Below are 57,671 nucleotides of genomic sequence, written 5' to 3'. Positions count from 1 at the left end.
CGATTACGGACAAAAACCATTGCCGATGGAATGCCTGCATTGGCAAAGACAGCTGCGTCATGACCACCCCCGGACGGCATTGTAAATGGCTTGAGATTGACTTTCGCCATTGATGCGGAAAGGCCATCAACCATCTTTTCGTCGCAAAGGGCAGGAGCAGTGTGCAGCTCTGCATCCAGTTCAAATTTTACGCCACGTTCCCGCTCTACGGATCTCACTTCCTGCTGGAGAAGATCACGCATCGCATCCAGAGCATCTGCGCTTTGACTGCGAAAATCCAGACTGAAGTCGACAAGGTCAGGGATGCGGGTCAAGGCATGTTTCTCAGGGTCTGTTCCGACCATTCCACTTGTCAGAACGAGGTCTTCGCCCTTTTGCAAAATCGTCAGCCAACTTTCGTCCAGTCGGGACAACAAGTCAGCCATAGCGAGAACCGGATCTTTGCGATAAGCACGCGGGACCGCGCCGGAATGCCCCGCCTCACCAATGCATCTGATCTTCTTGTGGCGAACGTTACCCCGAATGCCTGAGACCACAGCAGCAGGCATGTTCTTCTCGATGAGAAGGGGCCCTTGTTCAATGTGGAGCTCAATATAGCAATCTATGTTGTCCGGATCCATAAGTGGTTTGTGCTGACGGACACGGTTCATGTTGATGCCGATCTCGGACATATGGGTGCCAAGGTCGCGGCCATCACCTTTATGAACAGCGCTGAGCTCACTATCGTCAAGCTGGCCGAGAAGTGCCTTGGACGCGATGTAGCAAGGCCCAAACCAAGCGCTTTCCTCAGCTCGCATTGCAATAACCTTGACGGGTTTGGCAAAACCGATACCCTGGCTTTTCGCGCGGGCCAGACACAGCAAGCCAGCTATGACGCCTGCAAGCCCGTCGAAGTTTCCGCCATTTGGAACGCTGTCTACATGAGATCCGACCAGGATAAACCTGTCGGCGTTGGCATCTTCCGGAAGGGAAAAGACCGCGTTCTGTCCTGCATCATATTGGACGGAGAGCCCTTGCGCACGCGCATAGTCTTCGAGGTATTTGAGCGTCTGTGTTTCAACAGCCGAAAAAGCCGGGCGACTGACGCCAGCGCTATCTGCTGAAAATGCAGCGACATCATCGAAAAGGCGCGCGGCTGTCTTGGCTGCGTCAAAGCGATTGTATGTTGCGTTCATGGGGCGGCTTCCATGAAGACCAAGCCATCAGAGGCCTGTTCGTCTTGAACGGATCCGACGAGTTCGCTGACGCTGGCAAATCCCTGGCTCTGCAAATAGGCCTTAAGCCCATCAATCATTCTCACCATGATTGCCGGTTCGATGAACGTTGCTGTTCCAACCTGGACAGCGGTGCATCCTGCAATCAGATACTCAATCACATCCTCTACGGTAGAAATTCCGCCGCAGCCGATGACCGGAATTTCAACCGATTTGGCGCATTGATAGGCCATACGCAGGGCAATGGGCTTAAAGGCAGGGCCTGAAAGTCCGCCCATCAAATTGCCTAGCTTGGGGCGCCGTGTGTTGATGTCAATTGCCATTGCCAGAAGGGTGTTTGAAACGACCAGGGCATTCGCACCGGCCTCCTCAGCAGCTTTCGCCACTTCGGTCGTCTCGCCCGTGTTCGGCGTGAGTTTTGCCCAAAGCGGAAGGTCAGTCGCATCGCGCAGCTTTCTCATCACGAATTCAGTCGTTGAAGGCCGCATGGCGAATGCCTTGCCATCCTCCTCAATATTCGGACAAGATATGTTCACCTCGATCGCTGCGACCCCCGGTACGCTCACCTCTTCGCATAGAGCTGCGAATTCATCCGCACTGCCTGCTGAAATGCTGACAACCAGCGGCGCGTTATACGCGGCATAGAAGGGGATCACGGCCGCTTTGAAGGCATCGATGCCCTTGCTGGGAATTCCGATAGAATTGAGCATGGAACCACGCACTTCGCATACCCGCGGTGTCGGGTTTCCGCTGCGTTTTTCGCGGGTGATGGTTTTAGTGACATGAGCGCCCAAAGCATCGAGGTCAAAGACCTGCGCAAGGTCTTCAGAAAAGGTTCCCGACGCCGGCATGATTGGGTTTTTGAGGGTTAGACTGCCAATCTGAGTGGTAAGATCTAGCATCCGATGGCCTCCTGGAGGTCGAACACCGGCCCCTCCCTACAGACGCGCTCATTGACGATACCACCATCCCTGCGAAACGCACGAACACAGCACTGGCACATGCCAATGCCGCAGGCCATCTGTTGTTCCAGGGCTATTTGCCCCGGAATATTGTGTGTCTTGCCGATAGACTGAAGCAGCCTCAAGATCCGATTTGAACCGCAGGTGTACATGGCATCGATGCCTTCATCTGCGATAAGCTTCTCGATGACTGCGCCCATGTTTTCGACGCTCGACGTGCCATCTTCATCAGTGAGCGGGATAACGTTTACGCCAAGGTCCCTGAAGTAATCGAGAGAGAGTAAGAAGCTGTCGGAACGTGCGCTGCAAATGGCCGTCAATTTTCGGTCAAGACGGCGCGCTTCCAGAGCCAAAGGTGCGAGTGTTGCCAAGCCGACACCACGCGCGACCAGGAGCAGGTTCTGCCAGTTAGGAAGAATGTCGAACCCCTTCCCAAGCGGTCCGAGCACATTGAACGTGTCTCCAGGTCTAAGTGTCGCGATAGCAGAGGTGCCTTCACCCGCGACTTTGTAGAGGAAGTGCAATTCCCCTTTGTCCGGATAGTAACCATAAATGCTCATTGGGCGTCGCAGATAGGGTTGCAGATCGCCGGTCACCGGGCAAAGCAGATGGAAGAACTGACCAGGTTCACAATCAAGGACCTTCAAGGGAGCATCAAGGACCAGTAGACGGTATTCGCCATTGACTGGCGAATTGCTCTTTATAATGCATTCGACTTCATGAATTGCTTTCGGGAAGTCAATTATGGCCGGCGTATTCAAAGATAAATGGTTCACGCTCAGACCTCCTATTGGCCGAAAATCAGGTTCGGTATGAAGAGGGAGATCGACGGAATATAGGTGATGATCAACAGCACGATAATGTTCGCCACAACGAACGGCCAGACGCCCTTGATGATACTCATCACCGGTTTGTTCAGCGTTGATGAGGCAACGAATATATCCAGACCGAACGGCGGCGTTATCATACCCATGCCAATGTTCAGGGTCACGATCATGCCGAAGTGGATCGGATCAATGCCCAATGCCGTTGCCACCGGGAAAAGAGGCGGCACGAGGATCAGCAAGGCAGAGTTTGGATCGATGAACATTCCGGCGATCAAAAAGCAGACATTGACAGCCAGTAGAAATGTAATGGGTCCGGCATCTATCGCGACCAAGAAATCGCTAATGTGAGTGGGGACCTGAGCGAGTGTGACGAAAAAGGACAGAACGCCCCCCATCGCCAGCAGTATGAAGATCGTAGCAGTGGAAATGGCAGCCCGTTCCGTCAGTTCAACAAGTTTGGAAAAGCCTAGGTTTTTGTAAACGAAAGCTTCAATCACGATGGCATAGACGACACTGACGGCCGCCGCTTCCGTTGGGGTGAACAGCCCACCGTAGATGCCGCCCAAAATGATGGCCGGCATGCCCAGAGACCATCCTGCATCACGCACGGCCTGGAGTTTTGCGTGTCCGGTTGTCTTCTCGAATGATTTGACGCCAGACCGTTTGGCTTCGATCTTTACGAGGATCGCAAATGCCAAACCCAACACCAGGCCGACTGCTAGGCCGCCAGCAAACAATCTGGAAATCGAAGATCCTGTCATCCAGCCATAGATGATGAATGTAATGGACGGTGGGATCAGCAGAGCAGTTTCTGCGCTGGCAACCAGCAGACCCAGGCTGAATTTCTCTGAAAATCCAACAGTGCGCATCTGCGGATAGACCATCCGCCCCATAGCAGCAACCGTCGCCGGTGCAGAGCCTGATACGGACCCAAACGCCATAGATCCGCCAATGACCGTGTAGCCCATTCCGCCACGCTTATGACCAACAAGCGCTTTCACCAGGCCTGTTAGCCTGCTTGCGATCTGACCGGAGCCCATGAGTTGTGCGGCAAAAATGAAGAACGGAATAGCCAACAGGGTCGTGTGGTTGATGCCGCCGAGCGTTTTTTGAATGAAGGCGAGATCCGGCATTGAACCGTAGAATATGGTTTTGCTCGCAAGCGCCGGAATGCCTAGCACCAAAAACATTTCAAAGCCTGAAACCAACAGGACAACGGCAAGAAGAATGACAAGAAAAATCATTTTTGAACTCCCTCAATCGAGGACGTCTCATCGTTTTCGTTCTGACGGCTGAAACGATCGATGACAGACAGAAAGCTCAACAGATAGCGGAGTGACAGGAGGCTGAAGCCTAAAACCGGTGCCATGTAAACCCATCCCATGGGTAGATCCAAGGTGGGGCTTCTTTGCCCTGTTCCCAGAACGAAAAAGACGAGCAGGTAGGCAAGGTAGGCCATATAAGCAGAGAACAGGAAACCAACGGCATCAATGATCTTGCGAACAATGGTTCGGCTGCGTTCGGGAAGTGCATCTCTGAGCGTGTCAATACCAACATGGCGGCCTCTTTCGAGCGCCAGACCAAGGGCCCCGAAGACCAGGAAGATATTCATCAGGCGGACAGCTTCCTCGACCCAGGCTAGTTGGCTTGCGAATGTTCCGCCGACTTCACGTGCAATCACATTCAGCGTGAACAAGCCCACCATGGAGAGAAAGATCGAAACGAGATAAATTCGCTCAAGACGCCGTAGATATCGCATTTTTCCAGCCACTTTGAGATCGACATTGCCGAAGGTTGCAGAAAAGAAAAAAGGAGGTGGTCCACGAGAACCACCTCCCTCAATCGGATCCGAAGTTACTGAACTTCGGAATAGGCTTTTTCGTAAACGGCGATCAGGTTTTTGCCTGTATCACCAGCACGCTCAATGTACGCAGCCTTCGACTTGTCATACATCTTTTCGCGCAGAGCCGCTTTTTCTTCATCGGATGCAACACGAACGTTGATGTCGCTTTCCTTGATGGTTGCAAGAGCAGCTTCAACAGCCTTGGCCTTATGTGCACGAAGTTCTGGGACAACTTCTGCAAAGGCCGCTGTAATGATGGCTTGATAGTCTGCAGGCAGGTTGTTCCACCAAGTCGGGTTGAACAGCACCACATCTTCCATTGCGCCATGCTCGGAAACCACGAGGTACTTCTGCACTTCGTTGAATTTCATGCGCTGAATGGTGTCGAGTGGGTTTTCCTGGCCATCAACAACGCCGGTCTGCAAAGATGTGTAGAGCTCGCCGAATGGCAAAGCGATTGCTGAGGCGCCAAGAGCATCAAACTGCTCGATCAGGATCTTGGAATCCATCACCCGGAATTTTTGACCGGCGAAGTCTTCCAGGTTGTCCAGTGGCTTGTTCGATGTAAAGTTTTTCAGGCCATTGGGCCAAAGTGCAACGCCAACCACGCCCTTGGAGGAAAAGCTCTCCAGAAGGGCTGCGCCGAACGGGCCTTCGCGGAGCTTCTGTGCTTTCTCGGCATCTGCGGGAAGAAGGAATGGAATATCGAGAATGGAAACTGCAGGATTAAAGCCGCCTATGAAAGCGGCCGGGGACACCGTCGCCTCAAGGACACCCAGCTGTACAGCTTCGGTCATTTCACGTTGGTTGCCGAGCTGCCCAGATGGGAAAATTTGGAATTCGACTTCTCCCTTTGTGCGCTCTTTTACAAGCTCTGCCACCTTCTGCAGATAGATATTACGGGACTGTTGATCGGACTCCAAATGACCGATTTTAGCAGTGTAATCTGCTGCTTCTGCTGCCGAAGCAGCAAGGATGCCAGTCGCACCAGCAAGCAAGACTCCACGGGTAAATTTTGCAAACTTGTTCAAGGCATTCATTGCATTCTCCGTACTGCATGAAATTAGAAGTCGCCGAGGATATGAACCATCAGCATTTCTGTCAAGAATAATCTCATATTTGAGAAAATATCATAATTTATTGCTTTTTTGCGATTTTTATGACATACGTTCAGGTAATTGCCAGCAAAAACGGCAGCATAACCAGCGAGGAATCTGGCGCGTGGACTACGGTATATCCGTTGAGGAAATTGGCCAACGCATGAAAGCGTTTCGTTTGGGTGCAATGCTGACACCTGAAGAATTGGCTCATAAAGCAGGAATTTCGCGCGCCGCCATTTACAGATATGAAGCTGGCCAACCTGCTAAGATTGACACGCTTGTCAGGATTGCCGGTCTGCTAGGCGTTTCTCTCGCAACTTTGCTTGGTGCCGGCGTTGAATACATTGTCTCGGCAATTAGTTTTTTTGAACGCATGCGCCAGTTGGAAGAGAACGTCGAGCAGATTATTGTTCTCTTCGGTCCTGTGTCCTATCTCCTCACAACAGATCAATATGATGAGTTTCTCCCGCAAGTCCTGAGGGAGAGCATTCCAAAACATGTCGATGATTACGATCAGGCGATCAGTGAAGTGGACACACTTGTCGAGATTTTAAAGAAGCGAAAACAAGCTTATCGAGCGCGCACGCCCAATATCATCAGCCTTACGTCTGGCTCTGAGCTGACGCAGTTTCTTAAATTGGGCTTTGTTGGTGGACATAATCTACCCGATGTCGACGTTTCGAAACGAAAAGAAATCGCGCGTATTGAGATCGAAAACATTGTTCAACTTCTGCGCAACCAACCTATCGGTGTTCAGCTGGGCGTCATTGTGGATTCCATGCCCGGATCCAGCTTGCAGATCTTCCGTGAAGCCAATCGAAAGTCCGTTGCGGTGAGCCCCTATAGGCTAGGCGCATTTGCCAACATCCGTTTGGGAGTGGCAACGATCAGCTCAGCGCCGGAGGCAACAGAGCTCTATCAGACTGTAACAAACCAGCTGTGGAACCGCGCGATTAAGGGCGAACAGGCCGCCGACTATATTGAAAAGACCATTCTAAAATGAAACTACATATGACTTCAGCGGGAATTGGATAGAATAGCGCTTTAACTTCTTCTTTGACGGTTTGTCGCCCTCAACTTCGGGTAGACGGCTGATGCCATGAGGTCGCAGGCAGCGGTGTAGCGAAGACCGGGGCAGATGAGGTAGCGTCGGCTGAAAGGCGTAAAGGCAATCGTCTGGCGGCAAGAGCGTGTGGCGGCGGAAAGCCACAATGATCGCTTTATCCTCGATGGATAGAACCGTCGAATGCGGCTCCTTCGGTCCAGTCCTCGAGTCGGCCGTAGAAGTCCGACGCTTCCACTTGGCGACAGTCTTCTGGTTAATCCCGTACCACTTCGAAAGCGTCCTCAGGCTCTCTTGTCTATTTTGTATTGCTCGACGGATCGCCTCTGTCGTTGTGGTGCTGCCGCGTAAAACCTGTCCCATAGCGGATCCTTCCATTCTGGAGAAAAGATTGCACCATCAAATGCTGAGATCAAACACCTACTCCTCGCGGAAGGCGCGGTTCATTTGGTCGCTGAGGGGTTTTAAAAAGTAGGACAGAGCCGTGCGTTTGCGGGTCTGGATAAAGGCTTCTGCCGGCATTCCAGGTACCAGAACCAAACCATTAAGACGGTCAAGTTCGCTCTGAGGAATTAGCAGGCGTACCAAATAGTAGGATAGACCAGTCTGTGGATCTTCGCTCAGATCAGCTGCAATGCGAAACACCGAGCCGTTCAATTCCGGCGTGATGCGTTGATTAAAGGCTGTCAGCCTGATCAAGGCTGCCTGCCCAGCATAGATCTGGTCAATATCATCGGGTGAAATGCGGACATCAAGAGATAACTCGTCCTGGTCCGGCACGATGAGCATGATATCTTCTGCAGGTGACACAACACCGCCAACGGTATGAACCGCGAGTTGGTGCACGGTCCCCGTCTGGGGCGCACGCAAATCGACATGCTCCAATTCTTGCTCGCTTGCGATTTTGCGTTCGACCAGTTCTCCGATCTGGAGTTGTGCATCCCTTAAATCACGCCCAACTTCGGCCTTGAGGTCTTGATCAATTTGCAGGATCTGCAGTTTCACTTCTGCAATTCGGCCAGCGGCTTGTGCGGCTGCGGCCAATGCTTCGCCGCGGTCCCCTTCAAACCGTGCCGCTTCGCGTTCAAGAGTGCCAAGTCGCTGGATTGAGACCAGTTTGCGCGTGTAGAGGGGGCGCAGCGACGCGATTTCTTCGTTCAACACAGTCAATGCCCGTTCATGGGCCTTGCGCTGTGCCGTATAGCCCTCGATTTCATGACGGTATTGGGTGACCCGCTCGCTTAGCTGTGATTTCTTCCCGGCTCGCAATTCTTGCCGAAAGATGAAGAGCACATCTTCACTGTGCATGGCAGCTGCGGCGTCTTTGTCCGTGGAAGCTGATGCCCGAAGGCTTTCAGGAAAGTCGATCTCTTCTTTATCATCCCGCTCAGCTTCAAGCCTTGCAAGCTGAGCAGAGAGTTCGTTCAGCCGTTTTGTGACAATGGCAAGATTGGTGCGTGCCAAAGTGTCATCCAGCCGCAATAGGACATCATCTGCTTGTACACGTTGGCCTTCCCGAACAGCCAAGTCTCTCACAACACCTCCCATGGGATGTTGTACGGTTTTCACATAGCTTTCGACGACGAAGGTGCCATGAGCTACAATAGCCCCAACCAATGTTGTTGCTGTGGCCCAACCACCAACACTTGCCACAAGCGCGAGACCTGCCAGCAAGCAAAGAAAGATGTGACGCCGAATGGAACTGTAGAGAGGCGAGTGGTTAGTCATCCGCATTTTCCGGTTGTTTTGGCTGGGGCGCAGGCGGCACATTTGTTTCGCTTGCATTGGCAACGACCCGCAAAGGGTTCAGCATTCGGGCGCCGTGAACTGCCTTTTGCGCAACCGGCTTGCTCAGTACGGATGAGAGGACCTGTTTTTTGGGGCCAAATGCCTTGACGCGGCCATTGTCTAAAACGAGGATCAAATCGACCGAACCAAGGGCGCTCGGACGGTGCGCGATGACCACGGCGATGCCGTTTCGCTCCCTTTGATGGCGGACAGCCTCGATAACGGCTGCTTCTCCTGCCGCATCCAGATTGGCATTCGGCTCATCCAAAACAAGCAAGAACGGATCACCGAAAAGCGCGCGAGCAAGGCCGATACGTTGCCTTTGTCCCCCTGATAAACCGGCACCATCAATTCCAATAGATGTTTGATAGCCTTTTGGCAGTGCGGTAATGAAGTCGTGAGCTCCAGCGGCCTTCGCTGCGGCAACAACGCTTTCGCCTGGCGCATTGCGTTGGAACCGTGCGACATTTTCCGAGATTGTTCCTTCAAAAAGGTCTGCGGACTGTGGAAGATAGCCGATATGTTTGCCCAGTTCTGATGGCTTCCACTGGTCAATTGCCGCGCCATCGAAACGCACGTCGCCTCGTACAGATGACCAGACACCAGTCAAGGATCGTGCGAGCGAAGTTTTGCCGCATCCTGAGGCTCCGATCACTCCAAGGGCTTGGCCCGCTTCGATGCGGAAGGTCACATCCACGAGCGAGGGGATCTGGGCACCCGGTGGCATAACCGTCAATGTATTGATTTGTAGTGCCTGTGAGGGGGGCGGCAACGTCAGAACATCGACCTTTTTTTCAAAACTGGGTGGAAGTTTCTTGAGCCTCCCCCAACTCTGGCGGGCCGCAACGAAGTGCTTCCAATGCCCAATGGCTGTATCGACGGGAGACATTGCGCGACCCATCATGATTGAAGCGGCGATCATGACGCCAGCCGAAGCCTCCTGCTGGATGACCAGCCATGCCCCCACGGCCAGAATGGCGGATTGAAGGGCTTGCCGGACAGACCGGGACACTCCGTTCATGGCCGAGCCGAAATCACCACTTTTGCGGTTTGCGGCAAGATAGGCCGAGTTGCTGGACTGCCATCTGTCATAAACGGTGTCTTCTAGCCCCATGGCACGAATACTCTCGCTGTTCCGTCTGGCAGCTTCTGTCAGCGCGGAGCGGTCCTGGCCTTTTTCCATCGCTGTTTTTGAGGGGCCACGAACTGCAAGGTCTGACGATAGAGTGATAACGAACATAACCAATGCGCCGACAAGCGCGGTTACACCGAGCCAAAAGTGAAACAGAAAGCAAATCGCAAGATAAAGCGGCACCCAGGGCAGATCGAAAAAGGCCCCCAGCCCAGGGCCGGAGAGAAAACCGCGTGCCGTGTCGAGGTCACGCATCGGCTGCAATCCGTCGCCGGGGATTCGGGCAGAGAGTGGCGCGCGGGCAATTGCGCGTAAGACGGTTTTTGAAAATCTGGCATCAAATGCTTCGCCGAGACGCAAAAGCATGCGCGCGCGCAGCGCGTCAAACAATGCTTGAAAACCATATAGGACGCCTGCGAGAGCGCATAAGGCCAGAAGCGTCGGAACGCTGCCGCTTGCGAGGACGCGGTCATAGACCTGCAGCATGAACAGCGAGCCGTTCAACCCCAGGAGGTTAAGCAGTGCGCTGGTGACAAACAGTGCCACAACAGCGCCTTTGAGCGGTAGAAACGTTGCCCCGGCCTCTCGCCGGGACAACTTTTCCATTGGACTGTTTTCCAACGTCAGATTTCTCTGAAGTTACGCGAACAGGAAGTCTGATGCGTCGAGATCGGAAGTATTGGCTCCCTCAAGAGTGACGCTGTTGGACCCCATGTAGATGTAGGCATCTGAACCGTCCTGATAAAGGCTGAGGTCTGACAGTTGGGTGGCACCCCAAGCAGATACATCAAGTGTATCTGTTCCGTCCTGATAGCCATATGTACCTGTACCATCGGAGGTAACAGTGTCATTGCCGCCAGAGAACACAAAGGTGTCTTCGCCGCCAAATCCAATCAAGACATCAGAACCCGATGTGTCATTGATCACGGTTCCAACGTCTGCAAGATAGTCATAGAGGTAACTTGTTGTTCCCTGAACGGACAGTCCGTAAATGGCAAAGTCGAGGGCATCCCCGGCTCCGGAAGTGTCGAATAAGGGATCATTTGTGATCGTCAGTTCGGATGAAACAGAAATGCCACTGGCCGATTGGCTGTAGCTGTTGCCGAGCGTGATTGTGTCAACTTCACCGGTCAGGTTGCCCTGACTGTATTGCAAATCGTCACCGTCCAGAACGATTCCATTACCGCCAGTCGAACCCGCACCCCATTGGTCAAAGGTATCGGTGCTGGCGGGAGCCGTCACGATTCCGTCCGTGGCATTCCAGAACGCGCCGTAATTCGAGGTAAAGCCATTCTCCCAGCTTGCCAGGTAAGCTTTCATATTGGATGAAGCGCTGGTAAGATCAATCGTAGCAACCATGATGTTTCCTTTGAGTTATGGTGCAAATGCCCGTTTGTTGGGCAGTTTTTCTCCGGCTGGACTGCAATCCAGCCGGAGATTTCCGGACCTAAAATGATCCCGAAATTCTGACTTTTGCTGAAGGCTTGCGTAGGGTGATGTCATTCTGCTGGCTTAAACTGCGAGGTTGTTGCAGCAAGGGCTTGCAAGTCCTAAAAGCGCAACTTCAACGAAGCCTGTAGCGTTCTTCCGGGCGCCTGATATGCACCAGTCGCCGGGATGTAGTTGATGTCTGTCACGTTGTTTACCGAAAGACGCAGCAGTGCATTGTCATTCACCTTGTAGGAGCCATAAAGGTCCATCGTGGTGTAGGGATCGCTGGATTCAACCACGTTCCCTTCAATATCTAGAGTTGCTGTCAGGGTAGGTGTGACATGGTTTACGCGTGCACCAACAGCCAAACGCTCATCGAACAACCGGAAGCCAGCGTCCAACATCAACTTGAAACGCGGGGGAACGCTTGTGTTCCATGCCAGTATATTGCCGTCTGTAGAGGTGGTGCCATTGCTGAAAGTTTCCGTTTTTTGTGGCCAGTCGACATTGAGATATGTTGAGGAGGCACCGAGCCAGAAAGCACCGGCATCATAGTTTCCTTCGACTTCGATGCCCCGCATTCTGGCGGTTCCATCCAGATTGACGAAACTGTTGTAGGTACGGTCTGGCTCACCACTGGCAATGATAGACCCAAAGACGATGTAGTCGTCGACTTCCCTGTAAAAGGCCGATATCTTCATACGCAAGCGGTCATTATCTGTGAACAGCTGATCAGCAGTAATGTTCGCTCCAACCTCGTATGTCCGCGCTTTTTCAGGACGAAGCCATTCATTCGGCGCAAGGCTCGTTCCAATAAGGTCCCCGGGAGCGATGTTGCCCGCGATAAATGCTTCGGTTAGTGTTGGTGGACGATAGCTCTGCGAGTAGCTGGCATAAGGGTGGAACCAATCGACGGGCTTTAGTTCCAGTGTTGCAGAAGGTAGCCAAGCACCATCTGACCGATCAATTTCCAAAGTTCTGTCATCTCGGCTATTTGTGGTCAGAGTAGTCCCCGCCCGCTCGAAATCACCGTCTATTACCTCTCCACTCCTGTTGCGCCATATGTTCTGGAGGAAAGGGGGAGCAGCATCTACGGCAGCTTGGCCATCCCTTTGAACGCGATAATCATATTCAGTGATGACACTTTTTACGATATAAGTAATCTCATCGTTGTCATAATAGGTTGGGCGCCCCTTCAGGCGCGACCAATCGTACCTAAGCCCACCTGAGAGAGTGACCCAGTCTGCGGGCTCAAGCGCTGCGTTCAGAAATGCGCTTGCAACATCTCTACGTCCCCTGGGACTATAAACTCCGTAGCTTGATTCATAGAGGGGATTGTCTGTGATGGAGGAACTGTTTGCTCCCTTGTCGCCGATGTCGCGGAAAGCCTCAACGCCGTAGTTCAAGCTCACGTCTCCTAAACGGGTGCCGAAATCAGACGTATTATCGAGAATGATCCCGAAGCTTGTGAGTTCTTTGTCAATGTATGTCTCGGGCGTGTTGCCTCGTGCATCGCGTGTCTCATCTATCAGCGATGTGTTGATCCAGAATTTTCCGTTGAGATCAACAAGTGGTGTATCTGGCATCCAGCCCAGGTCGGCGACGATTGTATCGATCCCTGCATCGAACTGACTGCCAAATCCACCTAGGGTTGTATCGTAGGAAAACTGGTTTTGCTGATGGAGCCATGAAAGGGATGCAGAGACATCACCAAGTTCAGCCTCCAGCTTGGCAAATGCGCTCCAGTTGTTCTGGTTGGTGACATCATACCGTCCGTCCACAACTCCATTCTCACCAGGCTCATATTGTCCCATGGATTTACGGCTGACGCCCATGGTCAAGGACAAGGCGTCGGAAATGCGAACAGCACCTATAGCTGATCCATCAAAATCATAAGCGTTCGTGCCTCCTGCGACATTAGCCTCCATTCCCCAGTCACGGCCGGACTGAATAATGTCGTTCACCCCGACAAGTCTGAAGTCTGCTGAGCCGCCGAGTGAGCCGGCATTGTTGGCAGCTGCTTCAGTTTTCTTTTGGATATCAATCTCGCGAACGAATGACGTGTCGACCATGGCCATTCCCATCCCGCCACTCGTCCCGCCGCCATATCTGCCACCATCCTGTGCATTTTGGCGCGCGCCATCGATCGATACAATAACGCGCCCAGAATCTTGCAATCCACGGATGTTAGGGGAAACTGTCGGGAAACTGCCAGATCCATCGCCGGAATAGGCACCGGCTACGCCATCGAACAACCGTCGAGCGTCTCTGGCCCCCGTTTCCTGAATTGCATCTTGTGAGATCACGCTGACGCTGCTTGGATCATCGTAAACCCAGTCTGGTGTTTCTCTGAAGCCGTTTCCATTGGCGGCTCCGCCATAGACCACGATGGTATCAAGCACTTCGCCGTCGGTTCCATCTATTGAACCAATGGTATCACCGTTGGTGACGACGACGACATTATCTCCCGTCACCCGCCAGGTTACTCCAGTTCCTGAAAGCATCTTGGAAAGGGCGTCGAGGGGGGCAAGTTTCCCGGAAACTGCATTCACGGTAACGCCAGTTGCCGAAGAGGCTGCCAATGAGACCTGCAGTCCCGATTGGCGACCATATATTCCAGCCGCGCTTGAAAGCGGTTGGCTCTGAATGTTGAACTGAAGCAAATTATTTTGAATTTCTTGCGCTGACGCCGAATTCATATCTGCGACAAGTACACCAAAAGCCGACGCGGCAATAAATGTTGCAAGGGCAGTTGTCGTCCATAGGTCGCTTCGATTTCGAGGCTTGCATATCGACCCAGGCTGATACGCGCTGGAAGCTTTCTTGTCAGGCATTTTCAACTCAACTCTTTATGTCAAACTTCACGCAGCTGTAGAGCGTGATCTCAGACATAAAGACGAGTGGCTTGCGTGTTTTTTTCAGCCTTGCCGTCAGAAAGTTTAAATTATGAGAAAAAAACTCATGAAATAATTGTTAGAGGTTCAGTAAAATCATAAAATAATTATTTATTTCATATACTTGACCGCCAAATGGGGCGACGAGCGCCCGCATCGCTTTTTCTGGATTAGTAAGATCAAACGCTCCTGTGACGCGTTGATTTGCGAGGCGAGTGTCCGGGATTGCAATCCACCCAGAGTGATATCTACCAATCTGCTGAGCAACGGATTCTAGGGTCTCGTTCATTACGTAGAGGCGGTGTTTTCGCCACGCTGCAATCTGATCCAGATTGATTTTTGACAATTCAATGGTGCCGTCGACATCATCGAGTTTAAGCTGCTCTCCTGGACGTAAAACAGCTGATGCAACAGCCTTGTCATGCCCTGCCTTGGCTTTGACCGACCCTTTCAGAAGTGCCACATCTGTCGTCTCTTGTCCCAGCCGGACATTGAACTGCGTACCGAGAACAGAGATGTTGAGGTTATCTGCTGTCACCAGGAACGGTCTTGATGCATCGTGGGAGACATCGAAGAAGGCCTCACCTGACAAGAGCGTCAATTGTCTGGTTTTGTTGTCAAAATCCAGCTTAATTGCACTGGCGGCTGCCAGGGTAACGTTGCTACCATCTTCCAGATGTATGGTTCTTATTTCACCCGGGTCCGTATAGTGGTCAGCTTGATAATGTATTAGCCACGTCGGAGCTAGCAGCACTAAAAAACAGGCGGCAACAGCAAGTGCCACACTGACGGCCGTAATACGTCCTCTCATTTTTTTGGAGGGTAATTCTGCGACTTCGAGCTGAGATTGTGTTGACCAAACCGGAGCTTTTTCCAGTTGATCAGGGATTTTCCTTGTTTCAGGCGACAGAGCACCCAGGCGATCCCACATACGGCACGTGCGTGACCAAGCTTCATGATGTTGTGGTGCATGATCGAGCCAGACCTGAAATTGTTCATGCAAACCCTGATCATTCGGTGAGCCTTGAAGCTTGAGCAGCCAGTCTACAGCTTCTTCAGACAGTCTTTGCCTTGTTGTAAGTTCTGTTTCCCGACTTAACATGCTCTCCGAACCATTTGCCTTACGCCATTTAGCCTGTTTGGCTGCTCCCCTATTAATATATAGACGAATAGCTCGACGATAATTTTCTTCGCATGCTGAAAATTTAAGCGCTTTGATCAATTATTTCGGATATTTCAAGCATGGATTTCCGCAAAATTCGATGCACACTTGCGATCGATAAATCCAGATCATTGGCGATTTGCTCCATAGTATGCCCCCCAAACCGGTACATCTCAATCGCGATGCGTGTCTCCTTGGAGCAGGAGTCAAGGTATTTTGATATTCGGATTAAATCGTCGCCGATAATTGCCGCTTCTTCAGGGGTTTCTAGTCTTTGTGGGGTCGCCCAGTGCGGCAGCTCACTATTTTCATGCCGGGCTTCCATTTGTCGGCGTCTTGTTAGATCAAACGCCAAATTTCGGGCAATTCTGAACAAGTAGGCTTTAGTCGAAACTGTTGTTGGTCCATTCTTCGGAAGGAAACGGATGAAAGCGTCTTGAACGACATCTTCTGCATCAGCACGAGAGCCAATAATGGAGGAAACATAATCCACCAGAGCTTTGCGGTATGTCAGGTAGCTTTTTTGCTGACCGTTACTGTCCTGTAATGCCATGGCTGCTCTTCAACTTTATCAACCAGCCTGCTCGTTAATGAGCAGTTCTAAGTCCGAGTCATATTCTGGTGCTTGAGGACAGGCCTGCTTCCATCAATGTTTCCGAAGAGGATGCTCGGCTTTCAGTTTTTAAATTTACACAGGAGAAGAAACATAAGTATTTTTACCGGTTGGCGGGTAAAATAATACATAACTTTTATACTCATGTTTTGCAAGTTGCCAGAGTGGGCTTGCTGAACGTTTCGTTAGCGGACAGATTTTTCCCACATTGGAAGCTCTTTTCCCGGTTCTTGGCGAGCCTGTTGCATTGTTCGAACCATCCAAAGGTGTGTTCCACAACCTATCGGAGAGGGAGGGCGTGGAAGCCTTTGTCAGCATCTGAAGCTTTTATGATCTCGATGGTTCATGCACTGCAGCCGATCAATGCGGTGCGGAGCTTATCGTCTGACCTCCCGCATGTCTGCTTGAAGTCATCCTTCGATTGGCGCCTCAATCTTTCGGCGACAGGCCCAGTTATTTCGCCTTCGGTTCCGCCTAACTGCCGGGGCTGAGTTTTGATATTTCATTTGGCAGTATCCTCTTGCGAAAGAGAGCGGGGGTGTCATGGAAACGATCCTTGAACCTGCGGATGAAATGAGCGGAATCGGAAAATCCGCATTCATAGGCGATCTGCGCGATCGACAGGTTGGTGTTCAGCAGACACCAATGGGCATGGTCCAGTCTCATCTTGCGCCAATAGGCCGAGGGCGATTGGTCTGCATAGCGCAGGAACAGGCGGTTGAGCTGGGATACGCTGACCCCGACATCCGCGCTGATTGACTTTATGGATTTGGCATTTGACAGGTTCTCCCGCATAATTTGTGCTGCATTCGCGACCCGCCAGTCACCGCAATTATGCAGTTCAGCACTTGGTGCACGTGGCATGTGAAGCGCACTTCGGGGCTGATCAACGCTCATTTCAATCAGCCCTTTGAGGGCGCGCGGGCGCCCCAAATGCCGGGCCAACAGGTCTATCGCCAGATCGATTGAAGCGGTTCCGCCAGGACTGGTGACTACGTTTTCATCCTCGACAAAAATTTCATGGCTGGTCACCTGAACATCTGAATAGCGATCGAGAAAATCTTGCCGATGGCGATGATGCACTGCGGCTCGCTTGCCCTGCAAGAGACCGGCCTGGGCGACCAGAAAACTGCCGGTACACAGACCAATGACTGTTTTTCCGGCCGACCGGAACTCTCTGATGAGCTCTATCGTTTGTGCCGGGGCGTGGTCGATAAGCGGCATCAAGCCGCCAATGACGACAAGATAGTCGTATCGGGCAATCTCCAGATCCTCAAACAACAGGGACGGGCTTACCTGAATTCCGGAACTCGAAGTCACAGGGGTGAGCGTTGGTCCGCAGATATCCCAACCGCAATAGATCTGTCCGTTGCGGTTTCCGTCATCGGCCGCATGGCGCAACGTATCGACAAATCCGCTCAAGGCGAGAATGGGAAACGTTTCGGTCATCGTCAAGGCAAACCGGACATTCTGCAAGGGCTCTGCGGGGGGCAATTGTGGCAAGGGGGCGATCTTCATACTGTCCTTACATGATGACGTAATTATACAATTAAATGCGATTTATGATCAATACATCCTCCCTTCGAAAGCTCCCAATTGGTTCACCTGAAAAATCGAATTCTCGCTTCATCACTTCCCACTAAAAGCACTGGTCAGAAGATGCTCTTTGACAAACAGATGGAAATTATTGGCGTGCATGCCGAAGGCGAAGTCGGTCGCGTCATTTTCAACGGTGGACCCGATATTCCAGGGTCCTCGATGTCAGAGAAAATGGACTACATCAACACTGTTAATGATGAGCTCTTGCGATTTGCCCTGTATGAGCCTCGCGGAGCGGCGCAAATGACCATAAATCTGCTGACCTCTCCCATCTCCCCAGGTGCGCAAATGGGGTTCATTCCCATCCAGGCTGATGGTGCCCATGCCATGTCGGGCTCAAATGCCATGTGCGTGGCCACAGCCTTGCTGGAAACCAATGTGCTGGAGATGACCGAGCCGCAAACAATTGTCCGGCTCGACACACCAGCAGGCCTGATCAATGCAACCGCCTACTGCAAGAACCGGAAAGTCGAGCGTGTCGAAGTTGACATGCCGCAGAGCTTTGTCGAGCACTTGAACCATCCAATTGACGTGCCAGGCGTGGGCAAGATGGAAGTCGATGTTGCCTTTGGTGGTTGTTACTTTGTTCTGATTGATGCAGCGAAATTGGGATTTTCCATTCAGCCGCATGAGGCGCGTGATCTCGTCGAGATGGGGGCCAAAATCAAGGACGCGGCCAACGCTCAAATCACCGTCCAGCACCCTGAAATCGAGAGCTGCAATGTGATCGAGTACCCGATGTTTGTCGGGCGCAAGGGCCCGGATATCGTTAATGCGACGATCATCTTTCCAGGCCGCCTTGATCGCTCGCCTTGTGGCACTGGAACAGCTGCCCGCCTGGCCGTGATGCACGCCCGCGGCGAAGTCCAGACCGGCGACGTCATCAACGTCAGATCGATTGTTGGCAGTGAATTCAGGGCTGAAGTCACAAGTATAGGATCATGGGGCACTCGCTCCTTCATCAATCCTAAAATATCAGGCCGATCCTGGATATTCAGTAAGCAAACAATCGGCATTCACCCGACTGATATCTTCCCATTGGGATACACGCTTTCAGATACATGGGGCACAGGAAAGCCACGATAGAAAGGCTTCTTCGCTTCAAGGTGTATCTGTATTTTCAATCAGTTCACATGGCCCCATCCACACAACCAAAAGGAGATCCGATCATCTAAACTGCTACAAGAAATCAATCATCAACTGTTTCATGGTCAGCACTGCAAGCTTTAGCCATGAGACAGCCGATGATCAATTTCTGAGATCTGAATGCAAAAAATTCGCTCAAAAAACCAAGAGCAAAACAAGTCACATCAGACTTCCGGAGATAATAATGGTAAATGTAAAAAATGCAACCCTGAATGGTTTTTCAGGAAAGAAACTTCGACTTGGCAACCTGGTTCGCAAAGCATCATTTGGTGCAGCCCTGTCCCTTGCCTCTCTGACGAACGCCCATGCCGCCGACTATGAGATGATCATTTCACACGTCTTTAGCGAAGACCCGCTGACGAATGAAGTTCAGCCCAGCCTGATGCACTTCGAATCCTTGGTTGAAACTGCAACAAACGGTGCAATTGACGTCAAGATTTTCGGCGGTAGCCAGCTGGGTTCTGAAGTCGAATCCGGCAAAGCTGCTCAAAAAGGCCTGGTCATGCAGGGCGCCGTGATGTCCTCCGGCGCGATGTCTTCGTTCTACAAAGACTTTCAGGTGATGACAGCGCCGTTCCTGTTCCCGAACTATCTCACAGCCTGGGCCTATTTTGATGGGCCTTATCATGCTGATTTTATGAAAGGCGCAATTGAAGAATCCGGCCTGCGTTACATGGGAACTTTTGATGAAGGTGGCGGGTTCGTAGCCTTTACGAACAACAAGCACCCGATCCGCACGGTTGAAGACATCGAGGGCCTGCGGATCCGCGTTGAAGAAAACCCGGCGCATATTGCGATCATGAAAGCGCTTGGCGCATCTGCCACACCGCTGCCATGGGGTGAAGTGCAAACCGCGCTTGCAACCGGACTGGCCGATGGGCAATTCAATGCACCTGGCATCAGCAAAGCCTACAAGCTCTACGATGTGAACGACTACACAACACTCAGCGGCCATGTTTACAACACGGCGACCTTCATGATCAGTGAAAAGTGGTTTCAGAGTCTGCCTGAAGAATATCGCGTCATTATCGCCAATGCGGCTCGCGAATCCATGAAAATTGGACACGGTATCGCCGTAATGCACTCCGTCGACGGGTGGGATGTCTCCTGCAAAGAGTTCAAGGAATGCATCGTCCTTTCGGAAGAAGAAAAAGCGAAAATGGCGGCTGTAGCCATGCCTGCATGGCGTGAGTGGATCACTAAGGACTTTGGTGTCGACCCAGTCGTTGTTGACGGACTGATGAGCGAAGTTCAGCGCCTCAAAGCTGAGGAAGTTGCGACCAGTACGTCGCTGTACGCCAACTAATAGCTTCTGGCAAAAACAGTGACACCATAGCCCCGGCGTAGCCCCCTGCGCCGGGGTTATGGGTAAATATTTGGACAGATAGATGAAAAGCATTCGGTCTTTTAGCGACACCCTTAACACGTGCGTCATTATCGTGTGTGCTCTGGCCATAACGGCCATGCTGACCATCTCCTTCGTTGGTGCATTGTACCAAGCGATTACGGGTGATTCTTTGAGCTGGACCTATTCACTGGCACGACAATTCATCCCCTGGATCGGCTTACTCTCAATAACGGTCGCTTTCAAAAATGGCGAACATGTCGCCATGACAATGCTGGCAGACAGTTTTCCCTTTGCCATCCGGCAATGGGTCGAGCGGGTGGTGGTTGGGCTGATCTTCGTCTTTGCTGTTTTCATGATCTATGAAGGCACATACTTCTTCATCGATTCCAATCAGTTGGTCATGATCTCAGATCAAATTCAGATCTCACAAAGATGGGTCGCCATTAGTGTCCCAATCACTGGCGGTGTTCTGCTCGTACACACGTCATGCGGACGCGCCCTGCTGGAAGACACCCAGGATTTCACTGACCTGCTGTCTCCAACAGCTGATGGCCATGAAAGTGGACCTGATACTCAAACAACAAAGGGACCTGTCCAATGATTTATGCCAGCGTTGCCTTCTTAACTGTCTTGCTTCTCGGTGCGCCCGTTGCTCTTGTCCTGGTCTATTCAGGAGCAGCAGGCGCCTATTCGCTCGGCGGTTTTGACTATTTGATCATTGTCGCAGAAAAAATGTTCTCTGGCGTTTCGCCCTTCGTGCTGATCGCAATCCCCTACTTCATCTTTACTTCTGAACTCATGGGCCATGCTGGGCTGACAGAGCGCCTGATCACGTTCAACAATGCGCTCATCGGGCGCATGCGCGGCTCACTCAGCCACATCAACATAACGGTCAGCGTTTTCTTTGCCGGATTGACCGGAGCAGCGGTGACCGACACAGTCTCCATCGGCAAAATTTTGATCCCAGCGATGAAAAAAGAAGGTTATAGCCCGGAATACAGCGCCGCTGTCACCGCATGCTCTTCCGTTATCGGACCGATTATTCCGCCCAGTATAATCATGGTTGTTTACGCAACAATCCTGCGGGATATCTCCGTGATTGATCTGTTCGCCGGCGGCATTATTCCGGGCCTCGCCATGGCGCTCTCCATGCTGGGTGTCAGTATCGTTCTGGCGATCAAGAACAATTTCCCGAAGCATGAAGCAACCCCGTTTCGCATGGCGGTTTTAGCCTTCCTTCAGTCTCTTCCAGCGTTGATAGTTCCGGTCATTATTCTGGGCGGCATTCTGTCGGGTGTGACAACGATTACAGAGGCCTCTGCTTTCGCTGCTGTCTACACGCTCCTGATCGGGTTTTTCCTCTATCGCCAACTTACCTGGCCGAAGGTCTGGGATGCGATGGTCAAAACAATTCGGTTCAGCGGAATTGTGTTCTTTTTGATGGCCGGTTCCACAGTTCTGTCCTGGTTTGTTGCCCGCTCGGGCGTTGCCCGGGAAGCTGCTGATTTCATCTCGGGCGTCAGCGATAGCCAAACCATCCAGATCCTCGCGGTCGTCGCATTTCTCATTCTCTTGGGCACCTTGATGGATGTGCTACCTGCTCTCGTCATCGTTGGACCTGTTCTACACCCAACTATGGTGGGGCTTGGCTTTGATCCGCTGCACTTTGCCATGATCATGATTGTCACCTTGAATGTCTCCAACGTAACGCCTCCCGTTGGAATGACGTTGATGACGGCTGCCAAGATCGCGGAGGTGTCCTATGAAAAGGTTATTGTGGCCGCCATTCCTTTCTTTTCCGCCATTCTGGCCGTTATTTTGCTGCTTGCGTTGTGGCCTGGAATGACGCTGTGGGTGCCCTCGTTACTGCACTAGGTTTCACTTGATATCCCCAAATCCTGAACGTTCGCTTTGGTTCGCAAGGAGTGGTCATGCCCACCTCATTTTTAGACACTGTTTCAACAACTCTTGCCTCACTTGAGGAAGACGGCCTTATCAAGATCGAGCGCGAGATCCTGTCGGCTCAAAAAGGCCGGATTACGGTTGCCGATGGCACAGAATCCCGGCCTGGCGTTATCAACATGTGCGCCAACAACTATCTTGGATTGGCCGACAGCCCGGCGCTGGTCGAGTCCGCGAAAGACGCGCTTGATCATCAGGGTTATGGCATGGCCAGTGTGCGGTTCATTTGCGGAACCCAGAAATCGCACCGGGTTCTGGAACGACGTCTGGCGCAGTTTTTGGGTAAAGACGATTCCATCCTCTTTGCCGCCTGTTTCGATGCCAATGGCGGATTGTTCGAGGCTTTGCTTGGGCCCGAAGATGCTGTCGTATCGGATTCCCTCAATCACGCCTCCATCATTGATGGCATTCGGTTGTGCAAGGCCAAGCGGTATCGTTATGAGAATTCCAACATGGCTGATCTCGAAAAGCAGCTTGTTCTTGCCAAAGAAGCTGGAGCGCGATTTGTCATGATCGCCACAGACGGCGTTTTCTCGATGGACGGCTATCTTGCGAACCTGCCGGAAATCACGAGATTGGCGAAAAAATTCGACGCCTTGGTAATGGTTGATGATTGCCACTCGACTGGCTTTATGGGACCACAGGGACGCGGAACGGCAGCGCATTTCGGTGTCAATGATGACGTCGACATCCTGACCGGAACCCTCGGCAAGGCTCTGGGAGGCGCTCTAGGAGGGTATATTGCCGGACCTCAGCCGGTTGTTGACCTGCTGCGCCAGCGGGCTCGCCCGTATCTGTTCTCAAACGCGCTACCACCGAGCATTGTCGCATCATCGCTTGCAGCGCTGACCATCGTGGAACAGGCCGATGATCTCAGGGAGCAACTTTTTGTAAACACTGTCTATTGGCGCGAAGGCCTAACCAATCTCGGTTTCACGCTCCTGCCGGGCGAGCATCCAATTGTACCTGTCATGCTTGGAGACGCGAAATTGGCCCAGGAGATGGCCAGCCGGCTGTTTGACCTTGGCGTATACGTCTCGCCATTCTTCTATCCCGTTGTCCCGAAGGGCTCTGCGCGTATCCGGACCCAGATCAATGCGACCCACACGCGGGACGATCTGGACGAGGCGCTGGCCGCCTTTAACCAGGCAGCTATAGAAACTGGCTTGCTCGTATAGCGGCGGATTGAATAGTCTATATCGGATCTGTTCCAGACTTATTCGGGGTCAAAAACCCACGCCAAGGTCATCAGACGCTTGATTGCGCTTAAGCCCGCAAGAATGCAGCGCGATACGCGCTGCATTCTTGCGGAATTCGTCTGTTCGTTTCAGTACCTGGGGTGAGTGCTATCAAAGGGGCGGCATCAAACCGCGACAGACTCAAAATCCTGTCCTGAAAAGCAGGAGCAAAACGAGACAGAGCCGTCTTTCCACGAAACTTGCGACAAGCCCGCTTTATCATGCATCTTCCGCATCAATTACGCTGACATGGGCGGCTACGACGCGCCAGCCTTCGCTCATTCGGACCCAAGTCTGCATTTGCCGACCAACTTTGCCAGGGGTCTTGTCCCTGTAGAAAAGGGTTGAGGCTGTGGCAAATGAAGTGCCGAAGGTCGTGATGACCGTGTTTTCTAAAGAACGCTCAAGACCGAGATTGCTGCGACTGGACCGGAACGCCGCGATTTCATCGTAGCCATAGAGATTTTCACCGCCGCCATAGCGGATTGTGGTTGGTGACTTCAAAAACAACTCGTCGAGAACTTCGACGTTATTGCTGACCAAAGCTTTCTCGTATTCCGTAAAAGCTGCTTCCACCTCAGCCTTTACCTTTGGAATATTGATGTCCATCAGAGTTTCCCTTTATCAGACGTCATGCGGTCGCGGAGTGTTTTGAGAAAGGGGATGTCCCGAAATTGATCACTTTGAACATGCTCCCAGGCAACACCGGTCGGTTGTGGGTATGGGGTTTGGGTGTCGATCAGTTCATGTTCTGTGGCGATGAAATCAAGTGCGCTGTCGTGCGCCATCATGATCACGTCGTCATTCGGCACCACCTGGCAGGAGTGAACGGTTGTCGTCAGAACTGTATCTGGCTTGAGCTTTTCAAGTTCTCGGAAAATTCCAAGTTCCAGATCAGCGAAGCCGCCGCCCTTGCCAGTCCTTCCGCCTTCTTTGGTGACGGCGACACAACCGACGACAACAAAGTCGAGCTCCTCCATGTCCTCGAATTCGACAGGTTCGCCGTATCTAACGAACCCTTGCGAGGTTGCTGCCAGTTCGAACTGGATCCCCTGTCTTTCAAGGGCGACTGGATCGAGCCGGACAAATGGGAAGGGCTTCAGCAGCTCTGGGACCGGCGCATAAACAATCTTGCCATCATAAAGGGCCCTGAGCCTGACCGGGATTTGGGGTGGATCCGGATTGCATTTGACTGTGCGAGCGGCTTTCCATGCATCTAGCTGCGATAAATGTAGAGCTGCAGTGTCTGCGCCGGCAAAATTTGGGATTCGGCTATTGGTCGGGCCGACGTTCACGCCTTGCTCTATAAGTGTGCTCCAGACACGGGTTCTTACTTGGTCCTTATCCGTATTTCGTCCGGCCCAGCGTGCGTCGCTCATCAATTAATTCCTGTTGTTATTCCGGCGACAGGGGCTGATACGGCCCCTGAGTGTTGGAGGTGGTGGGCAACGCGCAGGGCAATATCTTCTCGCCAAGCAGGTGCAATGACCTGGACACCGATTGGCAGGGCGGCACCTTCGAGCCAAACCGGAACGGAAACCACTGGAAGTCCGATGAATGATATAGGTTGCGTGAAAAGTCCGATGTTGGGCCGCGCCGGAAGTTCTACTCCATCCAGAACAACGGTTTTTGTTCCCGAAGGCAGGGCGTGGAACGGTGTTGTTGGAGCCAGTAGGACGTCTACGTCTTTGAAAATGTCGCGCATCTGGTGCTGGAACCAAGTCCGGAACCGCTGAGCTTGTTGAACCCAAACGGCAGGAACCATGGCGCCGGAAAGAAAACGATCTCTCGTATCCGGATCAAAGTTTTCCGGCTGCTTTTTTAGGCGGCCCAAGTGTAGCGCTGATGATTGCGCGGTCGTGATGATATAGGCTGCAGCGCGGGCTCGCGCGGCTTCTGGAATGTCTATTTCCCGGTTGGCACCCAGTTCAGCCGCGACCAGATCAACCGCGTTGAATGCCTCTGGCTGGCCGGACTTGCGAAAATAGCCTCCAGCAACTGCGATCCGTAGGTTTTCTATGCCTTCCGAAAGCGTTGCCTTGGTGGCAATACCAGGTCGGTTCGCCTGTGCCGGATCTGCGGGATCGTGACCTTGAAGAACGTCGAATACCAGCGCCAGGTCTTCTGCAGTTCGGGCGAGCGGTCCCAGATGATCCAGATCTCCAACGAATGGAAACGAGCCAGCTCTGCTGAGACGTCCAAAAGTTGGCTTGAGGCCGAACAGCCCGCAAAATGATGATGGAACCCTTATAGAACCATTGGTGTCGGAGCCTAGCGTAATCGGAACCATGCCGCTCGCGGCAGCGGCGCCGGATCCACTTGAAGAGCCACCGGTCATCCGGGTTGTGTCATGCGGATTTAGGCAGTTGCCATCGTGAGCGTTTTCGCCGGTGAAGTCATAAGCGTATTCGCCCATGTGCAGGCCGCCAGTGAGGACACCGCCCGCTTGACTGAGACGTTGGATCAGGGATGCGTCTGCCGAAGCAGGTTGGTTGCTCAGGTTAATCTTTGATCCGGCGCGGGTCACTACGCTTTCGATATCGAAAAGGTTTTTGACGGCGTAGGGCACACCTGCGAGGGGTAGCGTTTCTCCAGCAGCAAGGCGTTTATCCACCGCCCGTGCTTCGGTCAGCGCGCGCTCAGTTGTGATGTCCGTATAGGCATTTACAATTGGGTTGAGCCGGTTGATGTCAGCAAGGGCGTGTGTGGCGACGGCCTCTGCGCTGATGGCGCCACTTTGAACGGCTGCTGCCGTTTGGGTGGCGGTCCTGGTCATGTGCGGGGTGATGGTCATGGCAAAAACACCGGGGCTGCCTCGACTTCGTCGTCGAGGGGAAAGCTCATGATCAGGTTTGCGGCTTTCCCAGTGGCGGCCATGTTTGCTTCGACTGTTGGTCGCCACTCATCCCGGATCTTGAGGTCCACGACCTTTTCCATATGGGCCACATAGGCCTTTGCATCGAACGGGCCGTTCATGTTCCGTCTCCTGAAGCCGCTGCCTGGAAGTTGGCCAATGCCGAGGTCCAGCCAACAATCCCACCCTGCGCTTGGATCATTTTTAGGGTTGCTGCCTTGAATTCAGGGAAATAGCTTTCCGTGGCTTCTTCAATCAAAAGGCATTCAAAGCCCCGGTCGTTGGCCTCACGCATGGTGCTTTGGACACAGACCTCCGTGGTCACGCCAGCAAAGACGAGGCTCTTTGTGCCGAGTTTGCTCAGGATCTTGTCTAGGTTTGTCGCGTAGAAAGCGCCTTTGCCAGGTTTGTCTATGACATGCTCGCCTTCGATGGGCGTGCAGTCCGGAACGATTTTTGCTCCTGGTTCGCCGCGTATAAGAATCCTGCCCATCGGGCCATCATCACCGATCCGGAGACTTGGTGAACCACGGTCCCGTTTGGCGGGAGGGCAGTCGGATAGATCCGGCAGATGATTTTCGCGGGTGTGTATCACCGGCCAGCCTTTGTGCCGAAACAGGGTTAAAAGGTCTTTCGTTGGCGAGACGGCGCGTTGGAGGTGGCTGACGTCATTGCCAAGGGTTTCGCCAAAGCCGCCCGGGTTGATGAAATCGCACTGCATATCAATAACGATCAATGCGACGGAGGTCGGATCGAAGTGAAATGCGAAGGGATTGGCTTCAACGGTCATCATGATTGGTGTCCTGCCATAGCGTGGCCGATTTTGGCTCGGTCCGTGTCGGCGATGGGCGAGGTGAAGCTGACCCTGCCTTCCGACATGACCGCGACGATGTCTGCAAGTTCCAGGATTTCGTCTAGATCCTCCGAGACAAGCAGAACAGCTGCACCCTTGTTGCGCTGATCCATGATCTGCGCCCTGATCTCGGCAACAGAGGCAAAATCAAGCCCGAAGCAGGGGTTCGCAACGATGAGGATCTCGACCGTGCCTGAGAGCTCTCGGGCAAGGATCGCCCGCTGGACATTGCCGCCAGACAGGTTTTCAATCGGCTCATCCGTGGACGGTGTCTTGACCCGATAAGATGAGATAAGCTCACGCGCTTTCTTGCGTATTGGTGTTGGTGATAGCCAGCCCTTGAAGGGCGAAATTGGCGCTTTGTCGAAGCTGCGAAAAGCCATATTTTCAGCGACAGTCATGCGTGGGACCGCCGCATTTCGAAGGGGTTCTTCTGAGAAACCGAAAACTTTTAGGGAATCCATTTGTTTGCGCTCAGGTTCATATGGCTTGCCATCGACGAAGAAACGCCCGTCCGAGGGAATACGTTGTCCGGAAAGTGTTTCGATTAATTCGGATTGTCCATTTCCGGACACGCCCGCTATGCCGAGGATTTCTCCGGTATGGACTTTCAGGTTCACAGCTTCCAGTGCTGGCAGCAGTTCGTCGTCTTCGGCAAACAGGCCCACGACCTCCAGCTTGAGCTTCTTCTCAAGCGAGGTTTCTCTGGCGCCTCTCTCGCGGACGGTGGTGTCGCCGATCATCATGTGGCTCATGTCGTCAACGGACAGATTTGCCACATCACCTCCGCCGACCATACGTCCGCGCCGAAGTACGGTGACAGCATCCGCAAAGGCCGTCACTTCGCGGAACTTATGAGAGATCATCAAGATGGTCAGATCTCCCGCATCGGTCATGCCGCGCAGAAGACCCAGAACTTCATCGGCCTCGTCAGGCGTCAGCACGGATGTGGGCTCGTCCAGAATGAGAAAGCGTTGATCCAGATAGAGTTGTTTGAGAATCTCAAGCTTTTGTTTTTCGCCTGCAGACAGGGAATTCACCGGCTTGTCCAGCGGCACTTTGAAAGGCGTTGTCTCCAGAAATGCGTCAAGCGTTTGGTGTTCTTTTTTCCAATCGATAATAGCAGGCGTATTGGCGCGGGAGATGACCAGGTTTTCTGCAGCTGTTAGGGATGGGACCAGGGTGAAGTGTTGATAGACCATGCCAATGCCATGTGCATGCGCTGCACGGGGATTGGGTATGGAGACTTCAGATCCGTTGACCAGTACAGAACCTTTTGTGGGTTGGTAGAAACCCATCATACATTTGACCAGCGTCGATTTCCCAGCGCCGTTTTCGCCAAGGAGGGCGTGAAAGGAACCGGGTTTGACCTTGAGCGACACATCGTCCAGCGCCGTCAAGCCGCCGAAGCTCTTTGACATCCCGACTGTCTCGACGCCGATGGCGCGCAATTTTGTGGAATGGCGATGGGCGGCAAGATCCATGTTCAACCCCTGTCAGAGATGTGTTCAAGGCCTTTTAGGAAGGTATTGCTATCAGCGACTGCGCCAAAAACACCGCCTTGCATGGTGACCATCTTCAGCGCTGCATCGTGGTTTCCCTTGTCCGTTGCGCCGCAGCAGTCAGAAAGGATCAGGCATTCGAAGCCTCGATCATTCGCCTCACGCATCGTGGTGTGGACGCAGACATCGGTTGTGATGCCAGTCAGGACGAGATTGCAGATGCCTTTGGTGCGCAGCAGCAGTTCCAAATCGGTCGCACAAAATGATCCCTTGCCTGGTTTGTCAATGATTGGCTCACTGGCAAGGGGCGAGAGTTCGGGAATGATCTCCCAACCCGGCTCACCGCGCACCAGAATTTTCCCGCAAGGACCCTGATCGCCGATGCCGGCGCCAATACGCTGAGAGCGCCAACGTTTGTTTTCTGGCAGATCTGCCAAATCCGGGCGATGACCTTCACGGGTATGGATGACGTGGAAGCCTTTGGCACGCAGGGCCTTTAGGACATTCGTGATGGGCTCTATTGGCGCGCGGGTCATGGATATGTCGTAGCCCATGGAATCCACATAACCGCCGGGACCACAGAAGTCTGTCTGCATGTCGATGACAATCAGAGCAGTGTTCTCCGGAGTGAGATTGCCGTTATAGGGCCAGGGGTAGGGATCTGCAGGCACGGGGCCTTCGAACGTCTGAGATGCATTGGGTTTGACATGGGATGTGGTCATGATTGTCTACTCCGCTGCATCGCTCAGGTCTTTTTCGCCGAAGGATCGTTTGGGTGTGTCAAAGCCGCAAGACGTGCCGTCGGTGTGAATGACATCGTCTTCCCAAGGCAGCCTGTACTGGCCTGCTGCCAGGTCGGTCATATAGGTATAGGGGCAGTCCTGTGCGCCGCCTTTGACCGCAACATAGCCACGGTGGCCAAATTGGTAGATGTTGTTTTCAACTCCCCAGTGGATCCGGGCTTCACGCACAAGGTCAGGCCGTACCTCAGCTGAGATGATCTCGTTTGGACGGCCTGTCGTGCCATGGGCAATGATGGTGCCATCGAAATTGACAATCATACCTTCGCCCATGCTGTCGAATGTTCCATCCGTACCGCACATGCAAACATTAGCGGTGAGCATGAGGTTGCAAAACGCATTGGATTGGTTGGTGAATTTCCAGCTTTCCCGGATAGGTGCCGTGTAACCGGCTGTGCGGATCATAACCTCCGCGCCCTTGTAGGCGCATTCACGGGCCATTTCCGGGAACATCCCGTCGTGGCAGATGATGAGGGCGAGTTTGCATCCCTTTGGCCCGTCGATCACCGGGATGCCCTGATCGCCAGGCTCCCAGGGTTCAACGGGGACCCATGGGTGCATTTTGCGGTAATAGAGTTTCAGCTCGCCCTTGTCGTCGATGACGATGCCGGAGTTGTAGGGCATGCCGCCAGGGTTCAGTTCCATGATGGAGAAGCAGCCCCATATCTCGTTGTCAGCGCATGCCTTTTTGAAGGCTGCGACTTCTGGGCCGTCGAGAGAGCACATGATTTGCGGATTGATGTCCATCGACAGGCCGTGGAGCGCATATTCGGGAAACACCACGAGATCCATAGCTGGCAGGTTGTGCTTTGCCTTGCGGACCATATCGACAATGACCTGGGTCTGCGTCGCCAGTTCGATCTCATTCGAGACATGTGTGAGTTGAAGTTGCACCATGCCAAGGACGACACCATTGGGGGATTTGTTGAGACCTCCAAGTCCGCTCATTTGTCAGCTCCTATTTTGTGATGGACAACTCGCCTGGCGCACCCTTGAGAGATCTCTTGGGGGATGAGCTGGCGATCATGATCAAAAGCGTCAGGATGTAGGGCGCGGCGTTGAAAAAGTGATATCCGCGCGAGATACCGATGGATTGCAATGCTGGGCCGAGTGCGCCTGCGGCTCCGAAAAGCAGTGCTGCGGCAAAGCAGGCAAGCGGGTTCCAGCGTGCGAAAATCACCAGCGCAACAGCCATAAGTCCCTGGCCGGAGGACAGACCCTCTGTCCAGCTGCCCGGATAGTAGAGCGACAGAAACGAGCCTCCGATTCCTGCAAAAAAACCGCCTGCCATGGTGGCGAGCAGCCGAACTTGATTGACGTTGATGCCAAGGGCCAATGCCGCCGGTGCGCTGTCGCCAGTTGTGCGGACAATCAGGCCCCAGCGGGTGTTCTTGAGGCCCCACCACAGAACAACGGCTAGAATGAAACCGAGGATAAAAAGAGGGTTTATCTCGAGCGCCTGGCGCAAGGCCGGATTGTCGCTCCATGCGCCGAGCGATATCGATGGCAGGCGCGGGGCTTGAGGCTGTATGTAGGATTTGCCGAAGAAAAATGCGAGACCGGTTCCGAACAGCATCATGGCGATACCAATGGCGATGTCGTTCACTTTTGGCAGCTTGCACAAATAGCCATGAAGGGCTCCGAAGCAGGCGCCGCAAAGACCGGCAACCATGACGCCCAACCAGGGCGAGCCTGTGTGGTAGCTCGTGGCGTAGCCCGACATGGCCCCAAACACGAGGGTACCTTCCAGGCCCAAATTGATGCGCCCGGATTTTTCAGTCAGTGTTTCTCCTAGGCTGACGAACAAAAATGGTGTTGAGACGCGGATCGCGCCCGCGAACATCGCCATGAGCACTGTGAACAGTCCAGCCTCGTCGCTCATGTTTTGCCTCCCTTGGATCTGAAAAAGGGCAGTCGACCATAGAAGGTTTCGGACACCAGCAGGACGATGAACATCAGTCCCTGCAGAACCAGAACAGTGGCATCTGGCAGATCCATACGGCGCTGAATAAGACCTCCGGAGGCGGCTATTCCGCCAAGCAGAATGGCCACCGGCACAATGACCAGAGGATTGTGCCTGGCGAGGAACGAGACGAGAATTCCGGTAAAGCCGTATCCGGCGATCAAAGATGCATTGGCCTTGCCGTGAATGGCCGCGACTTCAAAAAAGCCGGCAAACCCAGCGCAGGCTCCGGCAATGGCGCAGGAGATCACCATCAATTTGCCGACCGGTAACCCCTGCGCTTGGGCCGCACGTAGGTTTCCGCCTGTGATACGTGCGGCAAATCCGAATGTCGTCCGGTTCATTAGTAAGTAGAGCAGAATGCATAGCACAATGCCGACGATCAGCCCCCAATGAACATCGGTGCCAGGGATGTTGCCGATCATGTTGTCTTTGCCGATTGGCATGGTGGATGGCTTGTTGGGGTCTGAAGGATCACGCAGAGCACCTTCGACGAAGAAGTTCAGGATCGAGACCGCGATGTAGAACAGCAGCAGCGAAGAAATGGTCTCGTTTACGCCTCGATAGTGCCGCAAGACACCTACAAAGCCGATCCAGAGAGCACCTCCAAGGAGTGAGGCAAGGGCCATAACAGGTAACAAAATGGCAGTTGGTGCCCAGGGAATCATCGGGATGGCGATTGCACCAGCAGCAAAGCCGCCCAGAACCAGAGCCCCTTCGCCGCCGATGATCACAAGACCTAGCCGAGCGGGAATGGCGACGCAGAGCGCGGTGAATATCAGCGGTGCAGCGCGCACCAATGAGTTCTGCAGGGAGAAACTTGAGCCGAAGCCGCCTTTCCAGACCAGCGCGTAAAAATCATAGGGAGATTTTCCAAGGGCCAGCAGAAAGAGCGAGAACAGGAGCCCTGAAACGATGAGCGCCAGGACGGGCATCACAACAAATTCGGAAGATCGCCGTAAGCGATCGAGCATGTCAGTGGTACTGCTTTCCGGGTTGTCTTTGATGTGGTCTGCTTTGGCCATATCGACCATATTCGGATCCTTGCAGTATGCGGCGGCAGAGTGCAGTGCTCAAAAATTGAATTTGGCGAGGATGGAAGACCGCCCCGGATCCGCAGTGTGCGAATTCGGGGCGGGTAACCTTGAGAATTAGGTGATTGAGCCGATTACGCCTTCGATCAGGTAATCAGTCTGATTGAGGGAGGGCTCATAGTTGTCCAGGGACGCACCGGCTGCCAGAAGCGGCGTTCCGTCCTGCTTGTTGATGGGGCCGTTAAAGATCGGCTTGCCAGCTGTTACTTCTGCGCGCGCCGCATCGGCTGCAGCAATTGCCTCAGGAGTTGCGCCAGCGCCATAGGCGGTGTTTTGGACGTAATCCTTATCGAAGCCACCGCCTGTCATGTTCGGCAGAGCCTTGCCCTCGGTCAGATCAGCAGCGAACATCTTGTAGATGGTTTCCCACTTGTATTCCGCGCCTGTGATGAAGCCGTTCGGCGCCAGCGGTGCTTGAGAGGCATTGTGTCCGCAGCATTTGATACCCCGCGTTTCTGCGGTTTCGATCACGACCTTCGGGCCATCCACATGACAGGTCAGCACATCGCAACCAGCATCCACCAGAGCATTGGCAGCTTCCGCCTCGCGAACCGGCATGGACCATTCACCGGTAAAAATGACCTGAACGGTCGCGTCTGGGTTGACCTTCTTGGCACCCAGGAGGAAAGAGTTGATGTTTCGCAGGACAGTGCCGATTGGCTTGGCAGCAACGAAGCCCAGCTTATTCGTTTTGGTGGAAAGGCCAGCAGCTATGCCATCAACATAGTGCGCCTGATCCAAATAGCCGAAGTAGCTACCTGCGTTGGTCGGATCCCCTTCTGACCAGAGAGGCGCAGCATGGCGGAATTCCACGTCAGGGTACTTGGATGCCAAATCAAGAACGAACGGCTTGTAGTAACCAAAGGAGGTCGCAAAAATGAGGTTTGCGCCATCGAGATTTATCATCGATTCAATCGACTTTGTTACAGCGACTGTCTCTGGAACGTTTTCTTCCTCGACGACTGTGACGCCTGGGACTTCCTTGAGAGCCGCTGCAGCAACTGCGTGGGCTTGGTTCCAGCCAAAATCATCGCGTGGGCCGACATAAACGATGCCAACGGTGAGGCCACTGGCGAAGGCTGCACGCGGCAAGCCGGTTGCGGACAGTCCTATGATGCCAGCCGCAGAAGATTGCAGCAGGGAGCGGCGGGAAATTTCAAATTTCGACATGGTTCAACCCCTTTAGGTCTGGTGCAGTAGACCGTGATGTCCGGTCGTCGGTTTGGTGTTTTCAAAGCAAGCAGCATGCCAAGCAAGGCTGGTGTTTAGTTTCATTTAAGTCACTGAAATTTAATTGTTTTTATATCCTTCTTTCGGTTTCAGTCTTTGCTTGCCTGCTATTAATTTGATTAATTATTAGACATTCTTGTTTTTGCTCCCTAATTAATCAACCATGGCGCGTGTGATCTCATATTGCGCTAGACCTCTGGCCAAGGTGGTATCTTGCCCGAAGGCCGATCAAGGAGCTGATTAGGTTGAAGAGGCACTGCTGTCCCTGACTTGCTCATAGCTGGCATCGAGTTTCCTTTTGAGATAATCCGCACCGGAAATAGGCGGGTAGAGCGCTGGACGATCCTCCCGCTGGCAGCTTTTCAGGCAGGCTACTTCTGCATCTGGATTAGGATCCAGGAAGAAGGCAATCGAATAACGTTCCCGGCCGCCAGTGTTCACCACCCGATGAGGGGTGGAGACATAGGTGTCATTGGTCCATCGCATCAGGCAATCACCGATGTTGCAGACAAAAGCGCCCTCAAGTGTGGGGGCCTTGATCCATTTTCCATCGCGTTGCTGAACTTCCAGCCCGCCCACGTCGTCCGGCAAAAGGATCGTTAGATTGCCATAATCGGTATGAGTGCCAGCGCCGATTTGGCCGGTCTCGGCGCGTGCGGGTTGGGGCGGGTAGTGGAGCAAGCGAAGTGTGGCCATCGGCGCATCTAGCTTGTTCTCGAAGTAATTCTTGTCCGTTCCCAAATCTGTGGCAATTGCCTGATGAAGCACACGGCCTAGCGCCCAGACGGCATCGAAGTAGGCGAGCAGCGTTTCTTTCCAGGACGGCAGGTTCGGCCATTGGTTGGCAGCCCGAAACGGTTCGCCTTTTAGGATCCTTGGATCTGTTGGGTCGAGATCAAGGCCAATGTTGAAAGCTTCTTTCAGATCGGACGGTTTGCCCGGGTCCAAGTGCTCGCCCTTCATGGGCACATAGCCCCGGTTGGTCTTGAAGAAGTCCTTTGTCAGCAGCATTTTCTCGCTGTCAGGAAGCGCAAAGAAGGCTTTGGAGGCGGCAAATATCGCGATCATCAGATTTTCTTCAATGCCGTGGTTCTGTACATAGAAGAACCCGATATTTCTGGCTGCTTTACCAATGTCTGCCGCAACTTTCTCCAATCCGGCGGGCGTTCCATCCAGTAGAGGTTTCAGATCGATGATTGGAAGATCAGACATCCTGTTTGCCGCTCCTGTCGTCACGCTGCGCCCTGAGAAGGCACTGCATATTTACGCCAAGTGCCAAGCGATGTGATGTCGTCGGCCCCTCTGATTCCGGCAGCTTCACATTGGAAGCCCTGAACAGTGCGCCCGTCAGAAAGAACAAGGCTGCCCAACCCAAGAGGGGCGGGGATCGATGCCAGAAATGAGCCAACTTCGGTGAGGGGCATCGCCCAGATTTCAACGTCGATCTCGCCGCCTGATCCAGGCTCACCTCTGACCAATCCCGGTCGTTTTGGCGGCCCCCCTGCCAGTGCATAAAGACGATAGGCATCGCTTGTTGTTGAGGTCTGCAGAAACCGTGCACCGCGAGAGGTCAATTCATGATTGAGAACCATCCCCGACATATGTGCTCCACAGACAGCAAGAGCGAGTTCATCTGAATTTGTGAGTGGGGTGAGCGGCACTGCCTCGTCAGGCAAAGTCCAGCCAGTCGCGCCTAGTTCGTGGGCAGCCGCCTGTTCCAGCTTTACTCCCAGGTTGGCAATCATACCGTCCTGTTCGGCTTTCGCGAGTAGAGTGACGTTGCCAGGCCGCCCGTCCGTTCGTGGAGAAACCGGGATTGCGAGACCGCACATATCCAGCAGATTGACGAAGTTGGTATAGATTCCGTTGTTGGAATTGGGCGTGATCGGATCGTCTTCCAGATCCTTGACCGAATAGAACGTCGGGATCGTCGGTACGCACAACATGTCCAACCGGTCGAGCACTGGTCTTGTCTTGCGGGCAAGCTCTTTCAGACGGTAGATGCCCCGAAAAGCGTCTGTGGCTGTCAAGCCCAGTGCCTTTCCGACAACCGCTGTTGTTACCGGATGGACATCCTCTGGCTGGTCGCGCATCAGGTCTTCGATGACCGTGTGCCGCTCTGCGACCCACGCGCCTTCATAAAGCATGGTGGCAACATCGTAGAAGGGCGTGAAATCGACCTGCTCAATCACTGCACCAAGTGTTTTCAGCAGGTCAATGGTTTCGTAAAACGATGCTTCCTGTTCGGTGTCGCCCAGGAACGTGATGGTCTTCCGATCCGGTATACCGATTTTGAAGCTTGGCGGGGTATCCCCGAGCGGGCTAAGATGAACCTTGCGCGCATAGGCATCGGCATCATCGTATTGTGCGGCAACGGCATAGGCTGCGTAGGCATCTTCAACGGTCAGCGCAAAGATCGAGATTGTATCCAGGGTGCGGCAAGCCGGAACCACACCGCTTGCAGAGAGCGCACCAAGGGTCGGTTTCAAGCCAACGATATTGTTCAATGCGGCAGGTACCCTCCCGGACCCTGCCGTATCTGTCCCAAGCGAGAAGGTGACCAGACCGTGCCCGACGGAAACGGCTGATCCAGAGGATGAGCCTCCTGGAACGATAGCCGGATCAACGGAATTTTTGGGCGGCTGATAGGGGGATCGAACGCCGACCAACCCTGTGGCGAATTGATCCAGATTTGTTTTGCCAATCAGGATCGCACCCGCTGCCTTGAGCTGAGCAACCACGAATGCATCGTGTTCGGGCGTGTATGCGTAGGCTGGGCAGCCAGCTGTTGTTGGCTTGCCAGCAACGTCGATGTTGTCCTTGATCACGAACGGAACGCCCCAAAGCGGCTTTTTCGGGTCAAAAACTCCAAGGTTTTCCGCTGCCCCCAGCGTTTCTGCCTTGTCTATCAGGTGAATGAAAATCCCCGGATCATTGACCGCTTCAATGCGGCGAAAGACTTCTTCGACAACATCCTGAGGCGACAGGCCTGTCTCATAAGCTGCGTGCAGCGCTGACAAGGTGAAGGGCAGATCTTTCATGTGAGACTCATTCATTTTTGTTGGCGCATTCGAGAAATGGAGGAAATTCGCAAGCTGGGTCATGCGGCATTAGCGGCGATGGGAGGGCTGGGCGCAGCTGAAAGCAGTTGCCGGGTGTAGGACGCGCTTGGCTGGCCCATTACCGTTTTGGTTGGGCCTTGCTCAACGACCATCCCGTCTTTCATGACGATGACGTGGTCGCAGAGAAGGCGAACCACATGGAGATCATGGCTGACAAAAAGGCAGGTGATCCCCAGCTTGGCTCGCAGGTCTGCAAGAAGATTCAGAACCACGGCTTGGATGGAGACGTCCAGAGCCGCGGTGGGTTCATCCAGCACGATGAATTTCGGATTGACAGCAATGGCTCTGGCGATGCCAACGCGGGCCTTTTGTCCGCCCGACAATTGGTGCGGAAAACGGTTCAAAAGGGGATGCGGAAGTCCGACAAGATCGGCGAGTTCCTTGACCCGCTGCGCTCGCTCTTGCTTTTTGAGGGAAGTCAGGCGGCTGAGGGGTTCTGCAATTGACTGCTTTGCGGTGTGACGTGGGTTGAAGCTGTCGGTCGCATCTTGGAACACCATTTGAATGTCAGAGCGACGTGGGTCTCTTGCAAACGACTGAGCGGGTGTTTGCGCCAGGTCTTCGCCGTCGAACAGGATCTGACCGCTTGTTGGGTCGGCCAGGCGCACCAACATTGAGGAGGTGGTCGACTTGCCGCAGCCAGATTCTCCGACCAGTCCGACACATTGGCCTTCATGGATTTTGAAGTAGATGCCTTTGACAGCCTGTACCGGGCTTGCCTTGCCCTGGAAGGTTTTCGTCAGGTCTCGCACTTCCAGCAAAGGTTTGCTGCTGATTTTTGGTGCTGCGAGAGGTGTCCGTTTGTCGGTTGGTAGAAGTGAGCGCACCGATGCTCCGTCTCTGGGCGTCGCATTGACCAACTTTCGGGTGTAGGGGTGAGATGGAGTGAGAAACAGGCTATCCGGCGGGCCGGTTTCAACAATTTTGCCGTCTTTCATGACAGCTATCCGGTCGCAATATTGAGCGGCCAGACCTAGATCATGAGTGATCAGGATGGAGCTCATGTCTCGGCTTCTGATTAACGTCGATACCAGGTCCATGACAGCTTTTTGTGTCGTGATGTCGAGGCCGGTGGTTGGCTCGTCAGCAACCAGAAGCTTGGGATCACACGCTAGAGCTATGGCAATTACAACGCGCTGGCACATGCCTCCGGACAGCTCAAACGGATAGGCGTGATAGCGGGCCTCAGCGTCGTGAATCTGGACAGCTTCCAATGCCCTGATGGCTTCGATTTTTGCCGTGTAACGGGTCGCCTTGGCATGACGCCGCAGGACATCTTCCAGCTGATGTCCGACCTTGCGGATAGGATTGAGAGCAGCGCGCGGGTTTTGGAAAATCATCGAGATTTCCCGACCACGAATATCGCGCATGGCGTTCTCGCTGGCTGCGTGCAGGTCCACCCCTTGATAGTTGACCGCCCCGCCGGTGATCTTGCCACCTTGATCGAGAATGCGCATCAACGCATAGGATGTCACGGACTTGCCTGATCCAGACTCGCCAACAATGCCCAGTATCTCGCCGCGGCCCAGCTCCAGATTGACACCGCGAACTGCGTCAACACTGCCGCGACGTGTCTGGAATGAAACCGTAAGATCTTTCAAGCTTAGCATTGTCACGTCCTCCGACGGGGGTCGACGAGGTCACGCAGACCGTCGCCCAGAAGGTTGAAGGTGAACACGGCAAACATCAGGGCAAGTCCTGGGAAAACGGCGAGCCACCATTCACCTGAGACGATGAAATTTGCCCCTTCGGCCACCATGATTCCCCATTCGGCGGTCGGTGGGCGCACACCCAGTCCAATGAAGCTCAGACCTGCAGCATTCAGGATCGCCCAACCGAGATTGAGTGAAACCTGAACCATCATTGGCGGGAGGGCATTGGGATAGATATGAAAAGCCAGCACGCGTATGTCAGAGTTTCCGGCAAGTTTCGCTGCCAGGGCAAAGCCTGCATCGCGGCGGATATTCACCTCTGCGCGGACAAGGCGGGCGTAGAATGGAATGTTGATCACCGCTGTGGCGTAGACGATGTTTTCAACCGTGTTGCCGAGAGCTGCGACGATGCCCATAGCCAAAACAAAAAGCGGAAAGGCCATGATGGTGTCAAACAGGCGGTTGAGGATGCTGTCGAGCCATCCGCCCCAATATCCTGCTATGGCCCCCAGCATGGACCCGATTACAAATGACAGGGCGACCGCCGCCACTGAGATCAGAAGATCAAGGCGGGTGGCTATTAACACACGGCTGAAAACATCCCGCCCGAGATTGTCAGTTCCGAACCAGTGCTGCCAGGACGGAGCTTGCAGCGCGATTGAAACGTTCGATACCGCTGGATCATAAGGTGCCAGCAGAGGGCCAAAGATGGCGGCGATCACGAGTATTGCGAACATGCCAAATGCAATTAGAGTGATCGGGTTGCCGCGCAGCACATAGATCAGGTGGTCAAAAAAGCCCCCCGACGTGCGCTCTACCAGTACGTCTGGCTCTGTTGGATTTGCTGTAGATGAAATGAAATCGGTCATCGGCTTGCAAATCCTATCCGGGGATCAATGGCCGTATAGGTCAGGTCTATGATCAGGTTGAGGCCAACGAAAAGAAGGGCCATTGCGAGAACGAACCCCTGTACAGCGGCATAGTCGGAGACCACGAGAGCTTCGACCGCGTAGGATCCGATCCCGGGCCAGGCAAATACCTTTTCGACCAGAACGTTTGCACCGAGGGTGAAGGAAAACACCATGCCGAGCGTTGTAATCACCGGCAGGAGCGCGTTGCGAAACGCATATGTGTAACGGATTGATCCTTCCGTCAGGCCCGCAGATCTTGCTGTGCGAATGAAGTCCGATGACAGCGCACTCAGCATGGATGCACGTGTCATGCGCGCGAGAGGTGCAAGAGTGAACAGGGCCAGGGTGATCGACGGCAAGATCAGCTGTTTGGCTGCACCCCACCAGGTTTCCAGATCACCTGCGATGGCTGCGTCTATGAGATAAAAGCCGGTTACCCGATCTGGCTCTATGTAAATGAAATCCAGCCGACCAAGCGGCGAGGGGGCAATCCCCAGAAGGTAATAGAAGATGTAGATCAGCACGATGCCGGTGAAGAACGTCGGCATGGAGACGCCTGCTGTGACCAGAACACGGCACAGATGGTCTATCCATGATCCTGGGCGCGTGGCCGCCAGAATGCCGAGTGGTATTGCGATTGAGCAAGACAGGATCAACGCAATGAGGGTGAGCTCCAAAGATGCTGGAAGGCGCTGAGCCAGATCCTGGGTAACCGGTTGTCCGGTTGAGAGTGACTGGCCAAGATTGCCCCGCATCAGGTCGCTGACATATACGAGAAACTGTTCGGGGAGTGACTTGTCGAGACCCAGTTGTGCGCGAACCTCGGCAATGGAGTTTTCGTCTGCTGCTGCGCCTGCAAAATAGACAGCCGGGTCGCCTGGTAGTGCTCTGGTCAGCACGAAGCTGACAATTACAACCCCGATTAACACCGGAATGGATTGTGAGATCCTGAGCAGGATTGTTTTCAGGCGGCCCGGCATCATATCAGACCTTTTTCAAACCACGAATATCAAGCTGGCGGTGGAACCAGTACTCGTATCCCTCGATCGAACGGGTGCCCACGTTGAGAGCTGGCTGCCACAGCGCAATCCGAGGCACTTCATCCCAGACGATTTCGATCATGCGCTTGATTTTCGGAGCATATTCGGGATCTTCGACCGGCATGTTCAAGGTTTCGGCGGTCAATGTCTCGATCTCCTCGTTCCGATAATTGGACGAGTTGAACAAGTGACCTTCCAGATAGGCCCAGAAGAAATAGTAGCAGGGGTAGTTGAGCCAGCCGCCAAAAGTGTCCAGATGCAACGGCAGGCGCTTTTCAACCAGGGCAGCCGTGCGCCAGTTTGCGCCCGGGATTTTTTCGATCTCGGCCTCTATGCCGATTTTCGCCAGATTTTCCTGGATCAGCAAAGCCGTTGGTTCCATCCAGTCCGCCTGACTGAGCGAAATGGACAGCGGTACCTTGAAGCCCGCCCCGTAACCGGCTTCCTCCAACAGGGCTTTCGCCTTGTCCAGATCGGTCTGATAGGGGAACTTTTGCGGCCAAGCGATGTCAGTTGGAACGCTGTTTTCGCCGCCCCACATAGGCGCGCCTCGGCCATAAGCGGCGGTCTGGAATACATCTGCGTAGGGAATCGCAAAGGCGACTGCCTGGCGCACGCGCTTGTCTTTGAAAGGCTCAAAATTCAGGTTCGGGCAAAGGCAGTAGATGGCGTTTTCAATGGGTGTCGTGTTGATGGTGATGCCATCAGCGTCGCTGAGTTCTTTCGCGTCCTTGTTCGGCATGTTGAAGGACATCTGCACGTCGCCGCGTTCCAGCAGGGCTCGGCGTGTCGCCGGGCTTGGCACTTCGCGAAGGACAACGCGCTTCACAGCAGGCACAGGCCCGGACGTCCAATCGTCATTGCGCTCATAAACCAGCTGTTCGCCCTGTTTCCAGGCTACGACCTTGAACGCACCGGAGCCTGCTGGCGTTTTGTGCAGATATTCCATGGCCCATGGATCTTCATCCGTCGCGTGTTCCAACGCGACTTTTGAATTGATGATCATTGGCACCGGAACAGCGAGATCCGGCAGTGTGAGTTTCGAGGGGCGCAAGAGATGGACCTTGAAGGTCAGGTCATCAATGACTTCGAATTGCTCTGGTTTTTCCAGAGCTCCGGCTTTCATCTGAACGGTCGGGAAACCGCCGACAGAGACTGCACGGTCAAATGACCATTTTACATCCTGAGCCGTTATCGGAGAGCCATCGTGGAACTTGCCGCCTGGACGCAGCTTGAAGACAATCGACATATTGTCGTCAGCAAATTCCCAGCTTTCTGCCGCTTCAGGCACAATGACAGAATAATCATAGGAAAGACCGCCGTCTGGCAGTGTCTTGGTGCCGAAGCTTACCAACCGGTCATAGACGTTGACGGCAACCTGATAGCTTGGGCGGTTTGTACCAGTGCGGTGGATGTCCAGACTGTTGATGGTCTGTCCGGTGACGGCCACAATGACGTCATTACCCGCAGCTGATGCAGGTAGGGACTTCAGAAATGGCAGCATGGAGGCACTGAGCATGGTCGCAGTGCCTGCCTTCAAGAAATCACGTCTGGAGGATTTGAATGTCATGTCTGTTCCCTCTGGTCTCGGAATTCGACCGGGGTGACTGTGTCTCCCCATTACGGGAAACATGCGCAACATTAGTGCTTACTTCTAATGCTATTTTTGCAGTATTGTGCTTCTCAAATTGCAGCGCTAGTTGTTTAGGTCATATAAATGAAGCACTTACAGACTCTCAGCTTGATCAAAGCGGTCACGCAGGCCGGGTCTATTCGCAAAGCTGCAGAAGATATGAACATCACATCGTCTGCTTTGAATCGTCGAATCCAGAATTTTGAGGAGGAATTCGGAGCTCCGATTTTTGAGCGTCTCCCCAGAGGCGTTCGGCTCAATCCGGCTGGTGAACTGTTGATCCAGCACATTCGAACGCAGCTTGCCGACCTGGAACGGGTTCGAAGTCAGGTGCTTGATCTATCCGGGCTGAGACGAGGGCATGTCTCGATTGCCTGTTCGCAAGCGCTGCAGCCCTATTTCATGCCTGCGCAGATTGCGGACTATCGAGGTGAACATCCCGGCGTCAGTTTTTCAGTTCATGTGCGGGACAGGGATGCAGCAGAGCAGGATCTGCGCAGTTATCAAAGCGATCTGGCCCTTGTGTTTGAGTCGCGCCATCTCACTGATTTTGACGTGCTGATGTCGATTGAACAGCCCGTCTGTGCTGTCATGGCCAGGGACCATCCACTGGCGAGGAAAGACCAGATACGGTTGCGGGACTGTCTCGAATTCCCCCACGTCGTGCCTCCGGCCACCATTGGCATTCGGTATCTTCTGGATTTGGCAGTTGGCCGCATGACACAGAAAATGGCGTTTACAATAGAGGCGGATTCCTTTGAATTCATGAGGCACTATGTGGAAAATGAGAATGCGGTTGGCTTCCAGTTTCCAATTGGGTTGAATATTGGCAATGATGACCGATTGGTTTTCAGACCTCTGCCCAGACGAGATATCATGTTTGGCAGCTTGTCCCTTTTGCAGATGAAGGGTCGGACATTGCCTGTGGCTTCCGCAAGATTTGCCAACCAATTGGCCGTTGCCCTGACCGGACTGGTGCCTGGCTGATGAGCTGATTGTCCGGCAATTGCCCATCCTAATTTCATGTGCCGAGTTGCCAAAACAGCCGACTCCGAAAGGTGGCCGGCTGCTTTTTGTTTTTAAACTACCACTGATTGTACGGTAGGAATTTGCCGCACATGGTGACTTTGACCCGGTCGCCTTTGGGGTTTTCTTCCCGTTCGATCTTCAGGTCGAAATCAATAGCGCTCATGATGCCATCGCCGAATTCCTCGTGGATCAGCTCCTTGATGGTGTCGCCGTAGACATAGGTGATCTCGAAGAACCGGTAAATCAGCGGATCCTTGGAGACGGTTTCAGCTTCCTGACCTTTCTTTGGCGGTAGCTGAAGCGCGATTTCAACGTCCTTGGTGCGATTGCCCAACCCCAGGAATGTTGCGACCTTTGCAGCGGCTTCGGCCGGCAAAGCGTTTTGGCCAAGACAAGCGGACACAACAAAGACGTCTGACATACCTGCGGCGGCTGAAATATCCGCCCAGCTTGCCTTTCTGGCAAATTTAGCCGCCATGACCAGCTCGGTCATGTCCAGTTTGGACATAAGCGGAGCCGGTGCGACATCCGCAGATGGAAGCGTGGTGATTGTGCTCATGGGTGTTCTCCTGATTTCGATTTGAAATGTGGGTTGAATATCGCGGCTGAGGCTTCATGCCTGCACCGGCGGCAGGCTGCCGCCACCGGTGCAGTAAATCTGCCCTAAAACGGCAGACCTTCCTCAATCGGCAAGGATGGGTCTCGAGACCACTCGTTCCAGGAGCCGAAATAGATCTTCACGTCCTTCACACCGGCCTCTTTCAGCGCGAGATAGGTGTTGGATGCACGTGCGCCTTTGAAACAGTAGAGCGCGACCGGCGTTTCCGGCGTGATGCCCACAGTGGCGCATTCCGCCAGAACTTCTGCCTTTGACTTGATCATCGGACCAGAGGCAGTGGGCTTCATCATGCGGTACCATTCGATCCACTTGGCACCTGGAATGCGTCCCTTGCGCGGGCAGAAATCCTTGCCATAAGGCGATGAGCTTTCGGCAATCCACTCGTCAATGTCACGCACATCCAGTTTGACAACAGCTTCAGTTTCAACCGCTGTCATCATGTCTGCCACATCCATCATCAGATCGGCGCCCTGATCTGAAACCGGGAAGGCTTTCGGCTCTGGTGCAACAGCTTCCGTTGAGACTGGGAGACCTTCTGCGACCCAGGCTTCATATCCGCCATGAAGGACCGTGATTTTCGGATAGCCGAGATATTGCAGGAGGAAATAGCCCCGGCAGGATTGGCCGAAACCTGACGCCATCGACTGTTCGTAGATCACTGCCGTTTCAACTCCGGACAAGCCGATTGCGCCAAATTCATCGGCGAATTTACCGCGAAGTTCTGCAATGCCTTCCGGCGAAGATGTTGCGAGATAGGTGAAAATGTCATGCAGGTTGACCGCACCGGGCAGATGGCCCTCGGCATAGGCGTCCGGTGCACGGGTGTCGATCACGACGCAAGGGTCGCTGGCGACAAGGCTTTCAAGGCCCTTGGGAGATATCAAACTTCCATCTGTCACAGTCATGCTCCTTTTCTCATCCTATCGGCTCAAATAAACCGCTTTGCTTCAAATCGTTTGCAGGATCAGTCCGCGCCAAAATCAGCCAGCATCTTCCTGAGCTGCTTGGTCGCCGGTGTTACGATGGCAACGAAATAGGCCTCACGCAGTTTTCGCTGGGCAGCGCCGCGCCGCACATAGCCGCGTGCTCCGCAATGAAGCATCGCATTATGAGCGGCAGCCACAGAGGCATCACCAGCTGCCAGCCGGGCCTTGATGACGCGAATGAAATACTCTTTGGAGGTGTCGAAGGGCGTTTTGGCCAGCTCAAAGACTTCCTGTTCCATCTCAGCGAGTTGCGCGCGAAAATCCTCAGGCTGATCCGGAAGATGGCAATTGACGTGAGACAGGGTCTGTCCGGCCTGTTCCATGAGATCGATACACGAGCGGATCATGCCAAAGGCCATGCCGGACTGCAGCAGGATGAAGCCTGCGCGGATGCGCGGAATATAGTCGTCAATCGGATCAGCCAGCACGCTGTCCGTTGGAATGAAGGCCTTACGCAACTGAATGGCAAAGGTACGTGTGCCGTCGAGGGCGACGAAATCATCGTTCTCGGTGATCTTGACGCCCGCGCCTGAACAATCAGCGACGGCCATGACCTTGCGCTCCCCCTCATCCTGAAGAGCAAAGACAATGCCGAAGTGATGATCCGGACCAAGGTTAGACACCCAGGGCAGTGTGCCTGTGACTTCATAGCCACCTTCTACCCGCACACCCTTGAGGCGGAGCTTTTCAATGCCGAACAGCGATTTCATCGGGTTGGAAAGACCAGTGCCGCCCAGGATTTCACCGCTGGTAATCTTCGGTCCGAGCGTACGTTTGAGCGTCTCATTGTCGGAGTTGGCGATGTACCAGGCGAGTGCATCCTGGCACCAGACACAAAAGGCCGTCGACAGGCATTCCTCGCCCACATGCGTCATGGCCCTGATCGCCGTCTCCAGATCAAAGGCATCTGTCGCATTGGCGGCAGCTGCCGTCATGGGCGCATGCTGATTATAGGCACCGGCACGGCCAAGAGCGCGCATCACGTCTTCGGGATAAACGCCCTTCAAATCAATATCGTGGACGAGCGGAGCAAGGTCAGTTTTTGCGATCTGTGTCACATTCTCCAGCACGGTCTGGACGTTGTCTGGCTCCAAAAGGGTCTGCACCCTCCCTTGCTCAACAACATCTTCGACCGTCTTGAGTTGTACCTGTGCGTTCATCTTGACACCTCCTCTTTCCACGAACGGAGTTTGACTATCGGGGCAAACCGCCCCGCCTGATGCAGCGGGGCGGTTTGATTGGCTCAGACGGAGGCTGCCACCATGGTCACAGGCCGCGAGAAGGTGTTGAACACCGGCGACCACTGACACACATGGGCAATCAGCTCATCTATGGTTTCTTGCGGCGCGTCCGCATCCATGTGGACGTTGATCCGCACATCGGTGAAGCCGACCGGCTTTTCGCTGACATCGCCTGTGCCCCAGACAGCGGTGATGTTCAGATCACCCTCAAGTTCGACTTCCAGCGAAGTGATGGTGATGCCCCGGTGAACCGCATTGGCGTGCAAGCCAACCGCAATGCAGGAGCCAAGAGCAGCAAGAGAAGCCTCAGATGGGTTTGGAGCAGTGTCATCGCCCAGAAGGCCAGGTGGCTCATCGACGATGTAGGGATCAAGATTACGAATATAGTTGGCGTGCCGAAAACGTCCCTCTGCGACGGTCTTGCACTTCAGGGTCTTGACCGCTTTTGGGTCCTTTTTGCCGTTTTCGATCAGGGCCTCAAGGCCACCCTTGTCGATGGGGGCAAGACACCCGGTCAGGGCAGTTGCAGGTTCGGACATTTACTTCTCCTTTTTCGTTCCTTGGGCAGTTTCAGTTATGAAGACCGCAGCCAACTGAGCTTTGCGATAGCCAGCTGCAGCAGGGAGTCGAGGCTGAAGCCAATGACCCCGATGATGACGACGGTCGCAGCCAGCCGGTCGTATTCCAGCGTGTCGCGAGCGTCGTTGATGGCGTAGCCGAGACCCGAGGTGACCCCGAGATATTCAGCTGGTACGAGAATGATCCAGGCAACACCAAGCGCCAGACGTATGCCGGACAGAATGTCCTGGGAGATCGCGGGCAGAATGATGACGAACAGCATGTGCCAGGGCCGAGCGCCCAGATTGCGCGCCACCTTGAACCACGAGGGATCGATGCGCCTGAGACCGGACGCCGTGGAAAACAGAACCGGCCAAATGGCTGCCACCGTGATCAGGAAGACAATTGCGCCCTCCCAGGTAGCAAAGGCCATCACGGCTATGGGCATCCACGACAGGGGAGAAATCATCCTGAGGAACTGGAACGGTACATTTGTCAGCTTTCGAAAGCTGGCGATGGCTCCGACCATAATGCCAACAGGAACTCCGAGCGCGATGGCCCAGAACAACCCCGAGGCCACCCTGTAAAGACTGGGCACCGTGATCTGGAACGCTTCTCCAGTCTGGATCATGTCCGTTAGGCGCACCAGGGTTGGTGCAGGCGCAAAATCGGCAAAGGCATAGAGATCCTCAGACGCCTCGACCATTCGTCCTCCAACCCACCAGACAGCCAGAAGCAAGGCCATGCCGGCCAGCGTATAGCCGAGGCTTTCCAGACTACTGCCCAGACGGGTTTTGACCCCATCGGACAGCAAGGTCTTGCGGCTGGCAGACCGGGAAGCCGGTGGGTACCCTGTCTCCCCTGATATGATCGGACTTACCTCGCTCACAGCGACAGAACCTCCTCACGGTTGTAAGGATCGCCCTGATTGACCGAAGGGTCGTTCTTCCATTCGGGATATTGTTCCAGCGCTGCCTTGACGAAGCTACGGTCCACCAGATCGTCGGCGACAAAGTTTGGATCAAGGTCGGCAAGAAAGCTCTTGTCGCCGCCGACCACTGTTTCCTTCATTTTTTCAACCGTCAGCTTGGTGGCGGACGGATAAGGCCATGGCTGGAAATCAATCCGTCCGTTGTGCCACTCATCAACATGCTTGACTGCACCGCTCTCCCTGTAGGCAGGCATGTCGTAATCAGTCATAGCCCGCGTCACCACTGGGGCAGGAGCCGGAAGATAGCCTTCGCCGTTCTTGGAAATCAGTTCGGCGACTTCTGCCTTGTTGGTCGAGGCATAGATTGCGCCCCGGACCACGGCGTTGACCACTTTCTGAGTCCATTCAGGACGCGCCTTGGTGGCTTCTTCATGCATGCACAGCACGCAACAAGGATGGTTTTTCCAGATATCACCGGTGAAGCGGAGCATCCGCGCGCCAGCCTTCATTTCGCCTAGCGCATTGAAAGGCTCGGCGACGATATAGGCATCAAGCTTACGAGCTGCGAGCGAGGCAGGCATTTCCGGCGGCGCCATCACCTGGAGATTGCACTCGTTTGGTGCCAGAGCCTCACCCGGCCCCTTGATCACTGGGGTGACGCCGGATGCCCTCAAGGCATACTGCAGCACGATGTTGTGCATGGAGTACCAGAACGGCACCGCGACCTGCTTGCCACCCAGCTGTGAAAAATCGGTGATGTCGGTGTGCTTTCCAACCACAAGGCCGGAGCCATTGGTATGCGCCCAAGCCATGATCTTGACCGGGAAGTTGTTGTTATAACGCATCCAGACCGGAATCGGATTGAGGAAGTGCACCACATTGAACTTGTTAGAGACAAAGCCTTCGATGAGCGGTGACCACCCGCGGATCAGCGTCGGGCGTTCCGCTTCAAGTCCTTCGTCTGCAAAGAACCCTTTGGCATGGGCGACCAGCAGCGCAGTCGCATCCGTGATCGGTAGATACCCGATCCGCACGACTTCATCATCCTGAGCGTAAGACATCTGCGGCAAGGTGGACAGAAGGCCGGACAACGAGGCGAATAAACCGCCCTTGGCGAACATGTTCAACATCTCACGGCGCGAGTAATCTCCTGCGTAGGCCTCTCCAGCCCATTTCTGCATGGCCCAGTCAAACTCATCGGTCTTCAGGCTGTCGAGATATCTATCGTTGGCTTTGCTCATTGTCTGGTGCCTTTTTTGTCGGAGAAACGGGTCAATTGGTTGCCAGCCGATCAAGCGGCTTGGGCTCATTCAAACTGTCTTGGGAAACGAAATTTTGCGCCTCGGCCATCGCCATGCCGGCGGCCGTCTCATAGGCGGCAACCAACTCGCGGCGAGCCTCTGCGAAGGCGGGCATTGAGGGAAGACGATCACCATCAATCGCGATCCTGACTTCAGCCTCGATGTCCCCCGGATCGGCTTTCATCACGAGGGCCCGGTCAGCCATCATCACGGCTTCATTGATGTCATGAGTGACCAGGACCAATGTGATGCCGAGGTCCTTGCAGATCCGGCGAATGTCTCTTTGCAGGGCATGACGGGTGAAGGCATCAAGTGCCGAAAGCGGCTCGTCCAGCAGCAAGACTTCAGGCTTCAAGGCAAGGGATCGTGCAAGGGCGACACGCTGCTGCTGGCCTCCTGACAGGTCCTGAACATTGCGCTTCGCGTAATCACCAAGCTCGACCAGATCAAGCACCTGAGGTATGCGAGTGCCCGCCTGCTTCATCTTGCCATTGAAGCGCAGACCCAGACCGACGTTCTGCTCAACGTTCATCCATGGATACAGGCTCGGTGCCTGAAACATCATGATCCGACTTGGCGAGGGAGCTGAAATCCGCGTTCCATCGATCAGCACTTTGCCGTCCGTTGGCGCGCTCAAGCCGGCTAGAATATGCAGAAGGGTGGATTTTCCGCAGCCAGAGCGCCCGATCAGCGCCAGTGCCTCGCCAGGACAAACCTCGAGATCGATCCGCCCAAGGGCTTTCGCCCCTGCTCCCTTATAAGTATGGGAGATCCCAACCGTCTGGATATGCGCACCATCTGACATCAACCGCTCCAAAAATGATACATACCGTTCTGTTTCCTTAAAGCAGGGATCGTGCCATTCTGACTAGGCTGGTCTTAGTAATTGTTTTTATTAATGAATGTTGATCTTGATTAAAAATTACGCAAACAACAAATTGCACAATTAACGATCTAGCGGCTTCAAAAGCGCCCAATTCTGCGCCCGGTGCACCTGAGGTTCACTCTGCAAAATTGATATAACGCTGCGTCAGAAACCTTTAACCTGGGATTGAAAAGCGCTATCAGCTCCGCTAAGGACAAGGAAACAGATCGGTCGGTATCTTTTTAGGAAGGATTTGCGTTGTCCCTAGCCGAAAACGCTTCATCAGATACAAATGTCATGTCCAATCCCATTTCCGGCCGCGGTGCTGCACGCGAACGCCTTCTGCTCGCTGCATCCGATCTTTTTTGCAAACAGGGCATCAATGCCACCGGCGTCGATGCAGTGATAGCAGCGGCTGGAACAGCCAAGACCACACTCTACAAGGCCTTCGGCTCAAAGGAAGGTCTGGTCGAGGCTGTTCTGGAACGCGAAGGGGAGACCTGGCGCACATGGTTCGTCAAGGAAGTCGACGCCTTGCCCGGCAGCCCGACTGACAAACTGATCCAGCTGTTCGATGTCTTGAAAAAGTGGTTTGCCGAAGAGCATTTTTATGGCTGCCCCTTCATTAATGCTGTTGCCGAACACGACAAGGATGATGACCGGATGCGGGCTATTGCGCTCCGGCACAAGAGTGTCGTACTCGACAAGATCCGTGAGCTGGCCCGCGAATCCCGACCGGATGATGCCGAGGGGCTGACACATGAACTGGCCCTGCTGATCGACGGCGCCATCGTTGCCGCCCTGATCACCCGCGATCCCAACATCGCCGACCACGCCCGAAATGCTGCAGCCAGGGTTCTCAGCAAAAGCTGACACGTTGAACCTTGCCCTATTAAATCCCGAGGCTAAACAGCTAAGCTATCGTGTCCGAAAGCCCCCCATCAATCCTTTCTCTGTACCCCTGCAGACTATTTTGATACCGGATCTCGCCAGATGGCGGCCAAGGTCGGCTGCGGCCTTCAGATAGGTATCGCCCAGCCCGGTGTTGGAGCCAAAGCACACGGCGATTGAATTTATGCGACGCATGTCAGGCTTCCGATCAAGCAAATTCAAACCGGATGTCATGTGCCCCTTCCCACAGGACGCCATTGCCGAGCGTCATCAGATTTTCCAGACCAGACGTCAAGGTTATGAAGTGATTGCCAGCGAGTTGACCCATCTTGCTGGAAAAATCGACGCCGCCATAAGCAAGCAGGATCTCGGTTTCGCTGATGCCGCCGGGATACAGGATGATGTGACCGGGCGCAGGATGGCTGGTGTGGTTTTCATAACCAACACCGAAGTCCGTATCGCCTAGGGGAATCCAGACCCCTTCGCCGCTCCAGCGCACATGCACGATCTTTCCCGAATAGGGTATCTGCTTCTTGAAGGCCGCGCATGTTTCTGGCGCAGCTTCTTCTTCAAGCTTGGCATCGAACGTGAAAGGTCCAGCATGGACGATAAGTTTGGTCATCGTGTTTCCTTAGGTGTTTTATGATAGAGGAAATAAGGCTAGGTCCGATCGCAAATGATCGCGCAGGGACCGCCACCATCGGGCCCCTGATGCTCCGCGCCACCGGACACGAACAGCTCGCTATGGCCGATCAGTCCGCCGAGTGCCCCGGCAACAAATCCGCGCGCATGGCGGGTGGAGGATATATCGCTGTCATCTAGCATGGTGTGACGAGCCCCGCGCACATGGCCGGATTTGGAGGCTTCTGCCTTGACCAGTAGAGCTGTGATCCGAGCGCGACCTGCCGGATCAAGCTGGCCATTTTCGCCAAGACCGAAAGATCTCAACACACCGCGGACCGGATCAACGTCAAGGGCATCGCCCATCACCGCGTGGCCAATAGCCAATGGACCTGACCATTGGGAGCTCATGCCCATGATCAGGATTTCACAGCCCATCAACTCCACGCCAGCGGAGCAGGATGCTCGGGTGCTAAACAGTGAGAGATCCGCGCCGATGGCCGCATTCGAGAGCTCTGCCTTGCTGATTTCGCCAAGTGCGAGGGCAACACCAAGGGCGCTGGCCCCGCGGGACAAGCCCATGGAGCGTAGGGTGTCTGTCGTTGCCACCTGTGACGCACCACCAGCTGCACGGATCCGCTCGGCGGTCAGTAAGGGGCATTTGATCTGGACAAAGTGGACATCTTCCACCCGCGCAATACCCGCCTGTGCCATAGCTGCATGGACCCCGGCGGCAACGGCTTCCACCTGTGCCAGTCGACCGATTTCTTCGGGGGCAAAGTCGTCCGTAACATGGGTTCCGAGTGCAAGCGCCCCCTCTGGGAACCGGGCCGGATTGGCTTTCATCGCAGACATGGCCTCGAACAGGATCCAGTGTGGCGACAATGCCCCTTCGGTCCCGCCGGACATGACCATGCAGATGTTATGGATGCGCGCCGTGTCGAGATAGGATGACAGCAGCAATTCCAGGGACTGGACCGCATAGCCGCGGGTGAAATCATTGACGCAGCCGTTGCCTTCGGACTTGCCGAGAATGGCCACAATCGACCCCGGATCGATCTCACCGGACGCAATCAGGTTTGCTATGGCTGACGTGTCATTGGGCGCGGACATGGGAAGACGGTGAACGCGGGCCTCGCGCATTTGAACCGTCATCAACAGCACCCCTTGTAGAAGTCTTCGATCTTGTCTTCCACAGCGGCAAAGGCAAGGCGTGCATTGGCTGTTGTCGTCATGCAGGCGCGATACTGGGCCCGCAGTTCGTTTTCGATCTCAGCCAAGTTTATCGTCGCCAGTTTGCCGTCTTTTTGCAGCGTGCGCCCACCGGACAGGACTTCGACGATATGACCCTGGGTGGCACGGGCAAATAGGTAGTGGCGTGGATCCACGGGCATGATCTTGTCCCGGTCGAGACGATCAAGATCCAGAAGCAGCAGGTCTGCGGGCATGCCGGGCGCGATCACGCCGCCAGCTTCCTGTCCGATGGTGGCGCGCCCGCTGGAACAGGCGGCTGTCAGCACATCCGCAGGGGTCAGGTCCCTATCGAAGCCCCACCCCCCGTTCAACAGCCTAAACAGGCGCAATTCGCGCAAGGCGTCATCGTCCTCGTCAAAGGCACAACCGTCTAACCCCATGCCAAAGGAGACACCGGCTGCTTTCATCTGTGCTACCGGTGCAATGCCGGAAGACAGATGCAGGTTCGAGGAGGGGTTGATCGAAATCCGCGCACCATATTCGGCAATCAGGTCAAGCTCTTCTGGGCGCGCCCACACACAATGGGCCAACGTCAGCCGGGGTGACAGAAGCCCGATGTCTGCAAGGTGGCGGACGATGCCATTCGGGTAGGCCTGGTCGGCCCAGATCCGCTGTGGCTTCGTCTCCAGGAGATGCATGTGAACCCTGCGGCCGGTTCGTTCGGATGCGTCTGCAATCGCGGATAGAAAGGGGTCTGAGCACCATTGCACAGCGTTGGGCGCATATTGCACATCGACGAGAGGATTGTCGGCGACCGCGTCTGCCACCGCATCGACGGTTTCAAGCTGTGCCCTGGTATCGGTCATCGGGTTCAGCCAGGTGGCGCGCGCGCGCGCCTGAGCCTCCGTCGGAAGGCCCTTGAGAAGCTGCGTGTGATCGCCATAGACGAGCGGGTTTCGGTCGCGCATACCGACGCCAAAGCCAATGGCGAGGCCTGTGTCGGTCGCGGCCCTTCCGACTTCCTGGGCTTCTTCGGGCAAAGGCGTCAGGCCCATCGGTCGTGTAATGTGAGCCATGGCACCTGTGCAGCCACCGCGCACTGATCTGCCGAAAGCGGCGGCAGTTGCCAGATAGGGATCAACCGAGGGCATGGATACCAGGCTTGGCAGCCAGGTTTCCAGCGGCTTCATACCAGCGCCAAACGAGGTCGACGACAGGGGCCTTGCGTGGTTGTGCGCATCGGTGAGCGAAGGCATGCCCAGAAGCTGTCGGCCAGCGGGCGCTTCGGGTCGTTTTTCGATTCTCACGATCCGCCCATTTTCAATCGTGAGATCGCAGGGACCCGTTGGTTCAAACCCGGGTCCGGCAAGGGCATCTGCCAGGTGAATGGTTCTGGTCTGGGTCACAGTGTCAAATCCGCCGGGCTGGGCTTTAAAGGTGAGCCGCCACCCAAACAGGGAGGCGGCTCTTCTACCGTTTTACTTAAGGGTGCGTTCTGCAAGCGGCGGCAGGAAGGCATCCGTATAGACCGCAGTGGCAGCCGGAGTTGTCGGCAAGTCGTAGAGATCCTTGATCACCAGGATGCTGCGGCTCAGCCGATCCATGTCGACGCCACCAACCCCGTATTTGAGGCTCTCGTCTGATGTCATGAGGTTCTTGATCGCAAACTCCAGACGCTTGACCTCAAGGTCTTCCTTGATGAGAGGCTCGACTTCCTTGACCGCTGCACCGCCAAGGGACGGATCGGCAATGACTTCCATCACTGCCCGATTGATCGCCTTGACAAGGCCTTTGACGGCCGCTGGTTTTTCCTTGAGGAGCTTCTGAGAAACCATGATGCCGTTGGAGTAGATTTCGAGGCCGGAATCCCCGTAGCCGAAGAATGTGAAATCCTTCTCCGGGTCCATTCCAAGTCCGATGATGTTCAAATAGGCCGTGACGTTGAAGACGAGGCTCGCATCAACGTTGCCCTGGATCAGCATTTGTTCCTGAATGCTGGGAGAAACGTTCACGATCTCAACCTTGGACAGATCAATGTCCGCGCTCTTTGCCAAAGCCGGCAACATGCGGGTTGCGGAGGATCCTGCGCCACCGGCGACCTTCTTGCCTTCCAGGTCCTTGACTGTCTTGATGGGGCCATCAGCCTTGGCCAGAACGGCAAAGGGAGGCTGTACATACATCTGATAGACCATGACAGGCGCTTCATCAGGTTTTGTTGCAGCCGTTTGAATGATGGCATTCATGTCGCCAAAGCCAGCATCATAGGCGCCTGAGATTATGCGTGTCACCGTCGCTGCAGAGCCTTCGCCCTGATCGATTGTGACGTCGAGACCCTCGTCGGCAAAATAGCCTTTTTGCTTGGCCAGATAGAACCAACCGTGAATGCCCTGAAGCTTCCAGTCGAGCGTAAATTTGATTTTGGTATTTTCAGCCAATGCTGGTGATGAGGCAAGCAAGGCTAAAGCCAAGGCACCGAGTAGATACTTTTTCATAGTGTTGTCTCCTTGTCGGTTTTCATTTCAAAGACAGATGAAGGTGAGGCAATCAGGTGATGTCACTTTTGCGCATGGCCCAGCCGGTAACCCGGCGCTCGATAAGGGAAAAGAGCACATAGAGCGCCACGCCGAGCACGGCGAGAACGAACAATCCTGCAAAAACCAGGGGCACGTTGAAGGACGACGAGGCGATCATCATCATGTTGCCGATGCCCTTGTTCGAGGCGACTGTTTCTGCGACGACCGAGCCGACGAACGACAGGGTGATGGCGACCTTGAGCGAGGCAAAGAAATACGGCATGGACCTTGGAAAACCGACGTTCCACAGAATGTCGGCTTTGGAGGCCTTCATCGAGCGCATCACATCTTCCAGCTCTGGCTCGACGGTCGCGATCCCCGTTGCAACGTTTACTACGATCGGAAAGACGCAGATGATCATGGCCGTCAGGATTGCCGGAACAGTGCCCGCACCGAACCACAGCACGAATATCGGCACAACGGCGACCTTGGGGATTGACGAAATCCCGACCAGCAATGGATAGGCCGTATCGAACGCAAGTTTTGAAGATCCGATCAAAAGCCCCAGGCTCAAACCGATCATCACACCGAAGAAGAACCCGACCATCGTGGTGTAGAGGGTCTGATACGCGTGCGGCCAGATTGCCGGGGCATATTCGATCAGAGTTGCAACGATCTGTGTTGGTCTCGGCAGCACCAAGTCCGAAATCCCCGCGACAAGGCAAAACAACTCCCAAAACACGAACACACCTATGATCAGTGCAGCTGATGCTAATTTCTGGCGAACGACCGGGCTCATGACGCAGCCTCCTGTGCGGCTTTGCCGGTGGGGCGGACGATCAGGCCGCGAAGATGCTGGACCAGCGTCACGAAATCGGGCTCAAAGGTCATGTCTATATTTCGGGGTCTCAGGAAATCGATCTCACGGTCTTCCAGAATGCGTCCGGGCCGCGCACTCATGACGCAAACCCGGTTCGCCAGAAAGGCAGCCTCCCTCAAGTCGTGGGTGACCAACAGAACGGTCGTATTGTTTGCCATCCAAAGGTCCTGAAGGGTCGACCAGAGTTCTTCACGGGTGAACTGGTCCAGCGCTCCGAAGGGCTCATCCAGAAGCAGGAGATCTGGTTCGTGCACCAGCGCGCGGCACAGGTTTGCCCGCTGCATCATGCCGCCTGACAATTGCCAGGGATGCTTTTCGGCAAAGTCGATCAGCCCGACTTGCTCAAGCAGCGCATCAACCTTGTCCTTGAACTCGCCCCGACGCTTGGAACGGTACTGTTGCCGGAAAGGGCGGACTATCTTGAGCGGCAGCATGACGTTGTCGCGGATCGTCAGCCATGGCAGCAAAGTGGAACTCTGAAACGCCATGCCCACACGGATCGGCTTTGCTCCAAGCTCTCGCCCCGCGAAATAGATGTATCCGGAGCTTGGTTGCAGGAGTTCGCTGACAAGTTTGAGGATCGTCGACTTGCCGCAACCGGAGGGACCGACAAGGGCAATGAAGTCCCCCTTCGTCACGGATAGGGTTGTTGGAGTCAGAGCGAGCGTCGCGTTTTCGCCATTGCCATAGCTGACGGACACATCCTCGAAACGGACAAGCGGCGAAGTTAGGTTCGCAATATCAGTGGTTTGGGCAGTGTTTTGTGCAACTAGCGGTCGAGATACAGTCATAAGGATTTCCCGGCCAATACACTGCTGAGGAAGCGGTCTGCGTTTTTCGGCGCAGGTTCTGGCATCTGTTGAATGTCGGTTACCTGGCGGCCATGGCCGGCCATGCCGGTGACAAGACTCCGATCGCGTTGCACAAAGGCACCGCGAACCAGCGTATGAACCGGCGCGCCGGTGGTTTCCACGTCCTCAAATGGGGTGATTTTGCCCCTTGAATGAAGGCGCTCCGCCTTGATTGTTTCCTTGCGGTTTAAATCCACCACCGCGATGTCGGCATGTGCGCCGACGCCGATGCGCCCCTTGACAGGCCAAAGCCCGAAAGACTTCGCCGGACTGACAGCGGAAATCTTGACGTAGTGCTCAAGGGACATCCGGCCTTCGGCTACCTGGGTCAGCATGAGCGGCATCTGTGTTTCGACGCCCGGAAAACCGCAATCGGCCTCCCAAATGATATCCTTGCGTTTTTCCTCTGGCAGATGCGGGGCGTGGTCGGTTGCGATCATGTCGACCACGCCGGACAGCAAGGCGTCCCAGAGACCAGCGCTGTCCTGTGCCTCGCGCACCGGCGGATTAACGCGGATGACGCTGCCGAGCCGGTCGTAGTCAGATGTGTTCAAAAGCAGATAGCAGGGACAGGTTTCGCCGGTGATATCAACGCCGCGCCGTTTGGCATCCGCAAGCGGAATGAGCTCGGCAGCAGACGAGATGTGTAACACATGGATCCGCGCGCCCGTCCATTCGGCGAGGTGAGCTGCCCTTGCGACAGCCTCCACCGCCACGATATCGGGTCTGGCCGCCACATGGTGCAATGGATAGTTGCAGCCCGCCGCCTGCAGTTTTTGCTGACGCAAGGCCATGATCGAGGCAGTTTCCGCATGGAGCGAAATTCTGTGGCCTGTCTTGGCGAGGATTTCAAAGCCTTCAAGCATGGCGCCGGTCGATGGTGACGGCAGGTTGCCGAAGGTGTTGCCCATAAAACATTTAAAGGCATTCGCCCCAGCCTCAATCAGCCCTTGAAGCTCATCGATATTGTCTTCCGCAAGGAGCCCATACAGGCCGAAATCGACACATGCTTTTTCAGCTGCGACCTGCTTGGCTTTCATCTCGGTCGCAGAACGGGTTGGCGGATTGGTGTTGGGCATCTCGAAGACAGTGGTCACGCCGCCCATGGCGGCCGCAGACGTTCCCGTTCCCCAGTCTTCCTTGTGGGTGTAGCCAGGCTCTCGAAAATGCACATGCATATCGATAGCCCCCGGCAGAAGATGGAGACCTGCGACA

General features: G+C 54.3%; 52 protein-coding genes and 1 pseudogene (2 of these 53 cut by a window edge). 8 read left to right on the top strand and 45 right to left on the bottom strand.

The features are described 5' to 3' along the window. The 6 genes from V6575_RS00500 to V6575_RS00475 form a co-directional block, all read right to left on the bottom strand. On the bottom strand, positions 1 to 1,175 hold the 5' portion of the coding sequence (locus V6575_RS00500) for a Zn-dependent hydrolase (RefSeq protein WP_340272022.1). The gene continues 97 nt to the left of window position 1, outside the view; only the first 1,175 of its 1,272 coding nucleotides appear in the window; its start codon is at positions 1,173 to 1,175; its stop codon lies off the left edge, out of view. After that, positions 1,172 to 2,116 carry a dihydroorotate dehydrogenase gene (locus V6575_RS00495; protein ID WP_340272021.1) on the bottom strand — a complete coding sequence of 315 codons (945 nt, stop codon included), beginning with the start codon at positions 2,114 to 2,116 and terminating at the stop codon, positions 1,172 to 1,174. The genes V6575_RS00500 and V6575_RS00495 overlap by 4 nt, the downstream gene beginning before the upstream one ends. Continuing rightward, entirely contained in the window at positions 2,110 to 2,952 is an 843-nt protein-coding gene (locus V6575_RS00490) for a dihydroorotate dehydrogenase electron transfer subunit (RefSeq protein ID WP_340272020.1), read from the bottom strand. Before V6575_RS00490 ends, V6575_RS00495 begins: the two co-directional genes overlap by 7 nt. Before the next feature lie 11 nt (positions 2,953 to 2,963). Continuing rightward, positions 2,964 to 4,247, bottom strand: coding sequence for a TRAP transporter large permease (locus V6575_RS00485; protein ID WP_340272019.1), 1,284 nt, complete (start codon positions 4,245 to 4,247; stop codon positions 2,964 to 2,966). After that, on the bottom strand, positions 4,244 to 4,762 hold the full coding sequence (locus tag V6575_RS00480) for a TRAP transporter small permease (protein ID WP_340272018.1): 519 nt from the start codon (positions 4,760 to 4,762) through the stop codon (positions 4,244 to 4,246). The genes V6575_RS00485 and V6575_RS00480 overlap by 4 nt, the downstream gene beginning before the upstream one ends. 95 nt (positions 4,763 to 4,857) lie before the next feature. Then, entirely contained in the window at positions 4,858 to 5,886 is a 1,029-nt protein-coding gene (locus tag V6575_RS00475) for a TRAP transporter substrate-binding protein (protein WP_340272017.1), read from the bottom strand. Between the two features lie 79 nt (positions 5,887 to 5,965). Between V6575_RS00475 and V6575_RS00470 the strand changes: the two genes are divergently transcribed. Next, positions 5,966 to 6,949 carry a helix-turn-helix domain-containing protein gene (locus tag V6575_RS00470; protein ID WP_340272016.1) on the top strand — a complete coding sequence of 328 codons (984 nt, stop codon included), beginning with the start codon at positions 5,966 to 5,968 and terminating at the stop codon, positions 6,947 to 6,949. Between the two features lie 21 nt (positions 6,950 to 6,970). Here the strand turns inward: V6575_RS00470 and V6575_RS00465 are convergent. The 8 genes and pseudogenes from V6575_RS00465 to V6575_RS00430 all read right to left on the bottom strand — a co-directional run. Next, a pseudogene (locus tag V6575_RS00465) lies at positions 6,971 to 7,372 on the bottom strand (transposase family protein); the annotation flags it as partial. Between the two features lie 57 nt (positions 7,373 to 7,429). Beyond that, the gene (locus V6575_RS00460) at positions 7,430 to 8,743 is read right to left on the bottom strand and encodes an HlyD family type I secretion periplasmic adaptor subunit (RefSeq protein ID WP_422785496.1); all 1,314 of its coding nucleotides are present in this window, start codon (positions 8,741 to 8,743) and stop codon (positions 7,430 to 7,432) included. Then, the gene (locus V6575_RS00455; RefSeq protein WP_340272013.1) at positions 8,730 to 10,535 is read right to left on the bottom strand and encodes a type I secretion system permease/ATPase; all 1,806 of its coding nucleotides are present in this window, start codon (positions 10,533 to 10,535) and stop codon (positions 8,730 to 8,732) included. The genes V6575_RS00460 and V6575_RS00455 overlap by 14 nt, the downstream gene beginning before the upstream one ends. Positions 10,536 to 10,568: 33 nt before the next feature. Continuing rightward, positions 10,569 to 11,288, bottom strand: coding sequence for a hypothetical protein (locus tag V6575_RS00450; protein WP_340272012.1), 720 nt, complete (start codon positions 11,286 to 11,288; stop codon positions 10,569 to 10,571). A 191-nt stretch (positions 11,289 to 11,479) separates the two neighbouring features. Next, positions 11,480 to 14,194, bottom strand: coding sequence for a TonB-dependent receptor (locus V6575_RS00445; RefSeq protein ID WP_340272011.1), 2,715 nt, complete (start codon positions 14,192 to 14,194; stop codon positions 11,480 to 11,482). A 139-nt stretch (positions 14,195 to 14,333) separates the two neighbouring features. Next, on the bottom strand, positions 14,334 to 15,476 hold the full coding sequence (locus V6575_RS00440) for a FecR family protein (RefSeq protein WP_340272010.1): 1,143 nt from the start codon (positions 15,474 to 15,476) through the stop codon (positions 14,334 to 14,336). Beyond that, the gene (locus V6575_RS00435) at positions 15,460 to 15,969 is read right to left on the bottom strand and encodes an RNA polymerase sigma factor (protein WP_340272009.1); all 510 of its coding nucleotides are present in this window, start codon (positions 15,967 to 15,969) and stop codon (positions 15,460 to 15,462) included. Before V6575_RS00435 ends, V6575_RS00440 begins: the two co-directional genes overlap by 17 nt. Before the next feature lie 534 nt (positions 15,970 to 16,503). Next, a complete protein-coding gene (locus tag V6575_RS00430; RefSeq protein WP_340272008.1) occupies positions 16,504 to 17,547 on the bottom strand; it encodes a GlxA family transcriptional regulator in 1,044 nt (347 codons plus the stop codon). A gap of 141 nt (positions 17,548 to 17,688) precedes the next feature. Between V6575_RS00430 and V6575_RS00425 the strand changes: the two genes are divergently transcribed. From V6575_RS00425 to V6575_RS00405, 5 genes are all read left to right on the top strand, one after another. Beyond that, entirely contained in the window at positions 17,689 to 18,714 is a 1,026-nt protein-coding gene (locus V6575_RS00425) for a proline racemase family protein (protein WP_340272007.1), read from the top strand. Between the two features lie 244 nt (positions 18,715 to 18,958). Beyond that, the gene (gene dctP, locus V6575_RS00420; RefSeq protein WP_340272006.1) at positions 18,959 to 20,080 is read left to right on the top strand and encodes a TRAP transporter substrate-binding protein DctP; all 1,122 of its coding nucleotides are present in this window, start codon (positions 18,959 to 18,961) and stop codon (positions 20,078 to 20,080) included. Positions 20,081 to 20,162: 82 nt separating this feature from the next. Beyond that, complete coding sequence (locus tag V6575_RS00415; RefSeq protein ID WP_340272005.1) at positions 20,163 to 20,723, top strand: TRAP transporter small permease; 561 nt, start codon at positions 20,163 to 20,165, stop codon at positions 20,721 to 20,723. Continuing rightward, positions 20,720 to 21,997 (top strand): TRAP transporter large permease, encoded by a 1,278-nt coding sequence (locus tag V6575_RS00410; protein ID WP_340272004.1) that lies wholly within the window; start codon positions 20,720 to 20,722, stop codon positions 21,995 to 21,997. Before V6575_RS00415 ends, V6575_RS00410 begins: the two co-directional genes overlap by 4 nt. Positions 21,998 to 22,053: 56 nt before the next feature. Continuing rightward, entirely contained in the window at positions 22,054 to 23,262 is a 1,209-nt protein-coding gene (locus tag V6575_RS00405) for a glycine C-acetyltransferase (protein ID WP_340272003.1), read from the top strand. A 279-nt stretch (positions 23,263 to 23,541) separates the two neighbouring features. Here V6575_RS00405 and hpxZ read toward each other — a convergent pair whose 3' ends face one another. The 17 genes from hpxZ to V6575_RS00320 form a co-directional block, all read right to left on the bottom strand. After that, a complete protein-coding gene (gene hpxZ, locus V6575_RS00400; RefSeq protein ID WP_340272002.1) occupies positions 23,542 to 23,931 on the bottom strand; it encodes an oxalurate catabolism protein HpxZ in 390 nt (129 codons plus the stop codon). Beyond that, the gene (locus V6575_RS00395; protein ID WP_340272001.1) at positions 23,931 to 24,701 is read right to left on the bottom strand and encodes a 5-formyltetrahydrofolate cyclo-ligase; all 771 of its coding nucleotides are present in this window, start codon (positions 24,699 to 24,701) and stop codon (positions 23,931 to 23,933) included. Before V6575_RS00395 ends, hpxZ begins: the two co-directional genes overlap by 1 nt. Next, positions 24,701 to 26,116 carry an AtzE family amidohydrolase gene (locus V6575_RS00390; protein ID WP_340271999.1) on the bottom strand — a complete coding sequence of 472 codons (1,416 nt, stop codon included), beginning with the start codon at positions 26,114 to 26,116 and terminating at the stop codon, positions 24,701 to 24,703. Before V6575_RS00390 ends, V6575_RS00395 begins: the two co-directional genes overlap by 1 nt. After that, positions 26,113 to 26,298 carry a DUF4089 domain-containing protein gene (locus V6575_RS00385; protein WP_340271997.1) on the bottom strand — a complete coding sequence of 62 codons (186 nt, stop codon included), beginning with the start codon at positions 26,296 to 26,298 and terminating at the stop codon, positions 26,113 to 26,115. Before V6575_RS00385 ends, V6575_RS00390 begins: the two co-directional genes overlap by 4 nt. Further along, positions 26,295 to 26,969: a cysteine hydrolase family protein gene (locus V6575_RS00380; RefSeq protein ID WP_340271996.1), complete on the bottom strand. Its 675-nt coding sequence runs from the start codon at positions 26,967 to 26,969 to the stop codon at positions 26,295 to 26,297. Before V6575_RS00380 ends, V6575_RS00385 begins: the two co-directional genes overlap by 4 nt. Further along, a complete protein-coding gene (locus V6575_RS00375; RefSeq protein ID WP_340271995.1) occupies positions 26,966 to 28,513 on the bottom strand; it encodes an ABC transporter ATP-binding protein in 1,548 nt (515 codons plus the stop codon). The genes V6575_RS00380 and V6575_RS00375 overlap by 4 nt, the downstream gene beginning before the upstream one ends. Before the next feature lie 2 nt (positions 28,514 to 28,515). Next, positions 28,516 to 29,253: a biuret amidohydrolase gene (gene biuH / locus V6575_RS00370; protein WP_340271994.1), complete on the bottom strand. Its 738-nt coding sequence runs from the start codon at positions 29,251 to 29,253 to the stop codon at positions 28,516 to 28,518. 6 nt (positions 29,254 to 29,259) lie between these two features. Beyond that, complete coding sequence (locus tag V6575_RS00365) at positions 29,260 to 30,279, bottom strand: formamidase (protein WP_340271992.1); 1,020 nt, start codon at positions 30,277 to 30,279, stop codon at positions 29,260 to 29,262. 10 nt (positions 30,280 to 30,289) lie between these two features. Continuing rightward, on the bottom strand, positions 30,290 to 31,213 hold the full coding sequence (locus V6575_RS00360; RefSeq protein WP_340271991.1) for an ABC transporter permease: 924 nt from the start codon (positions 31,211 to 31,213) through the stop codon (positions 30,290 to 30,292). Next, on the bottom strand, positions 31,210 to 32,319 hold the full coding sequence (locus V6575_RS00355) for an ABC transporter permease (protein WP_340272699.1): 1,110 nt from the start codon (positions 32,317 to 32,319) through the stop codon (positions 31,210 to 31,212). Before V6575_RS00355 ends, V6575_RS00360 begins: the two co-directional genes overlap by 4 nt. 126 nt (positions 32,320 to 32,445) lie before the next feature. Next, positions 32,446 to 33,558, bottom strand: a complete 1,113-nt coding sequence (locus V6575_RS00350) for a BMP family ABC transporter substrate-binding protein (RefSeq protein ID WP_340271989.1) — start codon at positions 33,556 to 33,558, stop codon at positions 32,446 to 32,448. 300 nt (positions 33,559 to 33,858) lie between these two features. After that, a complete protein-coding gene (locus tag V6575_RS00345) occupies positions 33,859 to 34,830 on the bottom strand; it encodes an isopenicillin N synthase family dioxygenase (protein WP_340271988.1) in 972 nt (323 codons plus the stop codon). A 20-nt stretch (positions 34,831 to 34,850) separates the two neighbouring features. Continuing rightward, positions 34,851 to 36,659: an allophanate hydrolase gene (gene atzF / locus V6575_RS00340; RefSeq protein ID WP_340271987.1), complete on the bottom strand. Its 1,809-nt coding sequence runs from the start codon at positions 36,657 to 36,659 to the stop codon at positions 34,851 to 34,853. A gap of 59 nt (positions 36,660 to 36,718) precedes the next feature. Further along, positions 36,719 to 38,350 (bottom strand): dipeptide ABC transporter ATP-binding protein, encoded by a 1,632-nt coding sequence (locus V6575_RS00335; protein ID WP_340271986.1) that lies wholly within the window; start codon positions 38,348 to 38,350, stop codon positions 36,719 to 36,721. A 2-nt stretch (positions 38,351 to 38,352) separates the two neighbouring features. Next, positions 38,353 to 39,261 carry an ABC transporter permease gene (locus V6575_RS00330; RefSeq protein WP_340271985.1) on the bottom strand — a complete coding sequence of 303 codons (909 nt, stop codon included), beginning with the start codon at positions 39,259 to 39,261 and terminating at the stop codon, positions 38,353 to 38,355. Further along, entirely contained in the window at positions 39,258 to 40,283 is a 1,026-nt protein-coding gene (locus V6575_RS00325) for an ABC transporter permease (RefSeq protein WP_340272698.1), read from the bottom strand. The genes V6575_RS00330 and V6575_RS00325 overlap by 4 nt, the downstream gene beginning before the upstream one ends. 4 nt (positions 40,284 to 40,287) lie before the next feature. Further along, positions 40,288 to 41,913 carry an ABC transporter substrate-binding protein gene (locus V6575_RS00320; RefSeq protein WP_340271983.1) on the bottom strand — a complete coding sequence of 542 codons (1,626 nt, stop codon included), beginning with the start codon at positions 41,911 to 41,913 and terminating at the stop codon, positions 40,288 to 40,290. A 147-nt stretch (positions 41,914 to 42,060) separates the two neighbouring features. On the opposite strand from V6575_RS00320, the gene V6575_RS00315 reads away from it, so the two are divergent. Further along, positions 42,061 to 42,963: a LysR family transcriptional regulator gene (locus tag V6575_RS00315; protein WP_340271982.1), complete on the top strand. Its 903-nt coding sequence runs from the start codon at positions 42,061 to 42,063 to the stop codon at positions 42,961 to 42,963. Between the two features lie 97 nt (positions 42,964 to 43,060). Here the strand turns inward: V6575_RS00315 and cynS are convergent, their stop codons facing one another. From cynS to V6575_RS00280, 7 genes are all read right to left on the bottom strand, one after another. After that, the gene (gene cynS / locus V6575_RS00310; RefSeq protein ID WP_340271981.1) at positions 43,061 to 43,564 is read right to left on the bottom strand and encodes a cyanase; all 504 of its coding nucleotides are present in this window, start codon (positions 43,562 to 43,564) and stop codon (positions 43,061 to 43,063) included. A 104-nt stretch (positions 43,565 to 43,668) separates the two neighbouring features. Then, positions 43,669 to 44,523: a sulfurtransferase gene (locus V6575_RS00305; RefSeq protein WP_340271980.1), complete on the bottom strand. Its 855-nt coding sequence runs from the start codon at positions 44,521 to 44,523 to the stop codon at positions 43,669 to 43,671. A gap of 65 nt (positions 44,524 to 44,588) precedes the next feature. After that, entirely contained in the window at positions 44,589 to 45,770 is a 1,182-nt protein-coding gene (locus V6575_RS00300; RefSeq protein WP_340271979.1) for an acyl-CoA dehydrogenase family protein, read from the bottom strand. Positions 45,771 to 45,853: 83 nt separating this feature from the next. After that, on the bottom strand, positions 45,854 to 46,390 hold the full coding sequence (locus tag V6575_RS00295; protein ID WP_340271977.1) for an OsmC family protein: 537 nt from the start codon (positions 46,388 to 46,390) through the stop codon (positions 45,854 to 45,856). Between the two features lie 35 nt (positions 46,391 to 46,425). Beyond that, positions 46,426 to 47,298, bottom strand: a complete 873-nt coding sequence (locus V6575_RS00290) for an ABC transporter permease (protein WP_340271976.1) — start codon at positions 47,296 to 47,298, stop codon at positions 46,426 to 46,428. Further along, positions 47,295 to 48,581 (bottom strand): ABC transporter substrate-binding protein, encoded by a 1,287-nt coding sequence (locus V6575_RS00285; RefSeq protein ID WP_422785495.1) that lies wholly within the window; start codon positions 48,579 to 48,581, stop codon positions 47,295 to 47,297. Before V6575_RS00285 ends, V6575_RS00290 begins: the two co-directional genes overlap by 4 nt. 31 nt (positions 48,582 to 48,612) lie before the next feature. Next, positions 48,613 to 49,446, bottom strand: a complete 834-nt coding sequence (locus V6575_RS00280) for an ABC transporter ATP-binding protein (protein WP_340271974.1) — start codon at positions 49,444 to 49,446, stop codon at positions 48,613 to 48,615. A 357-nt stretch (positions 49,447 to 49,803) separates the two neighbouring features. On the opposite strand from V6575_RS00280, the gene V6575_RS00275 reads away from it, so the two are divergent. Beyond that, positions 49,804 to 50,379 (top strand): TetR/AcrR family transcriptional regulator, encoded by a 576-nt coding sequence (locus V6575_RS00275; RefSeq protein WP_340271973.1) that lies wholly within the window; start codon positions 49,804 to 49,806, stop codon positions 50,377 to 50,379. A 226-nt stretch (positions 50,380 to 50,605) separates the two neighbouring features. Here the strand turns inward: V6575_RS00275 and V6575_RS00270 are convergent, their stop codons facing one another. The 7 genes from V6575_RS00270 to V6575_RS00240 form a co-directional block, all read right to left on the bottom strand. Further along, the gene (locus tag V6575_RS00270; protein WP_340271972.1) at positions 50,606 to 51,019 is read right to left on the bottom strand and encodes a DUF3830 family protein; all 414 of its coding nucleotides are present in this window, start codon (positions 51,017 to 51,019) and stop codon (positions 50,606 to 50,608) included. Between the two features lie 38 nt (positions 51,020 to 51,057). Next, complete coding sequence (gene atzD, locus V6575_RS00265; RefSeq protein ID WP_340271971.1) at positions 51,058 to 52,173, bottom strand: cyanuric acid amidohydrolase; 1,116 nt, start codon at positions 52,171 to 52,173, stop codon at positions 51,058 to 51,060. Beyond that, on the bottom strand, positions 52,173 to 53,618 hold the full coding sequence (locus V6575_RS00260) for an amidohydrolase family protein (RefSeq protein ID WP_340271970.1): 1,446 nt from the start codon (positions 53,616 to 53,618) through the stop codon (positions 52,173 to 52,175). Before V6575_RS00260 ends, atzD begins: the two co-directional genes overlap by 1 nt. A 72-nt stretch (positions 53,619 to 53,690) precedes the next feature. Beyond that, entirely contained in the window at positions 53,691 to 54,704 is a 1,014-nt protein-coding gene (locus V6575_RS00255) for an ABC transporter substrate-binding protein (RefSeq protein ID WP_340271969.1), read from the bottom strand. 52 nt (positions 54,705 to 54,756) lie between these two features. After that, positions 54,757 to 55,524: an ABC transporter permease gene (locus tag V6575_RS00250; protein WP_340271968.1), complete on the bottom strand. Its 768-nt coding sequence runs from the start codon at positions 55,522 to 55,524 to the stop codon at positions 54,757 to 54,759. Continuing rightward, complete coding sequence (locus V6575_RS00245; protein WP_340271967.1) at positions 55,521 to 56,396, bottom strand: ABC transporter ATP-binding protein; 876 nt, start codon at positions 56,394 to 56,396, stop codon at positions 55,521 to 55,523. The genes V6575_RS00250 and V6575_RS00245 overlap by 4 nt, the downstream gene beginning before the upstream one ends. Continuing rightward, positions 56,393 to 57,671 carry the 3' portion of a dihydroorotase gene (locus tag V6575_RS00240; protein WP_340271966.1) on the bottom strand. It continues 146 nt past the right edge of the window, so 1,279 of the gene's 1,425 nt are visible here — the last part of the coding sequence; its start codon lies off the right edge, out of view; it ends in the stop codon at positions 56,393 to 56,395. Before V6575_RS00240 ends, V6575_RS00245 begins: the two co-directional genes overlap by 4 nt.

The sequence above is a fragment of the Roseibium algae genome, assembly GCF_037783265.1.
Taxonomy (GTDB): Bacteria; Pseudomonadota; Alphaproteobacteria; order Rhizobiales; family Stappiaceae; genus Roseibium; species Roseibium algae.
Note: the sequence above shows the minus strand (reverse complement) of the source record. Positions and strands in the feature narration are given on the sequence as shown.

Bases quoted from the DNA above. Each gene is read 5' to 3' on its own strand.
- V6575_RS00360 (WP_340271991.1), bottom strand. From the start codon at position 31,213: ATGAGCGACGAGGCTGGACTGTTCACAGTGCTCATGGCGATGTTCGCG.
- cynS (WP_340271981.1), bottom strand. From the start codon at position 43,564: ATGAGCACAATCACCACGCTTCCATCTGCGGATGTCGCACCGGCTCCG.
- V6575_RS00285 (WP_422785495.1), bottom strand. From the start codon at position 48,581: ATGAGCAAAGCCAACGATAGATATCTCGACAGCCTGAAGACCGATGAG.
- V6575_RS00485 (WP_340272019.1), bottom strand. From the start codon at position 4,247: ATGATTTTTCTTGTCATTCTTCTTGCCGTTGTCCTGTTGGTTTCAGGC.
- V6575_RS00255 (WP_340271969.1), bottom strand. From the start codon at position 54,704: ATGAAAAAGTATCTACTCGGTGCCTTGGCTTTAGCCTTGCTTGCCTCA.
- V6575_RS00410 (WP_340272004.1), top strand. From the start codon at position 20,720: ATGATTTATGCCAGCGTTGCCTTCTTAACTGTCTTGCTTCTCGGTGCG.
- V6575_RS00375 (WP_340271995.1), bottom strand. From the start codon at position 28,513: ATGGATCTTGCCGCCCATCGCCATTCCACAAAATTGCGCGCCATCGGC.
- V6575_RS00405 (WP_340272003.1), top strand. From the start codon at position 22,054: ATGCCCACCTCATTTTTAGACACTGTTTCAACAACTCTTGCCTCACTT.
- V6575_RS00445 (WP_340272011.1), bottom strand. From the start codon at position 14,194: ATGCCTGACAAGAAAGCTTCCAGCGCGTATCAGCCTGGGTCGATATGC.
- V6575_RS00455 (WP_340272013.1), bottom strand. From the start codon at position 10,535: ATGGAAAAGTTGTCCCGGCGAGAGGCCGGGGCAACGTTTCTACCGCTC.
- V6575_RS00415 (WP_340272005.1), top strand. From the start codon at position 20,163: ATGAAAAGCATTCGGTCTTTTAGCGACACCCTTAACACGTGCGTCATT.
- V6575_RS00460 (WP_422785496.1), bottom strand. From the start codon at position 8,743: ATGCGGATGACTAACCACTCGCCTCTCTACAGTTCCATTCGGCGTCAC.
- V6575_RS00350 (WP_340271989.1), bottom strand. From the start codon at position 33,558: ATGTCGAAATTTGAAATTTCCCGCCGCTCCCTGCTGCAATCTTCTGCG.
- atzF (WP_340271987.1), bottom strand. From the start codon at position 36,659: ATGAAAGATCTGCCCTTCACCTTGTCAGCGCTGCACGCAGCTTATGAG.
- V6575_RS00480 (WP_340272018.1), bottom strand. From the start codon at position 4,762: ATGCGATATCTACGGCGTCTTGAGCGAATTTATCTCGTTTCGATCTTT.
- V6575_RS00475 (WP_340272017.1), bottom strand. From the start codon at position 5,886: ATGAATGCCTTGAACAAGTTTGCAAAATTTACCCGTGGAGTCTTGCTT.
- V6575_RS00320 (WP_340271983.1), bottom strand. From the start codon at position 41,913: ATGACATTCAAATCCTCCAGACGTGATTTCTTGAAGGCAGGCACTGCG.
- V6575_RS00280 (WP_340271974.1), bottom strand. From the start codon at position 49,446: ATGTCAGATGGTGCGCATATCCAGACGGTTGGGATCTCCCATACTTAT.
- V6575_RS00330 (WP_340271985.1), bottom strand. From the start codon at position 39,261: ATGACCGATTTCATTTCATCTACAGCAAATCCAACAGAGCCAGACGTA.
- V6575_RS00345 (WP_340271988.1), bottom strand. From the start codon at position 34,830: ATGTCTGATCTTCCAATCATCGATCTGAAACCTCTACTGGATGGAACG.
- V6575_RS00355 (WP_340272699.1), bottom strand. From the start codon at position 32,319: ATGGCCAAAGCAGACCACATCAAAGACAACCCGGAAAGCAGTACCACT.
- hpxZ (WP_340272002.1), bottom strand. From the start codon at position 23,931: ATGGACATCAATATTCCAAAGGTAAAGGCTGAGGTGGAAGCAGCTTTT.
- V6575_RS00390 (WP_340271999.1), bottom strand. From the start codon at position 26,116: ATGACCATCACCCCGCACATGACCAGGACCGCCACCCAAACGGCAGCA.
- V6575_RS00435 (WP_340272009.1), bottom strand. From the start codon at position 15,969: ATGGCATTACAGGACAGTAACGGTCAGCAAAAAAGCTACCTGACATAC.
- V6575_RS00425 (WP_340272007.1), top strand. From the start codon at position 17,689: ATGCTCTTTGACAAACAGATGGAAATTATTGGCGTGCATGCCGAAGGC.
- atzD (WP_340271971.1), bottom strand. From the start codon at position 52,173: ATGACGGTTCAAATGCGCGAGGCCCGCGTTCACCGTCTTCCCATGTCC.
- V6575_RS00275 (WP_340271973.1), top strand. From the start codon at position 49,804: ATGTCCAATCCCATTTCCGGCCGCGGTGCTGCACGCGAACGCCTTCTG.
- V6575_RS00250 (WP_340271968.1), bottom strand. From the start codon at position 55,524: ATGAGCCCGGTCGTTCGCCAGAAATTAGCATCAGCTGCACTGATCATA.
- V6575_RS00450 (WP_340272012.1), bottom strand. From the start codon at position 11,288: ATGGTTGCTACGATTGATCTTACCAGCGCTTCATCCAATATGAAAGCT.
- V6575_RS00300 (WP_340271979.1), bottom strand. From the start codon at position 45,770: ATGAACGCACAGGTACAACTCAAGACGGTCGAAGATGTTGTTGAGCAA.
- V6575_RS00335 (WP_340271986.1), bottom strand. From the start codon at position 38,350: ATGCTAAGCTTGAAAGATCTTACGGTTTCATTCCAGACACGTCGCGGC.
- V6575_RS00495 (WP_340272021.1), bottom strand. From the start codon at position 2,116: ATGCTAGATCTTACCACTCAGATTGGCAGTCTAACCCTCAAAAACCCA.
- V6575_RS00325 (WP_340272698.1), bottom strand. From the start codon at position 40,283: ATGCCGGGCCGCCTGAAAACAATCCTGCTCAGGATCTCACAATCCATT.
- biuH (WP_340271994.1), bottom strand. From the start codon at position 29,253: ATGACCACATCCCATGTCAAACCCAATGCATCTCAGACGTTCGAAGGC.
- V6575_RS00430 (WP_340272008.1), bottom strand. From the start codon at position 17,547: ATGAAGATCGCCCCCTTGCCACAATTGCCCCCCGCAGAGCCCTTGCAG.
- V6575_RS00395 (WP_340272001.1), bottom strand. From the start codon at position 24,701: ATGAGCGACGCACGCTGGGCCGGACGAAATACGGATAAGGACCAAGTA.
- V6575_RS00315 (WP_340271982.1), top strand. From the start codon at position 42,061: ATGAAGCACTTACAGACTCTCAGCTTGATCAAAGCGGTCACGCAGGCC.
- V6575_RS00385 (WP_340271997.1), bottom strand. From the start codon at position 26,298: ATGAACGGCCCGTTCGATGCAAAGGCCTATGTGGCCCATATGGAAAAG.
- V6575_RS00365 (WP_340271992.1), bottom strand. From the start codon at position 30,279: ATGAGCGGACTTGGAGGTCTCAACAAATCCCCCAATGGTGTCGTCCTT.
- V6575_RS00295 (WP_340271977.1), bottom strand. From the start codon at position 46,390: ATGTCCGAACCTGCAACTGCCCTGACCGGGTGTCTTGCCCCCATCGAC.
- V6575_RS00245 (WP_340271967.1), bottom strand. From the start codon at position 56,396: ATGACTGTATCTCGACCGCTAGTTGCACAAAACACTGCCCAAACCACT.
- V6575_RS00380 (WP_340271996.1), bottom strand. From the start codon at position 26,969: ATGATGACCGTTGAAGCCAATCCCTTCGCATTTCACTTCGATCCGACC.
- dctP (WP_340272006.1), top strand. From the start codon at position 18,959: ATGGTAAATGTAAAAAATGCAACCCTGAATGGTTTTTCAGGAAAGAAA.
- V6575_RS00270 (WP_340271972.1), bottom strand. From the start codon at position 51,019: ATGACCAAACTTATCGTCCATGCTGGACCTTTCACGTTCGATGCCAAG.